This is a genomic window from Paenibacillus sp. AD87, from assembly GCF_001659845.1.
Taxonomy (GTDB): Bacteria; Bacillota; Bacilli; order Paenibacillales; family Paenibacillaceae; genus Paenibacillus; species Paenibacillus marchantiae.
The window spans coordinates 621227-678897 of sequence record NZ_LXQN01000019.1 but is presented as its reverse complement, the minus strand read 5'-3'; the positions used below and the strand labels follow the sequence as shown (position 1 = coordinate 678897).

The 57671-nt window shown below is 46.9% G+C and carries 53 protein-coding genes and 1 riboswitch (2 of these 54 running past the window's edge); of the genes, 19 read left to right on the top strand and 34 right to left on the bottom strand.

Features of this window, described 5'->3' with window-relative positions; all coding sequences use genetic code 11:
• The 11 genes from gpAD87_RS26685 to gpAD87_RS26635 form a co-directional block, all read right to left on the bottom strand.
• Positions 1–628: the 5' portion of an iron ABC transporter ATP-binding protein gene (locus tag gpAD87_RS26685; protein WP_064641818.1), read on the bottom strand. 131 nt of this gene lie to the left of the window's left edge; the window shows 628 of its 759 coding nt (coding positions 1–628); the start codon lies at positions 626–628; its stop codon lies off the left edge, out of view.
• Positions 622–1590, bottom strand: coding sequence for an iron chelate uptake ABC transporter family permease subunit (locus gpAD87_RS26680; protein WP_269453530.1), 969 nt, complete (start codon positions 1588–1590; stop codon positions 622–624). The genes gpAD87_RS26685 and gpAD87_RS26680 overlap by 7 nt, the downstream gene beginning before the upstream one ends.
• Entirely contained in the window at positions 1587–2540 is a 954-nt protein-coding gene (locus gpAD87_RS26675) for an ABC transporter permease (protein WP_063567229.1), read from the bottom strand. The genes gpAD87_RS26680 and gpAD87_RS26675 overlap by 4 nt, the downstream gene beginning before the upstream one ends.
• 241 nt (positions 2541–2781) lie before the next feature.
• Positions 2782–3117 (bottom strand): hypothetical protein, encoded by a 336-nt coding sequence (locus gpAD87_RS26670; protein ID WP_063567228.1) that lies wholly within the window; start codon positions 3115–3117, stop codon positions 2782–2784.
• Between the two features lie 48 nt (positions 3118–3165).
• Positions 3166–3867, bottom strand: coding sequence for a pirin family protein (locus gpAD87_RS26665; protein WP_064641817.1), 702 nt, complete (start codon positions 3865–3867; stop codon positions 3166–3168).
• A 224-nt stretch (positions 3868–4091) separates the two neighbouring features.
• Positions 4092–4502: a DoxX family protein gene (locus gpAD87_RS26660; protein WP_063567226.1), complete on the bottom strand. Its 411-nt coding sequence runs from the start codon at positions 4500–4502 to the stop codon at positions 4092–4094.
• A 40-nt stretch (positions 4503–4542) separates the two neighbouring features.
• Positions 4543–5403 (bottom strand): M56 family metallopeptidase, encoded by an 861-nt coding sequence (locus gpAD87_RS26655; RefSeq protein ID WP_064641816.1) that lies wholly within the window; start codon positions 5401–5403, stop codon positions 4543–4545.
• Between the two features lies 1 nt (position 5404).
• Positions 5405–5821: a BlaI/MecI/CopY family transcriptional regulator gene (locus gpAD87_RS26650; protein WP_064641815.1), complete on the bottom strand. Its 417-nt coding sequence runs from the start codon at positions 5819–5821 to the stop codon at positions 5405–5407.
• Between the two features lie 247 nt (positions 5822–6068).
• A complete protein-coding gene (locus tag gpAD87_RS26645; protein ID WP_063567223.1) occupies positions 6069–7532 on the bottom strand; it encodes a catalase in 1464 nt (487 codons plus the stop codon).
• A gap of 314 nt (positions 7533–7846) precedes the next feature.
• Positions 7847–8653, bottom strand: coding sequence for a winged helix-turn-helix transcriptional regulator (locus gpAD87_RS26640; protein ID WP_063567222.1), 807 nt, complete (start codon positions 8651–8653; stop codon positions 7847–7849).
• Positions 8629–9024, bottom strand: a complete 396-nt coding sequence (locus gpAD87_RS26635; protein WP_063567221.1) for a Fur family transcriptional regulator — start codon at positions 9022–9024, stop codon at positions 8629–8631. Before gpAD87_RS26635 ends, gpAD87_RS26640 begins: the two co-directional genes overlap by 25 nt.
• A gap of 275 nt (positions 9025–9299) precedes the next feature.
• Between gpAD87_RS26635 and gpAD87_RS26630 the strand changes: the two genes are divergently transcribed.
• Positions 9300–10427, top strand: coding sequence for a GGDEF domain-containing protein (locus gpAD87_RS26630; RefSeq protein WP_064641814.1), 1128 nt, complete (start codon positions 9300–9302; stop codon positions 10425–10427).
• A 132-nt stretch (positions 10428–10559) separates the two neighbouring features.
• Here the strand turns inward: gpAD87_RS26630 and gpAD87_RS26625 are convergent, their stop codons facing one another.
• Both gpAD87_RS26625 and gpAD87_RS26620 read right to left on the bottom strand, forming a co-directional pair.
• Positions 10560–11498 (bottom strand): aldo/keto reductase family protein, encoded by a 939-nt coding sequence (locus tag gpAD87_RS26625; protein ID WP_063567219.1) that lies wholly within the window; start codon positions 11496–11498, stop codon positions 10560–10562.
• Between the two features lie 204 nt (positions 11499–11702).
• Positions 11703–13349 (bottom strand): cellulase family glycosylhydrolase, encoded by a 1647-nt coding sequence (locus gpAD87_RS26620; RefSeq protein ID WP_157258575.1) that lies wholly within the window; start codon positions 13347–13349, stop codon positions 11703–11705.
• A gap of 300 nt (positions 13350–13649) precedes the next feature.
• Between gpAD87_RS26620 and gpAD87_RS26615 the strand changes: the two genes are divergently transcribed.
• Positions 13650–14663, top strand: coding sequence for a LacI family DNA-binding transcriptional regulator (locus gpAD87_RS26615; RefSeq protein ID WP_063567218.1), 1014 nt, complete (start codon positions 13650–13652; stop codon positions 14661–14663).
• A gap of 47 nt (positions 14664–14710) precedes the next feature.
• On the opposite strand, the gene gpAD87_RS26610 is transcribed toward gpAD87_RS26615, so the two are convergent.
• A complete protein-coding gene (locus gpAD87_RS26610) occupies positions 14711–16348 on the bottom strand; it encodes a hybrid sensor histidine kinase/response regulator (RefSeq protein WP_064641813.1) in 1638 nt (545 codons plus the stop codon).
• Positions 16349–16722: 374 nt separating this feature from the next.
• Between gpAD87_RS26610 and gpAD87_RS26605 the strand changes: the two genes are divergently transcribed.
• The 4 genes from gpAD87_RS26605 to gpAD87_RS32860 all read left to right on the top strand — a co-directional run bounded on the left by gpAD87_RS26605 (position 16723) and on the right by gpAD87_RS32860 (position 23417).
• Entirely contained in the window at positions 16723–18684 is a 1962-nt protein-coding gene (locus gpAD87_RS26605) for an anaerobic ribonucleoside triphosphate reductase (RefSeq protein ID WP_064641812.1), read from the top strand.
• Complete coding sequence (gene nrdG / locus gpAD87_RS26600; RefSeq protein ID WP_064641811.1) at positions 18681–19190, top strand: anaerobic ribonucleoside-triphosphate reductase activating protein; 510 nt, start codon at positions 18681–18683, stop codon at positions 19188–19190. The genes gpAD87_RS26605 and nrdG overlap by 4 nt, the downstream gene beginning before the upstream one ends.
• A 256-nt stretch (positions 19191–19446) precedes the next feature.
• A riboswitch (cobalamin riboswitch) is annotated at positions 19447–19644 on the top strand.
• Positions 19645–19864: 220 nt separating this feature from the next.
• On the top strand, positions 19865–22213 hold the full coding sequence (metE, locus tag gpAD87_RS26595; RefSeq protein WP_064641810.1) for a 5-methyltetrahydropteroyltriglutamate--homocysteine S-methyltransferase: 2349 nt from the start codon (positions 19865–19867) through the stop codon (positions 22211–22213).
• 364 nt (positions 22214–22577) lie between these two features.
• Complete coding sequence (locus tag gpAD87_RS32860) at positions 22578–23417, top strand: methyl-accepting chemotaxis protein (protein WP_064641809.1); 840 nt, start codon at positions 22578–22580, stop codon at positions 23415–23417.
• A 126-nt stretch (positions 23418–23543) separates the two neighbouring features.
• Here the strand turns inward: gpAD87_RS32860 and gpAD87_RS26585 are convergent, their stop codons facing one another.
• Positions 23544–26363: a glycoside hydrolase family 3 C-terminal domain-containing protein gene (locus gpAD87_RS26585; protein WP_064641808.1), complete on the bottom strand. Its 2820-nt coding sequence runs from the start codon at positions 26361–26363 to the stop codon at positions 23544–23546.
• A 380-nt stretch (positions 26364–26743) separates the two neighbouring features.
• Here gpAD87_RS26585 and gpAD87_RS26580 point away from each other — a divergent pair, with 380 nt between their 5' ends.
• The 5 genes from gpAD87_RS26580 to gpAD87_RS26560 all read left to right on the top strand — a co-directional run bounded on the left by gpAD87_RS26580 (position 26744) and on the right by gpAD87_RS26560 (position 31184).
• Positions 26744–28288 carry an FAD-dependent oxidoreductase gene (locus gpAD87_RS26580; RefSeq protein ID WP_064641807.1) on the top strand — a complete coding sequence of 515 codons (1545 nt, stop codon included), beginning with the start codon at positions 26744–26746 and terminating at the stop codon, positions 28286–28288.
• A gap of 274 nt (positions 28289–28562) precedes the next feature.
• The gene (locus gpAD87_RS26575) at positions 28563–28892 is read left to right on the top strand and encodes a PadR family transcriptional regulator (RefSeq protein ID WP_063567210.1); all 330 of its coding nucleotides are present in this window, start codon (positions 28563–28565) and stop codon (positions 28890–28892) included.
• Entirely contained in the window at positions 28885–29475 is a 591-nt protein-coding gene (locus gpAD87_RS26570; protein ID WP_064641806.1) for an HAAS signaling domain-containing protein, read from the top strand. The genes gpAD87_RS26575 and gpAD87_RS26570 overlap by 8 nt, the downstream gene beginning before the upstream one ends.
• Positions 29476–29477: 2 nt before the next feature.
• Positions 29478–30383: a DUF4097 family beta strand repeat-containing protein gene (locus tag gpAD87_RS26565; protein WP_064641805.1), complete on the top strand. Its 906-nt coding sequence runs from the start codon at positions 29478–29480 to the stop codon at positions 30381–30383.
• A gap of 81 nt (positions 30384–30464) precedes the next feature.
• A complete protein-coding gene (locus gpAD87_RS26560; protein WP_064641804.1) occupies positions 30465–31184 on the top strand; it encodes a 3-ketoacyl-ACP reductase in 720 nt (239 codons plus the stop codon).
• A 19-nt stretch (positions 31185–31203) separates the two neighbouring features.
• On the opposite strand, the gene gpAD87_RS31990 is transcribed toward gpAD87_RS26560, so the two are convergent.
• Positions 31204–31389 (bottom strand): hypothetical protein, encoded by a 186-nt coding sequence (locus tag gpAD87_RS31990; protein ID WP_157258574.1) that lies wholly within the window; start codon positions 31387–31389, stop codon positions 31204–31206.
• Between the two features lie 15 nt (positions 31390–31404).
• On the bottom strand, positions 31405–31953 hold the full coding sequence (locus tag gpAD87_RS26555; protein ID WP_064641803.1) for a helix-turn-helix domain-containing protein: 549 nt from the start codon (positions 31951–31953) through the stop codon (positions 31405–31407).
• Between the two features lie 211 nt (positions 31954–32164).
• Here gpAD87_RS26555 and gpAD87_RS26550 point away from each other — a divergent pair, with 211 nt between their 5' ends.
• From gpAD87_RS26550 to gpAD87_RS26540, 3 genes are all read left to right on the top strand, one after another.
• Entirely contained in the window at positions 32165–32839 is a 675-nt protein-coding gene (locus tag gpAD87_RS26550) for an alpha/beta hydrolase (protein WP_064641802.1), read from the top strand.
• Positions 32839–33609: a dioxygenase family protein gene (locus gpAD87_RS26545; protein WP_064641801.1), complete on the top strand. Its 771-nt coding sequence runs from the start codon at positions 32839–32841 to the stop codon at positions 33607–33609. The genes gpAD87_RS26550 and gpAD87_RS26545 overlap by 1 nt, the downstream gene beginning before the upstream one ends.
• A gap of 199 nt (positions 33610–33808) precedes the next feature.
• Entirely contained in the window at positions 33809–34810 is a 1002-nt protein-coding gene (locus gpAD87_RS26540) for a cation diffusion facilitator family transporter (protein WP_095206212.1), read from the top strand.
• Positions 34811–34925: 115 nt separating this feature from the next.
• Here the strand turns inward: gpAD87_RS26540 and gpAD87_RS26535 are convergent, their stop codons facing one another.
• Positions 34926–35558 (bottom strand): NAD(P)H-dependent oxidoreductase, encoded by a 633-nt coding sequence (locus tag gpAD87_RS26535; RefSeq protein WP_064641800.1) that lies wholly within the window; start codon positions 35556–35558, stop codon positions 34926–34928.
• Between the two features lie 134 nt (positions 35559–35692).
• Here gpAD87_RS26535 and gpAD87_RS26530 point away from each other — a divergent pair, with 134 nt between their 5' ends.
• Together gpAD87_RS26530 and gpAD87_RS26525 are read left to right on the top strand one after the other, a co-directional pair.
• Positions 35693–36736 carry an AraC family transcriptional regulator gene (locus gpAD87_RS26530; RefSeq protein WP_064642055.1) on the top strand — a complete coding sequence of 348 codons (1044 nt, stop codon included), beginning with the start codon at positions 35693–35695 and terminating at the stop codon, positions 36734–36736.
• A gap of 189 nt (positions 36737–36925) precedes the next feature.
• Positions 36926–37426, top strand: a complete 501-nt coding sequence (locus gpAD87_RS26525; protein WP_064641799.1) for a hypothetical protein — start codon at positions 36926–36928, stop codon at positions 37424–37426.
• A gap of 516 nt (positions 37427–37942) precedes the next feature.
• Here the strand turns inward: gpAD87_RS26525 and gpAD87_RS26520 are convergent.
• From gpAD87_RS26520 to gpAD87_RS26505, 4 genes are read right to left on the bottom strand one after another with little or no spacing between them, the layout of a single operon-like run.
• Positions 37943–39016 carry an ABC transporter substrate-binding protein gene (locus gpAD87_RS26520; protein ID WP_064641798.1) on the bottom strand — a complete coding sequence of 358 codons (1074 nt, stop codon included), beginning with the start codon at positions 39014–39016 and terminating at the stop codon, positions 37943–37945.
• Positions 39013–39819 (bottom strand): ABC transporter permease, encoded by an 807-nt coding sequence (locus tag gpAD87_RS26515; protein ID WP_064641797.1) that lies wholly within the window; start codon positions 39817–39819, stop codon positions 39013–39015. The genes gpAD87_RS26520 and gpAD87_RS26515 overlap by 4 nt, the downstream gene beginning before the upstream one ends.
• Entirely contained in the window at positions 39794–40627 is an 834-nt protein-coding gene (locus gpAD87_RS26510; RefSeq protein WP_024632841.1) for an ABC transporter permease, read from the bottom strand. Before gpAD87_RS26510 ends, gpAD87_RS26515 begins: the two co-directional genes overlap by 26 nt.
• Positions 40617–41726 carry an ABC transporter ATP-binding protein gene (locus gpAD87_RS26505; protein WP_063567198.1) on the bottom strand — a complete coding sequence of 370 codons (1110 nt, stop codon included), beginning with the start codon at positions 41724–41726 and terminating at the stop codon, positions 40617–40619. Before gpAD87_RS26505 ends, gpAD87_RS26510 begins: the two co-directional genes overlap by 11 nt.
• A gap of 257 nt (positions 41727–41983) precedes the next feature.
• Here gpAD87_RS26505 and gpAD87_RS26500 point away from each other — a divergent pair, with 257 nt between their 5' ends.
• On the top strand, positions 41984–43255 hold the full coding sequence (locus tag gpAD87_RS26500) for an MFS transporter (RefSeq protein WP_197521524.1): 1272 nt from the start codon (positions 41984–41986) through the stop codon (positions 43253–43255).
• Between the two features lie 39 nt (positions 43256–43294).
• Here the strand turns inward: gpAD87_RS26500 and gpAD87_RS32855 are convergent, their stop codons facing one another.
• The 7 genes from gpAD87_RS32855 to gpAD87_RS32700 all read right to left on the bottom strand — a co-directional run bounded on the left by gpAD87_RS32855 (position 43295) and on the right by gpAD87_RS32700 (position 50683).
• On the bottom strand, positions 43295–43417 hold the full coding sequence (locus gpAD87_RS32855; RefSeq protein WP_269453529.1) for a hypothetical protein: 123 nt from the start codon (positions 43415–43417) through the stop codon (positions 43295–43297).
• A 180-nt stretch (positions 43418–43597) separates the two neighbouring features.
• Positions 43598–44803, bottom strand: coding sequence for a nitric oxide synthase oxygenase (locus gpAD87_RS26495; RefSeq protein ID WP_064641796.1), 1206 nt, complete (start codon positions 44801–44803; stop codon positions 43598–43600).
• 128 nt (positions 44804–44931) lie between these two features.
• The gene (locus tag gpAD87_RS26490) at positions 44932–45411 is read right to left on the bottom strand and encodes a Dps family protein (RefSeq protein WP_063567195.1); all 480 of its coding nucleotides are present in this window, start codon (positions 45409–45411) and stop codon (positions 44932–44934) included.
• A gap of 338 nt (positions 45412–45749) precedes the next feature.
• The gene (locus gpAD87_RS26485; RefSeq protein ID WP_064641795.1) at positions 45750–46490 is read right to left on the bottom strand and encodes an HAD family hydrolase; all 741 of its coding nucleotides are present in this window, start codon (positions 46488–46490) and stop codon (positions 45750–45752) included.
• 320 nt (positions 46491–46810) lie between these two features.
• Positions 46811–47137: a hypothetical protein gene (locus gpAD87_RS32705; RefSeq protein ID WP_231952872.1), complete on the bottom strand. Its 327-nt coding sequence runs from the start codon at positions 47135–47137 to the stop codon at positions 46811–46813.
• A 19-nt stretch (positions 47138–47156) separates the two neighbouring features.
• The gene (locus gpAD87_RS26475) at positions 47157–48020 is read right to left on the bottom strand and encodes an S-layer homology domain-containing protein (protein WP_064641793.1); all 864 of its coding nucleotides are present in this window, start codon (positions 48018–48020) and stop codon (positions 47157–47159) included.
• Positions 48021–48337: 317 nt separating this feature from the next.
• Positions 48338–50683, bottom strand: a complete 2346-nt coding sequence (locus tag gpAD87_RS32700; RefSeq protein WP_064641792.1) for a P-loop ATPase, Sll1717 family — start codon at positions 50681–50683, stop codon at positions 48338–48340.
• Between the two features lie 952 nt (positions 50684–51635).
• On the opposite strand from gpAD87_RS32700, the gene gpAD87_RS32335 reads away from it, so the two are divergent.
• Together gpAD87_RS32335 and gpAD87_RS26460 are read left to right on the top strand one after the other, a co-directional pair.
• Complete coding sequence (locus gpAD87_RS32335) at positions 51636–52376, top strand: hypothetical protein (RefSeq protein ID WP_197521523.1); 741 nt, start codon at positions 51636–51638, stop codon at positions 52374–52376.
• A 9-nt stretch (positions 52377–52385) separates the two neighbouring features.
• Positions 52386–52586: a hypothetical protein gene (locus gpAD87_RS26460; protein ID WP_064641791.1), complete on the top strand. Its 201-nt coding sequence runs from the start codon at positions 52386–52388 to the stop codon at positions 52584–52586.
• 213 nt (positions 52587–52799) lie between these two features.
• Here the strand turns inward: gpAD87_RS26460 and gpAD87_RS32330 are convergent, their stop codons facing one another.
• The 5 genes from gpAD87_RS32330 to gpAD87_RS26435 all read right to left on the bottom strand — a co-directional run.
• The gene (locus gpAD87_RS32330; protein WP_064641790.1) at positions 52800–52979 is read right to left on the bottom strand and encodes a hypothetical protein; all 180 of its coding nucleotides are present in this window, start codon (positions 52977–52979) and stop codon (positions 52800–52802) included.
• A gap of 154 nt (positions 52980–53133) precedes the next feature.
• On the bottom strand, positions 53134–54900 hold the full coding sequence (locus tag gpAD87_RS26450) for an adenine deaminase (RefSeq protein ID WP_064641789.1): 1767 nt from the start codon (positions 54898–54900) through the stop codon (positions 53134–53136).
• Positions 54901–55019: 119 nt separating this feature from the next.
• The gene (locus gpAD87_RS26445) at positions 55020–56078 is read right to left on the bottom strand and encodes an ABC transporter ATP-binding protein (RefSeq protein WP_063567191.1); all 1059 of its coding nucleotides are present in this window, start codon (positions 56076–56078) and stop codon (positions 55020–55022) included.
• 18 nt (positions 56079–56096) lie between these two features.
• Entirely contained in the window at positions 56097–56888 is a 792-nt protein-coding gene (locus gpAD87_RS26440; protein WP_024632851.1) for an ABC transporter permease, read from the bottom strand.
• A gap of 4 nt (positions 56889–56892) precedes the next feature.
• Positions 56893–57671: the 3' portion of an ABC transporter permease gene (locus tag gpAD87_RS26435; RefSeq protein WP_064641788.1), read on the bottom strand. 40 nt of this gene lie beyond the right edge of the window; 779 of the gene's 819 nt are visible here — the last part of the coding sequence; its start codon lies off the right edge, out of view — the gene reads right to left on this strand; it ends in the stop codon at positions 56893–56895.

Below are 57671 nucleotides of genomic sequence, written 5' to 3'. Positions count from 1 at the left end.
TGAGTGCAACGATATAGTCTGAATAACAGGAGGCAAAATTGATGTCATGAATGACAATAACAATCGTCTTGCCCAATTCATCCACCATTTTGCGAAGCACCTTCATAATCTGCACGGAATGTTTCATGTCCAAATTATTCAAGGGTTCATCTAGGAGAATATACTCGGTATTCTGCGCGATAACCATGGCAATGTAAGCCCGCTGTCGCTGTCCACCGCTTAGCTCATCCAAATACTTTTTGCGGAATGGAGCCAGCTCCATATAATCGATGGCTGCCTGAATCCACTGCCGATCCTCTGCTGTGAGTCTTCCTTGTGAATAAGGAAAACGGCCAAAAGCAACCAAATCCTCCACAGTCAACCTGATATTTATGTGATTGGATTGTTTGAGAACTGATATTTTTTTGGACAGATCCTTGTTCTTCCAGCCTTCGATCTCTTGCCCTTCGATCAGGACTTGTCCTGTATCCTTGCTGATTAGCCTGGTGATCATGGATAACAGTGTGCTTTTGCCTGCACCATTGGGACCAATAAATGAAGTGATTTTTCCTTTGGCAATATTCAGTGATACGTCATCCACTACCCGGACGCCGCCGTATTGTTTGGTTACATTTCTGACTTCTACCACGACTTATTCTCCTTTAGCAGTAAATAGATGAAGTACACACCGCCTACAAAATTGATAATGACACTTACTGTAGTGGCAAAAGTAAATACTCGCTCTACAATGAGCTGTCCACCGACCAATGAAACCACGGCTATAATGACTGAACCCCAGATCAGCACTTTATGACGATGTGATCGGAATATCTGATGCGCCAGATTCACGACCAGCAGTCCCAGGAACATGATTGGGCCGACCAGCGCTGTGGAGATAGACACCAGAACCATCACAACCAGCAGCAACCTTTTCACGATGTATTGATAGTCCACGCCAAGATTAACCGCGTGATCTTTGCCGAGGGATAGTACGTCGAGATATTTGGTAAACCTCTGTGCATACAGCAGGATCAAAATAATGGCCACCATTGAGATGATCAGCAAATCGGTATTCACATTGTTAAAACTCGCAAACATCTTGCCCTGCAGCACAAGGAACTCATTGGGATCAATCAGCACCTCCATGAAGGAGGACATGCTCTGAAACAGCGTTCCCAAAATAAGGCCAACGAGCAGCAGCAAATAGATATTGCGCCCCCGTTCTCTACGGAACATGAACTGATGCAGGAGTAGAGCAAACAGACTCATTAACAGGACAGATACCGCAAAGTTAAGATTTTTGTTCACAAAGCTGATATGCGTGCTCCCAAACACAAACACGGCAAAGGTCTGAAACAACATATACAGGGAGTCGAGTCCCATAATGCCAGGCGTAAGAATTCGATTGTTGGTTATCGTTTGAAAAATGGCAGTGGAGTACGCGATGCAGGCACCCGTGAGCACAATGGCAAGAATCTTTTTCCCTCTGCGAGGCAGAATATAATCCCAGTTGCCCCCGGATTGAATGACCAGAAATACACCAATTAACAACACTGCCGCTGCAATCAAAATGCCAAACTTCCAGGTATTCGCCGTATACTTCATTCTCATGATTCATAAGCCTTTCTTCGAAGCAGTAAATACAGGAACAGCACGCTGCCCACAACGCCCACAGTCAAACTGATGGACAGCTGATAAGGATAAATAATCAATTGACCCAAAATATCGCAGACCAGAACAAAAATCGCACCGAGTACTGCCGTATGAGGCAATGTATCCCGCAAGTTGTCACCCTTATACAATGTCACAATATTCGGTACTACAAGACCCAGAAACGGGATTGTACCTACGGTAATAATGACGACGGCTGAAACCATCGCAACCAGAATCAGTCCGAGATTAACCACTTTGCGATAAGCCAGTCCAAGGTTGGTAGAGAAATCTTCACCCATGCCCGCAAGTGTAAAGCGATTAGCGAACAGATAAACGATAATAAGCAACGGAATACTGATATAAATCAGTTCATAGCGTCCCTTCATAATAGTGGAGAAGTCACCTTGCAGCCAGGACGACATGTTCTGGATCAAATCGTTCTTGTAAGCAAAAAAAGTCGTGACTGAACTTACAATATTGCCAAACATCAAACCAAGGAGAGCAATGTATATCGTATCCTTGAATTTGACTTTCTCCAGTATCCGCATAAAAATTAGCGTTCCAGCCAGTGCGAAGGCAAAAGCGACCAACATTTTTTGCAGTGGAGAAGCACCGGGAAACCACATCAAAGTAACGAGGATACCCAATCGGGCTGAGTCCATTGTTCCGGCCGTTGTCGGAGAAACAAATCGGTTGCGTGTCAGCTGCTGCATGATCAGTCCAATGACACTCATACTGATACCTGCGACAAGGATGCTGACTAGACGGGGAAAACGACTGACTTGTAACACCTGAAGCTGGACTGGGGTCAAATGAAATATATCCATGGGCGAAATTGCTGAATTGCCAATAAACAGGTATACGATAGACAAAAAAGCCAGCACGATCAACATATAGCCTAACTTCATCTCTCTACTAATCCCCTCACTAATAGCCGTAAAACACTTGTAGCAGCTCTACTTAGTTCAACTTGATATTGATACTCATTATCAATTAGAGTAATTATATCGATATTAATTTCGTCATGTCAACCTTTCTCTGCTTCTCTTATTCTAAATTTCATGAAACAACCTGAAACACATATAATTCAAGTTTAATTGTATATAAGGAAAAAGACCTTCCAATTGGAAGGTCTTTTTAATGATTCAGTTAGTCGGCAAAATAATCTTCAGGAACATAGCGGATCTCAGATTCCGCATATATCGTCAATGTATGGCTTTCTCCATCATACTGCACCCGGTCTCCCTGAACGTAATACCAGTGCTTCACCAAGGGCTGATCTTTACGCTGTACAAATCGAAACACATTGAGCTCCTGTCTAAGCTCCATAATGCTATCTACCACCTGTTGTTCCAGACCCGTAACGGTAAAAACAAACCCAGTGCCTTCTCTTTGATAGCGATAGGACATCGAATCTGTTTTGCTGTTCACTAACCCTCGCCCTGTCACTGCATGCTTAACCATGAACCATTCCTGCTGCGTCATAAACGTAATTCCTCCTTTGATCTTGGAGTTTCAATCCATTTCGGTAATCTAGGGCAGATCGATCAACATATAGAAAGCGTCCTCGCTTGCATCCAGGTTCATGGATGTCGTCTGTTCCACACGAGCCGTATCCCCTTCATTTAGCTGATACTCTCCGTTCAAGCCAAGCTTTCCTTCAATGGCAAAAATGTACATGCGGCGATCTGCAGCCTGTTCATATGTTAAGGTCTGACCTGCAGCCAATCGGCCAAGATAGATGGTCATATCCTGTTGAATGGATGCGATACGCGCCCCACCTTCAGGGGATACCACGGGTACGAGTGCTCCCGTGAGTGCGTCTGGATCAAAAGAAGTTGTCTCATAAGACGGCTCAAGCCCTTTCGTATGTGGCATGAACCAAAGCTGTAATATACGCACTTCTTCAGAATCGGAGGCATTGTGTTCGGTATGGATCATGCCGCTGCCTGCTGACATGCGCTGAATTCCACCAAATGATGTAACAGCCACATTGCCCAGGTTATCTTCATGACGCAACTTCCCGTTCAGCACGATGGACACAATTTCCATATCACTATGCGGGTGTGCCCCGAAACCACGACCAGGGGCAATTACATCATCGTTAGCTACCCGCATGGGTCCAAACGCAGTATTCTCCGGGTCCTGGTATTCACCAAAGGAAAAGCTGTGATTGCCGCGCAGCCAGCCCCGGTCGAAGCTGGAACGGGAATCGGATGGAATGACATTAATCATAAAGACATCCTCCTATATGTTCTCTTATTTTTTCTTAGTAGCATACTTATTCTCATTGTACCAAATCGATGGGCTTTTCGTCCAAAACAAAAAGCCTTCTCCCGGTTCGAATGGTTCACACGTATAATTACGCGTATCCGAACTAGCGAGAAAAGGCTTCTATACAGGATATACCTGCTTGAATGAAATTGTTAGTCCATCCCTACTGGATGGTGATATACCCGTTATGCACTCACATTCTGTCGAGCGTTCCCTTGTCTAGAGAAGAAATGATCCACCGCCAGGAAACGGCTGCCTGTGAAGAGTAGTGTCAATGAACCCGCCAGCAGCAGGTAATCAAACTCGGTACCACTCATGAACGGCTGCCCTACTTTGGCAGTAAGCAGAACCCCACCCATAACTACGATGAACAATGCAGCAAATACACGTGTTCCTAACCCCAGAATCATGGCTGCACCACCCACCAATTCAATGATCGCCACAACCGATGCCAGAAAACCAGGAATGCCGATACTTTCAAAGAAACCGACTGTACCGCTAATTCCACCTTCGAATTTGCTCCAACCATGTAATACAAAGATGAGACCAATCATGATCCTTGAGAAAAATAACCCAATCTCCACACTTCTATTCATATTCATCTTCCTCCTTGGAGTTTAAGTTCAACGTTAAATTTCAACCAATTGACCAAACAAACAAGACAGACAGCAGCAGGATCACTGTGGCAGAAATGAATACCGCATAGCGGGGAAGCGTCAGCGTAACATCCTGTTCCGGGTCTAATAGACGGGAAATACGTACATTTACCGAAGTATCGGCAAAAGACGATTGAATAGCTGTCTCTCTAATCCTCCAAGGTTCAGGGCAAGCTCGGATCAGTTTGAGCAGTGCACTACCAATGCCCGCAGCGTTCCCTGTACGTTCAATCGCTTCATTGTCAGCCAGAATTTCTCGAATGATATTGTAATGTTTTGAAGTATGCTTCAACACCGGAATATAAGGCATCATCACGGCAAATACCGAAAGCAAGGTCGTCTTGAGTGGATCACGATGCCACAGATGATGCACCTCATGGTACACAACTGCTCTTTCTTCTTCAGCATCCAGCATCATGAGCAGCCCTGTGGAAAGCACTATACAGGGTTTCCACAGACCAATCGTAAATGCAACCTGTGACGGCTTGTCCACCACAATGAATCGAGGTTGTTTGAGATGACGGTACCGCACCTCAAGTTTACGAGACATGGCCCCGTCTTCCAACGACCGAAGCTTCCGTACCGCTGCACTTGTCTTGATCATGCGATCGAACAGCAGCCAGCCTGTACCGGCAAACGTCAGGAGCACCAGTGCCATAAGAACATGCCCCATGGACAACCAACCCAGCCTGCTCATCCAGTGATTACATAGCCAGAGCAGATTAAACGGAATGTCCCAGCCAAATATTTTGTACATCGCGTACATGAACATCTGCATGAACACGAATAACGGAATGCCAAACCCGACGGTAAACAACAGCTTCGAGCGGGCCTTCCACATGTCAACCGCTATCCTTTTTCCATTGCTTAATCTTCTGCTCCAGACGCTCAATCAGCCCTGCATCTGCTTCATCCAGCGCATCCAGCATGTGATTCACAGCAAGTGCCCCGAATTCATCCACCAACTCATGTGACAATTCCTTGGATTGGTCGTTCATAAACTCCTCCCTGCTCTGTACCGGATGGTACAGTGACGTTCGGCCCTTCTGCGACTTGTGGAGCAGCTCCTTGTCCACGAGGCGATTCATCACCGTCATGACTGTATTGAAATTAACGTCTTTATCTTTTTCTAGTGCGGTTTGCACTTCGCGAATGCTGCTGCCTGGACGCGCCCATAGAATGTCCATAATCTTCGCCTCCAGCGGACCGAAAAACCGGTTCAGCCCACGCTCACCCACTTTAAAATTGTGTATTCTCATGTTCAGACACCCCTCACACTACTCATTGTAGTGCCAACAAACGAGAAGTCAACCTCTATGTCAGCTATTTATTGTAAATGATTTGTAAATATGTTTTCCATTTCAGAACATCATTTTGATGCACAAGTTCGGTTTGCAGCTAAAAAAAGACTAAAAATCGGGCAGGTCTGCTATTCTGCAGTCCTGCCCGGTCTAATTCATAAATCGATTATTCATTTCTGAAATAATGATGAAATCAGTGCTTTATTTAATTGCGATCCTGTGAGGGCATAAATGCGGAGATATCCACACCAAGTCCGTGAGCCAAACGACCACCGAGCTGTCCATCTGCCTGGAAGAAATGGCATAAAGCACGAAGCTGGGTCTGTTCCGGTACTGCCTTCAGGTCATTGATCAGGTTATCGAGCAAATGTTGCTGCTCCACCGCCGTGAACGAACGGAACAATTCCCCTGACTGCGTATAGTTATCGGTTTTCTCTATTTTCTCACGCGTAACATGACCCTCTAACGGAACCTGGCTGTCACGGTATTCCGGTGCTTCTTCCGGGCTGTTGCCCGAGCTGTTCGGTTCATAATTTACCGGGGACGGGTCCTGACTCACATTCATCAATCCATCACGCTGATGATTGCGAACCGGAGCATAAGGGCAGTTCACCGGAATCTGCAAATAGTTCGGTCCGAGCCGGTGGCGCTGTGTATCCGGATAAGAGAACAGACGACCTTGCAGCAATTTATCTTCGGAAGGCTCAATTCCAGGCACCAAAGCGCTTGGTGAAAAGGCTGCTTGCTCCACTTCTGCGAAGAAGTTTTGTGGATTACGGTTCAATGTCATGGTTCCGATCGTCTGGAACGGTAGTACATCTTCCGGCCAAGTCTTGGTTGGGTCGAGCGGATCGAAGGCGAAATCATCCATCTGCTCCGGCTTCAGCAACTGTACCTGCAGCTTCCACTGCGGGTATTGACCGTTTTTGATATGATCGTGTAAATCTCGGGTGGCATGGTTGAAATCCTGTCCTTGTACCTCAGCTGCCTCTTGACGTGAGAAGCCTCGCACGCCTTGAGCCGATTCCCACTTGTATTTCACATAATGGACTTGCCCTTGAGCATTAATCCATTTGAAGGCGTGTACGCCGAATCCATCCATTTCACGGTAACTTGCTGGCGTACCCAGATCGGAGAACAACCAAGTCATCATATGAGTCGACTCCGGTGACAGTGTCATGAAGTCCCAGTAGCGTGCAGGGTCCTGGATATTCGTATCTGGCGCAGGCTTCAGGGAATGAACCATATCCGGGAACTTCATGGCATCACGGATGAAAAAGACGGGCAAATGGTTACCCACAATATCATAGTTCCCTTCACGCGTGTAGAACTTCACGGCAAAACCACGTGGATCACGCGCTGTCTCCGGTGAACCCGTACCGTGAATTACCGTGGAGAACCGCACCAGTACATCCGTCTCTGTGCCCGGGTCTTGTAAGAAATCGGCTGTCGTATAAGCCTTCATGCTCTTCTCCAGCGTAAACACGCCATGTGCGCCAGCACCTCTTGCATGAACGACCCGTTCCGGAATACGTTCACGGTCAAAGTGTGCGATCTTCTCAAGAAGATGATAATCCTCAAGTAATGTGGGACCTCTTCTTCCTGCGGTACGGGAGTTTTGGTTGTCACCTACGGGTGCGCCCTGATTGGTTGTCATGCGTTCTGTCATATCGTTATCCTCCTCATGTTGGTCTCATGCCTGCTGTATATACTCTATTAAAATCATATTCGCCATCGCTTTAAATATACATTTAGACTTGATCTAACTGTTAAATTGATTCTAACATGTCCCACTCGCCCCTTGCATGAGGTTCGTATGAGATTAAGATGAGTTTCTTGTTCGTTTCATGAATGAAATATGAACATCAACTTGGAGTAAGATGAGCATTGATCCATTCCGATTGCTTGATCTACTCTCTCTAGTGGATATACCCGCATACGAGTGACATGAACAGCGCAATGTGTCCAAACAAAAAAAGCGGACTAATCCGCCAGGCGGTAGCCCACTCCTCTTACCGTTACTATATATTGAGGCGAAGCCGCGTTATCGCCAAGTTTTTTGCGCAAGCTTTTGATATGAACATCCACCACATTGCTTCCACCCGTAAAATCAGTCTCCCAAATATCGCTGAGCATCTCCTCACGGGAAATCACTGCACCTTTGGCATCAATCAGCTTCAGCAGCAGATCATACTCTGTCTTGGTCAGGTGAATGCGGTCATTATTCCGGTGCACGCTCATCCGCTCACGATCCAGCCATAGATCCTTGAAACCAATGCGTTGGCCTTCCTGAGGTAGAAATCCGCGTTTCGGTGCTGCAGGACTATTGCCGATCATGCGTTGCACACGATACAACGCTTCCTGCGGACGGGCCGGCCAGACCAGTAATTCCTCCTGAAGCATCGGGCCACTGGCACTGCCAATCATCTTCTCCCCCACCAGATACAGACAGGGTGTTGCATGTTCCGCTTCACGATTCAATCGGCTGCTGATACCGGCAAAAGCATCAATGGTTCCAGCAACAGACAGGTCATAGATCAACAGATCAAATACAAGCCGTTCATGCAAATCAGGCTCCCAGCGGTGGAACACCAGCACATCGAAGCAGCTATCCGTAAGTGCCTTAACCAGCTCATGTACTTGCCCTGGCATAGGACTAATCAGAATGACCCGTCTCGTAACCGGGCAATTATCCACAAGGGGAGTTGGATCCGCAAGGGCAGGCTTGACCCGGAGCGGCAAACGACGACCGGACAGGTTGATTTTTACTTGACCCGTTTGTTTCTGCATTCCGCGCAGACACCTCCAAAGACCACATGAGCGTGATCAATCGCATACCCGGTTTCCTCCGCGACTTGCTTCATCCATTGCGGAGGAACTTCCGTCATAACTTCATCCACCTTGCCACATACTTCACACATAATATGTTGATGATCGTCCATGCGGGCATCATAACGACTGGCCGTCTCGCCTAACTTGAGCTCTCGAATCAATTCTTTATCCGTTAAATATCGGAGTGAATTATATACCGTACCATAAGCCAAATTATAACCTTGCTCCACCAGACGGTTCATCACTTCTGCTGCCGTTGGATGGTCTTCGGAATGACGGACTACATCGTAAACGGCTTGACGCTGTATCGTCAGATTTAGAGTTCTCACCAGCAATTCTCCTTTATTAACCCATTCAATAGTATATAAGATGACACAGCAATCTACTGATTGCTATGATTCCCTGAAACATTAAAATCAATTTTGATTTAGATTAAGTATAAATCTCATTGCACAATGAAGTCAATATCCGACTATTTTATTCATGAATACTTATAGCCAAGCCTCTTCTAAGCATCCGTTGCTCTCATTTGGGATAATATGGTTCGCTACTATACTGCTTTTCAGCTAAAATATAGTAATGTGCGCTAAAGGGGGGATGCTTGTTGCTAAGCACGTTTTTCGTCAATCTCTGTGTCATGATCACGTTCATGTATGTGTCCGGAATCATAGCCAAATTCTATCGTATCCGCGTGCCCTTTCCCTCGATGCGTGTTCAGATGATCGGTGGTCTGCTGTTCGGGATCTATGGAACGGTACTGATGAATTATTCCTTTCCTTTAAATGAAACTACCATTGTGGATTTGCGTCATTTGGCTATCGTCACAGCAGCCGTATATTTAGGAGGACTGGCTTCGGTCATCTCGGGACTTGTCATTTCCATCCTGCGTATTGTCATGTTTGGAATGTCATCCGCTGCCATCGATGCAGCATTCGTCATGACGATCATCGGACTGTCCGGTGTATATTTTGCCTATGCTCCCTGGTCGAGATTAACCAAAATTATTACCATGAACCTGCTGGGTATGACGCTGATCTTTGTGATCCTGATGCTGAATACAACCAGCATGAACTCATTAATGAAAGTATATCCTTTACAGATGACCATTTCTTTTGTCGGTGGAATCTTTATTTATTTCATCGCAGAATTCATTAATAAATCGAATGAGATGTTGTTCCTGCTCGAACGAAAAGCAACCACCGACCATCTTACCAATCTCAGTAATCGCAGACAATTTGAGAAATCACTTGAGTTGGAACTGGAACGGGCTCGTGAGTACAAGCAAAAACTATCCCTGTTGGTCATCGACATCGATCGTTTCAAAAAAGTAAATGACACTTTCGGTCATACTTCAGGTGATGCGGTCCTGAAACAACTCGGACAATTGCTCATTGAGCATACCCGCTCAGCGGATATCGTCTCTCGAAACGGAGGCGAGGAATTCGCTATACTATTGCTCGATTGTGGTCATCACCAAGCCATGGCCATTGCCGAGTCCATCAGACAATCGGTCGAGAAGTACCATTTTGCGCTGCCTGATGGCAATACGATCCGGCTGACCATCTCCATAGGGGTCGCTGTTTTTCCGGATCACTGCGACGACCGGGATGATAACGATTTCTTTGAACAGGCAGACCGTGCATTATATGAAGCCAAGAATACGGGCAGGAACCGCGTATGTGCCATTCCGCTGCATTCCAGGTCGCTCTCCGGCGGCCAAAGCCCATTCTAATCTCAAGCCAAAAAAGGGATGTCCTCATAGCCTATCAGGCTAGCCAGGACATCCCTTTCTTATCTCACCATTTTGCAGCATTCGAATCAACTCGCGTACGGGTAAAAAGCAACCTGTGAGGTTGAGTTCGCCTTAAGCTAAGATTTGTTCGATTTCTTCAACGATGGCAGCATCCAGCTTCACACCGGAAGCGGCAGCGTTCTCTTTCACCTGCTCAGGGCGACTTGCCCCTACAAGCGCACTGGACACGTTATTTTGACGCAGAATCCACGCCAGAGCCAATTGACCAACCTTCAAGTCCAGCTTGTCCGCCACTTCAATCAACTGGCGAACCTTGCCAATCCGGTCAGCATTAATTTTCCCTTCATCCCATCCCAGCTTCGCTGCCCGGCTGTTCTCGGGAATATCGGACACCGAAGTGTATTTCCCGGTCAACAATCCTTGTGCAAGCGGGGAGTAGACGACTTGTCCAATACCTTTGCGCTCACCCAAAGGGATGATTTCACTTTCGATGTAACGGTCAAACATGTTGTATACCGGCTGGTTCACCACGATATGATCCAGCAACAGGCGGTCAGCAGTACCCAGCGCAGCTTCCATCTGTGCCGCGGTCCATTGACTAACACCTACGTAGAGCACCTTGCCCTGACGCACCAGATCGTCAAGTGCTCGCAGTGTCTCTTCAATCGGTGTTTCGGTATGATAGCGATGGCAATAATATATGTCTACATAATCAACACCTAGCCGTTGCAAGCTGGCTTCGCATTGTTCCTTAATATGTTTACGTGATAACCCTTGGTCATTTGGACCGTCACCCATTTTGCCAAAAACCTTGGTTGCAAGGACATAGGAATCGCGGGAATACGCTTTCAACGTCTGCCCCAGCAGTTCTTCTGCTGCACCCCGCTCGTACACATTGGCTGTATCGAAAAAGTTGATGCCTTCATCGAATGCGGCTTCAATTGATTTCACCGCGTTTTCACGTTCCACATATCCTCCGTATGTCAGCCAGCTACCCAGGCTAATCTCGCTTACTTTCAGTCCGCTTCCACCTAATCTACGGTATTCCATTGAATGCACATCCTCCTCTAAACTGATTAATGATGAAGTTCCCTTTCTATTGTATCGTATTCGGCTCGGATTAAAAGGGCTTTGGAGAAGAATTTGGGAAATAGATAGGGATGAATATGAAAAGCTCCGCTAAAAGAGCGGAGCCACGACACGCGTCAAATATTACCCAGTCACCACATTTTAATGAATGGGCACTAGTTAATCTTAGTTAACTGTTACGATAAATTGTTCCCATGCTCCGCCCACAGCGTTACGATTGGCAGACAGCACGCCTCCGTTATTCAGATCCGCACTGACATATTTACCGTTCGCCACCGATTTGAAGGCAATCAATCCCCCACCCAGATCTTCACGGGTAAACTTCTCCCATGTGGATGGGTACGTGGCCGAGGCGATCAAGCGCCCGCCATTATTCAGATCTGCTTGCACATATTTGATGTTGCTCATCGACAGGAAGGATACCGTACCATCCGAATTCTGGATGATTTTGAACCGCTCCCAATGTCCGGCAGTATCCCGATTGGCTACCAGTGCATCTGCACCGCCATTCTCTGCGCTAACAAATGTGCCGTTGGCATTGGCTTTCAGACTGGACCATGTCTCTGTAAAAGGAGCCGTTCCCGTATGCTTTTTGACCACATTCTGGAACGAAGTATTAGAGGCAAAGTTCGCCGTTGTGAACTTGCTCCATTTTGAAGCAATTGTTGCCGCGCTGTCCGTATTCAGGTTCGGTGCCGGGTTGTTGTTGTTATTGTAATAGCCCCAAGTTCCGCCGCCTTTGACCTTATAACTCCAGTTCGTCCATGAAGCATTCAGTGCATTCAGACCAGACAGCCACTTCTCGGTCAGATCATCCTGACCAAACGAGAACTCGCCCGCTAACACCGGAACGTTCCAATTCTTCTGATAGGACGCCATATCCTTCAGCCAGCGATCCATCTCCGAATTGGTCAGATCCCAGTTGTTATAATCCGTGAATTGATAATGGTGCGTCTGATACATCACATTCGTCCAGCCATGAGTCGTTGGTGGTGAAGCTGCCCACCAGTCGAAGAATGCTGCGATGATGATCATGTGATCGGCATCCTTGGCACGGACGGCTTTGTACATCCGGTCATAGAAATCCATCTTTTGCTTGATTTGAGCTGCATTTTCACCCGTTCCCATGGTTACCAGAGGTTCATTGAGCAGGTCGTACGCGGCAACAGTTGGATTACCTTTGTAACGTGTCGCCATCCGTTCCCAGATCTGAATAGTCCAGTTCTGGTATGTAGAATTGGTCCACAGTTGGTTGGAATTCTCCTGACCGCAGGAATGCCATGGACAGGCGGCTCCCGGTGCACCGTGCAGATCGAGAATGACATACAGGTTCCGTTTGCCCGCTTCATCAATCAGCCAATCCAGTTTGCGGAACGTAACCGAATCAGGCTTCATGACACCGCTGGTGTTCATAAAATCCTCCCAATAGATCGGCACACGCACAACGTTCATGCCCCAGTTCTTGATGTTATCCAGATCACCAGCCTGAATCCAGTTGTCCTGATATCCATTGATCAGGCTCTGTGCACCCGATTCACCAAAACGATTCGTCAACGTGCGACGCAGCGTGTATTCATCTACCGCCCCGGATGGCGTCATCCATTCTTCCTGCAGCAGCCAACCACCCAAGTTTGTACCACGCATATTTACCACGTTGCCTGTACCCGAATTATTGCGGACAACCGTCCCGTTAGCCTTCAGGAAATCCCCTGATCCAAAAGCCGCACTGGCCTTCGGTGAACCTACGGCCGAAGCCAGCAGTCCCAGCAGCAGACAGCTGCACAATAGCATAATAGTGCTCTTCTTCAACATGTTGACGCCTCCCTTAAATGGTCATATCTTGAGGTATGACTGAACCAGGATGCAGCACTCACGACAGGTAACGGTAATGCTATATAAACAGCGGGTGTACGAGGGGGACAATCCATGGATGTCCGCTATTTATCACAACTGGAGTTAGTGAAATCGATTACATTTTATTGAATATTAAACCCTTTATTCCTCCACTATCCCAATTATTGTTTCAATCGGTTATAACTTGTAATCGTTTTCAATTGGAATTATAATGAATTTGAATTAATTGTCAATCACTTATTTGGAGTTGTGAAGAATATGGATGTCAAAATCATTGATGTAGCTGCCATTGCAGGTGTGTCCCCGGCAACCGTATCGCGGGTCATTAATCAGCACAGCAAAGTAAGCACCAAGACCAAAGATAAGGTGATGCGCGCCATCGAGCAATTGGGATATCACCCCAACGCAGCAGCCAAGAATCTTCGTTCACAGAGAACCATGACAATTGGCGTAATCGTTCCCGATATTAACAACTCCTATTATGCCGAAATTATTAAAGGCATTGAGAACATCGCCTATGCCCGCCATTACAAGGTCATTATATGTGATGCTCATAACCTGAAAGAGAGAGAAGTCGATTATCTTAATTTGCTGCTGGATCGAACCATTGACGGTGTCATCATTATCACGCCCATGCTGGCGGATGAGGAATTATTCCAGCTTGCGGATAAGGGGTATCGCATTGGCATCGTTGGCAAATATATCGAACATGATCAGATCCCGTGTATATATACAGACAACGTGAAATTCTCCCAGGAAGTTGTTCAGCATCTCGTTGAGGCCGGACATCGAAATATCGTTTTCTTAAACGGTTATCCTGAAGCAATTGACAGCTATGAACGGCTAGAAGGTTATTTGAAGGCCCTGCGCAATCATCAGATTCCGTTCCGTCCCGAACTGATCGAGAATGGGAACTTCAATGAGGAAGGTGGGTACGAGGCCATCAAAAGACTGTTTAACAAAGGCCTGTCCTTCTCCGCTGTATATGCGGCTAATGATGAGATGGCGCTAGGTGTATACAAAGCATGTATGGAATACGGGATACGCATCCCTGAGCAATTGGCTATCGTAGGTGTGGACAACAATCGAATCAGCAAATACATTCATCCTACGCTAAGTTCGGTGAACCAGCCCAAGTATACGATGGGGGCCATTCTTATGGAGAAGATGATTGATACGATGAATACAAATGATTTTCAGGACAAACGTGTATTTAAAGTCGACTCGGAGCTGCTTGTTCGAGCTTCCTCTTCCTTTAAAATAACAACATAAAGCGCACCCGTAACAGGTGCGCCTGTTTAATATATGTTCACATATTCTTAATGCACAATGATGCTTAACGCATTCAACAAATCAGCCTGCTTCACCGGCTTGGTCAGGACCGCATCGAAGACTTCCGCTTCATGTGGATCGATATGCATGCCATACGGGATCAGAACAATGACCGGTGAATCTGTAACCAAGCGCTTCAGCTTGTGTACAAAATCCACAGCACCGCCCTCCAACAGTCCCATATCCACAACGGCCACATCAGGCTTAAAGCCCTCCTGAATCCAGTCGTACGCTTCGGTGGTAACTGAGGTCATATGCACATCCATCTCCCATCTGCGCATCAGGGAAGAGGCCCCTTGCAGAATGTCAGGGTCCTTGGCAAGCAGCACCTTTTTGCCCTTCAGTCGATGCTGAATATTGGCAAGCTGAGGCAGTTCCCAATGTCTGCGGAGCGGCAGGCAGATCTCGAATTCTGTCTCCTTGTCTCCCATGCCATGCACCTGAATACGGCCGTTCATAAGGATGGCAAGATTCTGGCTGACCGCCAAACCGAGATTGGTTCCTACCAGCTTCTGTGTACTTATATTTCCATCCAAATTGTTAAATGATCTAAGCTTATTGTCCGAAGACAACATGCGACCAGTGTACTTCACATGGAGTTGAAGCGTACCCGCCTCCTCTGCATCTCCACCAGCTACGGTTGCTGTAACCAATACCGATCCTGTCCGTGTTGAATCTAGAGCATACTGAATGACATGGGCCAATAGTTGCCCGATCTTGATTTCATCCCCGACGAAAACCTGGGACACATTCAGATCAAGGTTCAATCCCAGCTCAATGTTCTTGCTCAGCGCAAGTCCCGCATAGAGATAAACGGTATTCTCAATCGTGGCTACCAGATCAAATGGATCATCGTGTACAACCGTTTTGCCTGCGTCATTGACGTTAAAACTCATCATATTATTCAGCAGGGAGAGCAGAATGTTACCGCTGGTTTCAATCATATTCACATATTCTGTCTGCTCGTCCGACATATCTGGTGTACGCATCAGATCCGTTAATCCCAGAATACCGTTCAGCGGATTACGAATTTCGTGGCTCATCAGCGACAGCATCTGCGTCTTGGTCATTGCCTCAGACTCCGCACGTTCCTTCTCTGCCTGCAATTGCTCTTGCAATTGCTCCGAATCACTCAGCTTCTGTTCCTGAACTTGCAGCGTATCTTCCAGATCCACAACATATCCGAGAAAAACGCCCATGGCTTGCAGTGTTTTCATATCCGTTTCACTGATCACATAATCAGGATCATCCATCAGACAGATCGTCCCGAACGTTTCTCCGGATCTACGCATAATGGGAATCCCCACAAAGAAACGATTACCCAGTCCGCTTGTTACGTCCATTGATTTCGTAAGGGGATGTTCACATGTATCCGTGATGATCAGACTGCTGCCCTTATCTCTTAAGACCAGGCTGCAATATGACGCCTCAAATGGAAGTTCACTACCTTTGGCGATCAACTCTTCCTCGCGGTTAAAAGCTTCCATAATAACATTGGTCACGCCATCATTCGTGGCAACGAAGATGGTGTTCACCTTTAATATACCGCTTAATACGTCTACAATATGGGATGCGGCTTCCTGTATATTTTCATAGAAGCCCCTTGTAATGCCTACCGTTCCCATGATTCACCCCTCTTGTTTTAGCTGCACTTCAAATCCGTATCCCATAGTATGATTCAATCGTTTAACGAGGGATCAAATGTTCCAAAACAGCTGTCACAAACTATTCATATATGAAGTTTTCTATCCTTTTTTCAAGCATCGTCAACTGAACTTGCACGGTAAATAGAAATTATACGCTTACCCTCCAGCTTTGAAAACATTTATCATTCCGGGCTATAAATCATGACAGTCGATCAGCCTCTCCCATGTGATCATTATCACACCTAAATAACAATATATAGTTTATAAATGGATAAAGAAACTCTACATGTAGTGTTCAATGAATGGACATTATCCCTATACAATTTCAATTTCATTATTTAGGAGGAACTGATATGAACATGCTTGAGCATGCCTCTCCACCGGCATCTGATCTGCTATCTGACCTGGGAAGACGAATTATTGGTGCTGAAGATGCCGATACGCTGAGGGAGAATGCCAATCTGAACGGAGACTCGTTCAGCGGCAAGATGAGCAGGCTCGGTTCGGAGACCGCCAAGTGGCATGCTCTGCGTCATGTGCTGCCTAAGGAGCTCGCTCTAGCTGTAGAGAACGGCGATCTGTATGTACACGATCTGGATCAGTATGCCCTTGGAACGACCAACTGTATCTTTATTCCGTTTGACCGACTGCTGGCCTCCGGATTCAATACCGGCAACGGTTCGGTTCGTACACCACAGACAATCATGTCTGCCATGGCACTGGTGGCCATTATTTTTCAATCCCAGCAAAACAGCCAGTACGGCGGTGTATCCGCCAATAAAATCGACTGGGATCTCGCACCTTATGTGAAGCGTTCGTTCCGTAAGCATTATCGGAAGGGGCAACGGCTGTTTGGGGAGATTGCCCCAATTGAGGATGAGCAACTGCATCTGGATAGCGATGAAGCAAAGGAGAAGTGTCCTCGAGCCTTTGCCTTTGCCTGTGAAGAAACGGAACTGGAGACCGAACAGGCTGCCGAATCTCTGATCCATAATTTGAACACCATGAGCAGTCGTGCTGGGGGACAGATTCCGTTCACTTCGCTGAACTACGGGCTGTGCACTTCAGCCGAAGGTCGGCTCGTGTCCCGGTCGTTGCTGGAAGCGACCATTCGGGGACTGGGTAACGGAGAAACGCCCGTGTTCCCACAACATATTTTCCAGTGCAAGCAAGGAATTAACCAATCTGAGGGAGATCCGAATTACGATTTGTTCCGGCTTGCTGTGACCTGCTCCTCACGGCGCATGTATCCGAACTTTGTCAATGTGGATGCTTCCTTCAACCTGCCCTATTATCAACCGGAAGATCCCAATACGATCATTGCAACGATGGGATGCCGTACACGCACACTGGCTGATCGCTTCGGACGCAATCGTCAGAGCGGCAAAGGTAATCTGTCCTTTAACACCATCAATCTGGTGAAGCTCGGCATTCGATATGGGATCTGCCAGGGAGCAAGAGCCATCGCTGACCGGGCGGGCTTCTATACGGCGCTGGAATCGGTCATGCACAATGCTACGGATGGACTGCTGCACCGGTATCGAATTCAGATGAACCAGCCTGCCAAAGCATCGGACTTCATGATGCGGGAAGGAGTATGGGAAGGCGGTGAACAATTGGCTCCGAATGAACCGGTCGCCGATCTGTTGAAACATGGTACGTTATCCCTTGGTTTTATCGGACTTGCTGAATGTATGACCGCTCTATATGGCCGTCACCATGGACAAGACCTCCATGTACATCGAGAAGCCTTGAATATCATTCGTACAATGAGAGAATTCTGTGACCGGATGAGTGAGCAGCATAACCTGAATATCACCTTGTTCGCTACGCCCGCCGAGGGACTGTCCGGCAAATTCACCAAGATTGATCGTGAGCGATACGGCAGCATCGCGGGGGTCAACGACCGGGAATACTACACCAATTCATTTCACATTCCGGTCTATCATTCCCTTCCTGCCTATCGCAAGATTGAATTGGAAGCCCCCTTCCACTCACTATGTAATGCCGGAGCGATCTCTTATGTCGAACTCGACGGGAACGTAAGGGCCAATACCGCCGCTTTCCAACGAATCGTTCAATACGCGCTGGCCCAGGACATCGGGTATTTCTCCATTAATCATCCGATTGACCGCTGTCCGTCCTGTGGCTATGAGGGCGTTATTGGAGATGTATGTCCCGGATGTGAGGCTCATGAAACCCACGTGCATTTCCAGCGGCTGCGCCGGGTGACGGGATATCTGACCGGTGACTATAAAGTGCGCTTCAATGGGGCGAAGCAGGCCGAAGTGAGAGACCGGGTGAAACACCGGTGAATCTGTATGGTTACATTCCGGAATCGGTGAGTGAGGGGCCTGGCCTGCGTGCCGTGTTGTTCATCAGCGGATGCCGTCATGCCTGTCCGGGCTGCTTTAGCCCCGGCTCATGGAGCTTCCGTGCAGGCGAACCATTTACGGAGGAGCGGCAGCAGCAGATTTTGCATGAGGTAACCTCTCATCCCTTGCTGGAAGGGGTAACGTTATGCGGAGGTGATCCTTTTTTCTCTGCGGCAGAATGCTCCTCCTGGGTTCGGCAGCTTCGGGCTGCACGACCTGATCTGACTGTATGGGCATACACGGGGTTTGTGTATGAGGAATTGATTACAGACCCGTCACGGGCGGAGTTATCCCGGCTATGCGACGTCATTATCGACGGGCCTTATATCGCAGCTGAACGTGATGTGTCTCTTCCTTTTCGTGGCAGTCGTAATCAGCGCATCGTTAATGTGGGAGCAACAATGGCTGGCCAGACAATCGTTACCATGCAGTTAGATGCATGGTAACGATTTTTTTATTTGAGGGGGATCAAGCACAGCGTGGGCGATGATATGGTTCATTTTAAGGAGTCAAATCTGCCAATATATCTAGGATTCATAGAGCACTTTTTTATTTCCGATCGGATTAATGATATATGTTGCAAGCCCTTAGGTTATCGTCTATGATTGGTAGCATAAGAGCAAGTATACGACGATTGCATCATGATACAATCTATCATCTATGCTTGGTCGCCAATTTCATAGCCAGAGATGTGTACGCACATTTCTGCACACGGAAACAGGTGCCTACCGCGCTACATGCGTGGTCAGGCTTAAAAGGGAAGCACGGTGTAAATCCGTCGCGGTCCCGCCACTGTATACGGGGAGTCTGTGCATATAATCCACTGGTGTAACCACCGGGAAGGAATGCATATGACCATGATCCGCAAGCCAGGAGACCTGCCTGTTTCGACAGCATCGCATGACCTACGGAAGATAGGAAGGTGTTAGAGCAACCGCTACAACTACATATAGCAGGCGTTCTTTCCCATTCTATCTTTGTGCACAGTCGTCATTCATGATGCCTGTTTCTCGGGGTATGGAATCGGAAGGAATGCCTTTTTTTGATGCTTTCAAAAGAAACACACCACAATAGCTTCAACTTGATGAGTTTACCTATTATAAATGAGGAGGAATTTTACATGTCGCAATCACAGCAACAACAGCCACAAGTACTGACAGGCAACCTTGGTTACCCCCGCATCGGTGCGGGACGCGAATGGAAAAAAGCACTGGAGTCCTTCTGGGCTGGCCGAATCGATGAATCCACGCTTCATCAGGAGTTGACCACACTTCGGTTGCAAGATCTGAAGAAACAGCAAGCACAGCAGCTCGATCTGATTCCTGTGGGCGACTTCTCCTACTATGATCATATTCTTGACGTATCGGCGATGTTTGGCGTCGTTCCTGAGCGCTTCAACCATTCAGGCGGACCGGTATCCGTATCTACTTATTACGCCATGGCCCGGGGTAATGATCAGGCAACAGCCTGTGAGATGACCAAGTGGCTGAACACCAACTATCACTACATCGTACCTGAGATTCATAATGATACTGCATTTGCATTGCTTGAAAATAAACCCCTTGCCGCCTATCGCGAAGCGAAGCAGGAGCTTGGGCTGGAAGGTAAACCGGTTGTAGTCGGCCCGTACTCGTACGTACGGTTCGCCAAAGGCTATGACGCGGAACGCTTTGCAGAGATTGTCACACGCCTCGTTCCCGTATACGCCCAGCTTCTGTCTGAGCTTCAAGCAGAAGGCGTACAGTGGGTACAGATCGACGAGCCTGCTCTGACGCTGGCTGTCTCTTCCGAAGATGAAGCCTTGCTGCAACAGGTGTATGCTGCCTTGGCACAAGCTGCACCGGAATTGAAGCTGCTGCTTCAAACGTACTTCGAATCGGTGGAAGCTTATCCGGTCGTGACAGCACTGCCTGTAGCCGCAATCGGCCTGGACTTGGTCCACGGCTATGAAGGCAACCTCGCCAGCCTGCGGGAGCATGGCTTCCCGCAGGATAAATGGTTGGGCGCCGGTGTCATCGACGGGCGCAACATCTGGCGTGCCGATCTCGCAGAGACGGCGAAGCTGCTGGAGCAGGTGGCTGAATTCGCAGCCGAAGGCAAGCTGATCATTCAGCCTTCCTGCAGCCTGTTGCATGTACCGGTTACTGCCGCTCAGGAGAGCGCGCTTGATCCGGTACTGCGCAATGCCCTGGCCTTTGCCGACGAGAAGCTGGAGGAAATAGCGACGCTCGGCACGTTGTTGTCCGGCGGTGCAAAGCAGGCGGACCAAGCAGCGGCTTTGGCTGAAGCCAGCCGCCGCGCCCAGGCAAGCACCGAAGCGGTGCGCCTGCTGAGTGAGTCCGAATCACGGACACGCCTGAGTGGTGCGCCTGCAGGGGTGCACGCTGACGAGCAGTTGCTCCGCAACGCGTCATTCCAGGAGCGACGCGAATTGCAGCAGCAAAAATGGTCGCTCCCGCTGCTGCCAACAACAACCATTGGCAGCTTCCCGCAAACGGCAGACGTGCGCAAAGCACGCGCACTCTTCCGTAAAGGGGAGTGGAATGCGGAACAATATGACGCTTATGTGCGTGAACAGATCCAAGAATGGATTACTATCCAGGAGGAAATCGGTCTGGATGTGCTGGTACACGGTGAGTTCGAACGTACCGATATGGTCGAGTTTTTCGGTGAGAAGCTGACCGGATTTGCCTTCACCAAAAATGGCTGGGTACAGTCCTACGGCTCACGCTGCGTGAAGCCACCTGTAATCTACGGAGATGTACTGTTCAATGAACCGATGACGGTGAAAGAAACAGCCTATGCCCAGACACTGACCAGCAAACCGGTGAAAGGCATGCTAACAGGTCCGGTAACGATCCTGAACTGGTCCTTTGTCCGCTCGGATATTCCACGCAGTGAAGTATCCTACCAAATTGCTCGCGCCATTCGCGACGAGGTTGAAGCGCTCGAGCAAGCAGGCATTGAGATGATTCAGGTCGATGAGCCAGCTCTGCGTGAAGGACTTCCGCTCAAACGGAGCAAGTGGGATGAGTACCTGCAATGGGCCGTGGAATCCTTCCGTTTAGCTACTGCTACCGTAAAACCAACAACGCAGGTGCATACCCATATGTGCTACTGCGAGTTCGATGATATTATTGAAGCCATCAGCGACCTGGATGCAGATGTGATCTCGATCGAAACATCCCGTAGCCATGGGGAACTGGTAGGCAGCTTCGAGCAGAATACGTATGACAAAGGCATCGGACTCGGTGTATACGATATCCACAGTCCGCGTGTTCCAGGCAAGGACGAGATGTTGAATATGATTGAGCGTGCACTTCAAGTGCTGCCAGCAGATCTGTTCTGGGTAAACCCTGACTGCGGACTGAAAACACGTGGTAAAGCGGAAGTCGTAGATGCATTGAGCATCATGGTGGATGCTGCTCGTACAGCAAGAGAACGGGTAACCGCTGATTCCTCAATCTAAACGAAGCTTGAGAATGCAAATAAAAGCCTCCGAATTCCTTCGGAGGCTTTTTTCATTTACTATCATTCTATTTGTTTATCTGGCAATGTCTTTTTTATCCGACTTAACGAATCTCGAAATGGCTGACACGTACTCCTGCGCCAGTTCAACGTGTCCTGCCAGTTACCGTCCGGTACACCCGGAACAACCATGCAGAAGCTAAAGGTATTTGAAACTACAGCTAACTCTTCTAAAGGATCATATATTATCATTTCTCTCTATTTTATTCCTTATTGCATGACGATATATGATATAGGCAGTTATTAAATAACAATTTAAAACAATCGTTTATCAGATCAGAAAATTGAGGAGATGGACCTTTCCAATGGATATGATTCAATCACTAATCGCATGTATGCCCTTTTTTCGGGATACGATTCGCCAAGATGTAACCCTTTCCATTATTGACCGGGAGAAATTCCTGTATTTTTCCGCAGGAGAGTCGTTAAAACAACTAGAGTTCAAAGCAGGTGATCCACTGCTCGAGCCTAATCGTGATTTTGCCGATCTGAAAGGCGGTACGGACAAACAATTTGATCATTACCCGAAGGAGTTATTTGGAGTGCCGTTTGATGTCGCCTACCTTCCGATCAAAAATGAACAGGGCGAGGTCATCGCTATATTCAACCTGCTCTATAGTATGGATGATCAGGATCAGCTGCAGCAGCTCATGAATGCTACCGAAAACCTGACCAACCAGTTGATTGACAGCGTTCAGCACGTAGCTGCACATTCGGAGGAGCTGAGCGCCACCACCGAAGAAATTCGCAACAACTCCAAACAAGCTGTACAGAAATCAGGCAACGTGACTCAGGTCGCCAGCTTCATCCGTGAAATCTCGGAGCAAACGAATCTGCTCGGCCTGAATGCCGCCATCGAAGCTGCTCGTGTCGGTGAAGCAGGTGCAGGATTTGGCGTCGTCGCCAAGGAAATCCGCAAGCTGTCCGTAGATACAAAGGAAGCGACCACGCGTATTGAAGAGTCCCTCCTCTCCGTCCGCCAATCCATTCAGGGGATGGAGAATGAACTTGGGGAGATTACCGCGAGTTCTCAGGAGCAAGCGGAACTGGTTAACAATTTTATGAGCACGATTGAGCAGTTGAATGCAACGAACCAACTATTGAAACAATTTGTGCACAAACTGATTACATTTGACGGAAAGTAAAAAGGAAAAAGAAACTCCTAACCCACTCAACCAAATGCACAAACAAAATCCTCCGAATCTCTTCGGAGGATTTTTCATTTACTATCATTCCATCTTGGTCATCTTGCTAATGTTATTCTATCCGACTTAATGAATCTCGAAATGGCTGACACGTACTCCTGCGGACAACACGAGGTATACATCCTGTTGACCTGATACACCTTTCAGGTCTGCCTTAACCGTGGACCACTGTTGTGCCTCACCCTGTGCCAGTTCCACGCGTCCTGCCAGTGTACCGTCAGGTGCACCCAGCCGAACTTCCAATACTGCACCTGCCTGCTCTGATGATACACGAGCTTCAAGCGCTGCTGCATTGCTGCCCAGATCTGCATCCTTGAAGGCAATCCATCCTTGTTCACCAATCACACGGACAGAGGTTCCGCCTTCCTTACTCTCATCCAGATCCACACTGAAGTATGCATCGTAATTCTCGGCACGTGTAGCCACACTCAAATTACGGGAAGGAATAGTCTCCCCTTGTACCGTCAGGTCAGCAACAAGCTGAACATCAGCAGAAGATTTGCCCACCATAATAGAGTAGGTACCACTTTCGACCACATAGCGATCACGGGTTACATCCCAGATCGCCAGTTCCTGAACTGGCAGTGTGAAGCTGACTTTCACTGTAGCCCCAGCTTCAATATGAAGACGACGGAAACCTTTTAACGTTTTGAGTGGACGTTTAACACGGGACTGCCCGGCACGCACATACAACTGCACAACCTCATCACTGGCGATCGTTCCTGTATTCGTCACGTCCACATGCACAGTAATGGCCTCTTCGACTCCAGCTTGGGCCGGGTTCAGTTCCAAATTGCTGTATTTAAACGATGCATACGTTAATCCATGTCCGAATGGATACAGTACATCACCTTCAAAGTACTGATACGTACGTCCAGATTGGATGATATCGTAGTCTCTGATATCGGTCAGCTGATCTGCCGATTGCACCCACGTCATATTCAGGCGGCCTGCTGGTGCATAATCGCCATATAATACGTCAGCTATAGCGTTCCCCAACTCTTGTCCTGCATGGGATGTATACAATACAGCCGGAATGTTCTCCTGCACCCAGTTGGACGTGAACGGGTAACTTCCCACGATAACTACAACGGTATTTGGATTCGCTGCATAAACGGCTTCAACCAGACGCTGCTGGGATTCAGCCAGGTCCAGACTTGGGCGGTCGATCTCTTCTTTACCATTCACAAGTGGATTGTTGCCGACAAATACAATCGCTGTCTCCGCTTCCTTCGCGGCCGCTACCGCTTCCTCCAACCCATTCACCACAATATCCTTTTTGAACGTTTCCGTAGCACCGAAAGATTTCATCTCTTCGGATACCGCAAACGCATCGTTTCCACCATTGGATGCCGTTACTGTTTTATCGTTCCAAGTCTTCAGCCCCACGCTTCCGTCCTGTTGTGGCAACAGATGGAATACTTCCTTCACAAACCAGCCATATACTTCATCCGCCGATGCCGTAACCGTTTCTTCATCCGTCGTCAGGTATTTCCCATTACTGTCTGCCTTCAGCGTGTAACTGCCAAAGCCCCAGTCACTTAGTGTAAATGTCTCCGCATTTCCCGAAGCAATGATGGATGATTTCTCATCCTCAGCCAATCCGACAGCCTTACCGCTTGCCACTGAAGTCAATGTAATGCGGTCATTGCCATCCTTGAATGCAACCTTGTCGCCGCCTACTTTGCCGCTGATCGCTTCAATTGGGGATACGCTATATGGCATGGTGCCTGCATACCAGTCACGATAGACTGTTCCACCCAGTTGACCAATCACAGCCACTTTGCCGGATTTTGTTTTATCCAGTGGAAGCGTGCCTTGATCATTTTTAAGCAATACAACTTGTTCTCTCGCTGCTCTCAGTGAAAGGGCCTTCGCCTTCTCCGTCATCATCGCTTCTTCACCAATCGAAGCATATGGATTGCCCTCAGCCGGATCAAATTCACCTAGACGGAAACGCACACGGAACGTATTGAACAACGCCAGATCGATGTCTTCCATTGTGAGTGTACCTTGCTCCAGCCCTTCACGCAGCGCCTGCTTCGACAGATCCGCATCATCGGTAATACTGTCAATTCCGGCTTTGACGGACTCCACTGTTCCTGGTGTGTGAGAATCATAGTATTTATGATCGTTCTTGATCCCCATGACATCCCCTGCATCACTCACGATGAAGCCATCCATGCCCCATTCGCCCTTCACAATCTCGTTTACAAACGGATGCAGCAATGCCGGTGTACCATTAATAGAGTTGTACGCGGTCATCATTGATTGTGCGCCGCCCTCTTTGAACGGTTTCTCGAACGCTTTCAGATAATATTCACGCATGTTGCGCGGATCAATACTCGATGAACCACTGCCACGATCCACTTCATTATTGTTTGCAAGGAAATGCTTCAACGTAGCAACCGCCTTGTAATACTTCGGATGGTCGCCCTGGATTCCCTTAACCAGCGCCGTTGTCAGTTCAGCAGTCAGTTCAGGGTCTTCACCATAAGCTTCTTCGTTCCGCCCCCAACGTGGATCACGCTCCATATCAACCGTAGGTGCCCACAGAGTCAGACCGTTTACTGCTGGATTGCGTTTATAAAATACACGTGCCTCGTCTCCGATCACGGAGCCGATCTCTTTCATCAGGTCCGCATCCCAGGTACACGCCAGCCCTACTGGCTGCGGGAAGGAAGTCGCTTCGCCAAGCCAGGCCAGACCATGGGCTGCTTCTGTGCCGTGTTTATATGCTGCGATACCCAGTCGTTCAACTGCGGGTTGGTATTGCAGCATCGATTCGATTTTCTCATCTTCCGACAGACGGGACACGAGGTCCTTAACACGTGTATCCAGTTCGATCGTTGTATCCTGAAACGGATATTTCGTTTGGTTGGTCATAATATGGAATCTCCTTTGGGAATTCATTGATTTATTTAGAATGATAGCGGATACATAATTGATAAATTAATACGATGTATTCTTGACGTATCCGAGCTCACGATTCGAAGATTTAACCTTTTAGAACAAGCACTTTACGAGCCGTCGTTAACTCTTCATTTAATTAACTAAAACGGTTTCGGTAAATCTATCATATAGCATGTTTAGCAAAAAAAACAGGGGGGCTTCACATGAAAATGTGAACTTTCCTCAGGAAAGTATGCGGACAATCGTTTTATTCTGGCACAGTATGGTAATCATGGATAGGAGTATAGATATGACGTACTTATTGAGCTAAGCATAGTCCTTAATGAAGAAGAATATTGAAGGAGGAAAATCAAGTGAGTGAGCATCAACAGCCCCCGACAGGTTTGCCTTCCATACCGGAATCCCTGTGGAGAGCGACAAACACATTCAATGAATATCCGAAACTGACAGAAAATACAACCGCCGATGTAGCCATTATTGGTGCAGGAATTGCAGGTATCACAACAGCTTATTTACTGGCCCAGACGGGAATGAGCGTGGTCGTGCTTGAAGCTGGAAAAGTACTGGATGGCACAACAGGCCATACAACGGCCAAGGTATCGGCACAGCATGGCGTGATATTTGATGAATTGCTTCATCATTTTGGAGAAGAACAGGCCCGCATGTATTATGAAGGCAATGCAACAGCCGCCAAGTGGATGCGCGATCTGGTAAAAGAGAAACATATTGATTGCCAGTGGGCAGAGGAAGATGCCTATGTCTACATTCAATCCGAGGAGAATCTCAAGAAGCTGGAGATTGAGCTGACTGCCTATGGCAAGCTGAATATTCCTGGTCAATGGGTTGATCCCCTTCCCATCCCTGTTCCGGCCAGAGCAGGTATTAAGATGCCGGGACAAGCTCGCTTTGACCCGCTTAGTTATTTACATTACCTGCTGGAATCCGCAGTCAAGCAAGGTGTCCGCATCTACGAACATACAACGGTAACCGATGTGGAGGAAGATGCCTCGCTACATGTGCGGACATATGAGAATGGTCCATCCGTAACGGCCGAACATGTCGTTGTTGCCTCCCATTTCCCGGTCTATGACCCCGGATTTTATTTTTCAAGGCTGCACGCCGAGCGTTCCTATGCTGTTGTTGTTGAACCTCAGAAACCTTTCACAGGTGGCATGTATATCTCTGACGATAAACCCTATCGATCCCTGCGTACTGTCATTCATAAAGGGAAGGAACACATCCTCTTTGGAGGGGAAAATCACAAAACCGGACAGGGCATATGCACTGTCGGTCATTATGAAAATTTGGAGCGTTATGCAGCCGATACATTTGGCATTCGCAACATCCCTTTCCGCTGGTCAGCTCAGGATCTGATCTCCATCGATAAGGTCCCTTACATTGGGCCAATTACTGGACGACATGAACGTGTCTATGTGGCTACCGGCTTTGCCAAATGGGGCATGACCACAGGAACGATGGCTGGACATATCCTTACAGACCGGATTACTGGACGAGATAACTCTTACGCAGCAGTATTCGATCCTGCAAGATTCAAGGTAGACCCTGGTGTGAAAAACTTCCTTGTAGAGAATGTCAATGTAGCCGCGGAACTGATCTCTGGCAAAGTCGGCATTATTCACAAAAACACGGGAGAACTCGGCAACGATGAAGGGGCTGTTGTTCGCCATGACGGCAAACGCGCTGGCGCCTACAAGGACCCGACTGGCAAACTCTTTCTTGTGGACACCACCTGCACCCATTTGGGTTGTGAAGTCGAATGGAATGCCGGGGAACGTTCATGGGATTGCCCATGCCACGGATCACGCTATGATTACGCGGGCAAAGTCATTGAAGGACCTGCCGTTAAAGACCTTAAGATGCTGGAAGCACAAGAATAAACCAAGCTGATACCCCCATCAACGTATATCTTCATCCCATAGACCCGGATCGGAATCCGCCTTCAGACGGAAGTAACCGATTCGGGTTTTGCGTATGCTGATCTATAGATAAAATAGCTAGAAAACGAAGTTAGTCCAACTTAGCGGGACATCGTGATACGGAACTATTTTAAAATCACTACCTTGCATTAAACAGTACCGGATGCTATGATGAATTTACGACTACTGAACAATACACACTAGTGATTGGATAGAGCAACAAGGAGGAACCCAAGTGAATGTTAATATTCAATTCAAAAAAGGGGTGCTGGAACTATGCGTCCTCGTGTTAATCAACCGCCAGGATCGTTACGGCTACGAACTGGCTCAGGCTGTATCCCAGCATATTGAAGTGGCGGAAGGTGCGCTGTATCCCCTTTTGCGAAGATTGGTCAATGACGGCTATTGTACTACTTACCTGCAGGAATCCAGTGAAGGACCACCACGTAAGTATTACAAACTGTCTGATACCGGCCGTGACTATATGAAGACTCTGACGAATGAATGGAATGGTTTTGTGCGCAATGTCGCAAATCTTATAGAGGAAGGTACCCCCAATGAATAGACAACAATTCATGCAGGCAATGGAGATTCATTTAAGACCGATGGACCCGCTGGAACGGGCAGAATTGCTCGCTGATTATGAACAGCATTTTGAGATGGGATTAAGAGAAGGAAGACCGGAAGAAGAGATTGCACGGGAACTGGGGCATCCGATCGAGATTGCCAAAGAAGCGCTCGGTGACCGGTATGATGCACAAACGCCAGGATCTGATCCGTTCTACGCACGGACATTCGAAGAAATGCGTTCACAGCAAAAGAAGGGAAATCGAGCTGCACGCAACTTCTTCACGGCAATCGGACTTTTTTTCTTGAACATCATACTCGCGATTCCGCTAGGACTGACTCTGTGGTCGGTATGGCTCACGATTGCCAGTTTGTCGCTGCTGGTCGTAGCCCCGGTTGCTGCTGCTGTGGATTTCTTATATCTCGGCCATTTCGAGTATTCTGAATTATTCGTTTCGATTGGAGTATTCGGTATAGGCATTCTATTCGCCATTGCGACAAAAAGGGTGTTTACAGCCTTTAAGTTGATCACTCTTCAGTATATAAGATGGAATCAAAAGACGATGAAGGGAGATGTCTAATCATGAGCACCAAAAAATGGATCGCTTTAGCGATACTATGTATCGGCATCGGTTTGCTCGGAACCTCCATATACGGAGTTCAGTTCGGAGACGAGAGAGAACCCTACTCCAAACGTTGGGAATTCAAAAATGATGAGCTGCACAATATCATGATGAATGCCAACTTAAGCGCAGATATTGAATTCGTTGTCAGTCCGGATTCCAATGGCTACATTGAAGTCGACGGAAAGTGGGACCCGGCCACCATTGAAGCTTTTAAACAGGCTTCGATCACGGATGGAACCTTTACGTTAAACCAGGAAGAGCGTTTGCGTTTGCAATTTTTCACCCTTTATTGGAATAATCAGCAGCAAACGATCACGGTTGCGCTACCTGAAGGACATCAGCTGGATGAAGTTAACATCGTCTCTTCTTCCAGTGATCTGGATCTGAAGGGCCTGCATGCCAATACCTTGGACCTTAACAATACGTCTGGAAGCATTCACCTTCAGGACATTACCGTACCAACCATTCAACTCGATCTAACTTCAGGAGACATTAAAGCTGCGGCAATTGCGGGGGATATGCAAGTCAAACAAACGTCCGGAAGTTTCACGCTGAATGGCATTGATGGCGATGTGACCCGAAGTGTACAGTCGGGAGATACCAAAATTACGCAATTGAACGGTGCAGCAAATGTTAAGTTCACTTCTGGCAGTGTGAAGATCGAGCAAGAAGTTTCCGGTCCAATTGATGTATCGGGACAGTCAGGAGATATTTCCATACAGGCGGCGCCTGATTTTGACGGTATTTACGATGCACAGGCCACTTCCGGTGATGTAAATATACCTGATTCCCCCATGGTAAGCCGTGAGGTCATCAAAGCTCGCACCACTTCAGGCAGCATCAAGATCAAACAATCATCATAAATCATGATGAAGCAAATATTCGAACTGTGGGTAATATAGTATAATTAAATGCTAGTCCAATTCTAAGGAGGAGTTACCCACATGGAACTTAAAAATAAAACGGCTGTCATCACTGGCGCCGGTAAAGGTATTGGCCGTGCCATTGCTGAAGCACTTGCCAAGGAAGGTGTACATCTCGGACTGATCGCTCGGACGGCCTCCGATCTGGAGGCTCTACAACAATCGCTGAGCCAGGAATATGGTGTAAAAGTAACCAGTGCTATTGCGGATATTTCCGATCGCACTCAGGCTGAAGCAGCCGTAGCTGCGATTGAGATGGAGCTTGGCGCAGTCGATATTCTGATCAACAATGCAGGCATTGCAAGCTTCGGCACACTGCTGGATATGGACCCGGAAGAGTGGGAACGTATCCTGCATGTTAATGTCATGGGTACATACTATGTAACTCGTGCCGTACTGCCAAGCATGATTAAGGAAAGCAGCGGTAGCATTATCAACATCGCCTCCACCGCAGGCGAGCGTGGATTTGCTACAGGCTCAGCTTACTGTGCTTCCAAATTCGCACTGCTCGGCATGACCGAATCCCTGATGCAGGAAGTGCGCAAATCCAATATCCGGGTTACTGCGTTAACACCAAGTACAGTGAACACGGAGCTGGCAACCAATGCCGGACTCAAAATTGGAGACGAAGACCGCATGATGCAAGCGGAAGACGTAGCTGAACTGGCTTTGGCGACGCTCAAACTGTCGGACCGTGTATTTGTTAAAGCCGCAGGCATCTGGACAACTAATCCACAGTAAGCAGGAGTAGTCAGACCATTTATAAAGAACAATGAATGACGGAAGCAACCATTTCTAATGATGCACTCCGTCGCCATCCGGCCGCCCGAGAAACCTCTGGGCGGCCTTTTACATATTCAGCAGCCGCCATCGTGTCCGAATACGATTCATCACGCTGAATCTCTCCCCTTATGATTAATGCAGCGTTACTTCTCTCATTCTCCATTCCATGATTCTCTGCTTATGCGTTCCACAAATGGTCCAAATCCAATTCCTTGGACACGGCGATCAGTACTACCGCGGGTTCCTCCCCAATATTGGTTACTTCGTGGGGAACGATGGCATTCCAGCTGAATGAATCCCCCGCTTCCAGAATCTCTACGTCCTCACACTGCTCTGCGCGAATTCGGCCTTGCAGAACCAGATGACTCTCTTCTCCGGCGTGCTTATTAACCCCAGTCGATGCACCTGCTGGCAGCTCTACAATGGACATGCGCATGGCACCCTTTGCCGTTAGATGCTGTACTTTGATCTGCCCACTTCCGGCAGTCGTCTCTTTGCGCTCATCCTTGCGCACCACGTTCATCCGCTGCTCCGGTGACAGCAGCAAGTATGGCAGTGGCACTTCCAGATAATCCGCGATACTTTCAAGCGTCGCGATGGACGGTGATGTTTTATTATTTTCCACGTTGCTGATAAACCCCTTGGATAGCCCCGTACCCTCGCACATTTGCATGATGGTGATCTGTTTTTGTTTGCGGATCGTACGAATGGCTAGACCAATATCCATGTTGCAATCCTCCCCCTATGATCTGTATATCCGATACCCAACCATCGTTATTGAGCATTATAGATTTCTTATACGGAACATATTTTCATAATACAAAAAAAATATTGACCCTACAATGGAATCATGATAAATTTTGTTCATCAATAAGAATATTAATTTCATATTAGTAAACTTTTTTTGATTACTCATTTCTTATCAGGTGGTGGTTGCATTGAATTATTCATTGACTTACGAGGTTCGGCTTCCTTCCGATTACAATACAGAACAACAATATCCCGTTATCTTTGCCCTGCATGGCATGGGTTCGGATGAACAGGATATGCTTCGCTTAATGGAGCCTCTTCAGTCCGATTTTATTATCGTCGCCGTACGTGGGCCTATTGTTCAGGGTAGCGGCTACGCCTATTTTCAAATTAAAAGCATTGGCAATCCCGTCCGTGAGTTGTTCGACGCCTCTGTTCAGGGACTGCAACAGCTAATGGTTGACTTGTCTGCCAAATATGCCATTGACCCGGCACGGCGTTATATCGCCGGATTCAGTCAGGGAGCCATTATGGCGATGACGCTCTCGCTGATTATGGGAGATGCAATCAAGGGAATTGTAGCCATGAGTGGTTACATTCCGCAATTTGTGAAAGACGAATACAAGATACAGCCCAACTCGGAGTTATCTGTATTTATATCGCATGGCGATCAGGATCATCTCTTCCCGCTGCAACTTGGCGAAGATAACGCCAGCTTCTTCCGGGAACAGACCAATAACGTTACGTATGTTCCATATCACGGTGGACACCAAGTCACCCCCGACTTATATCAACAATTTCAGCAATGGCTTCGGACGAATGCCAAGCTAACTGCCGAAGACCCGAAAGGACTGAATTCATAATGATGCCATCTCTGTTTATTGCTCACGGTGCGCCATCACTTGCACTGGAGGAAAATGCATATACTGAATTTCTGCAGAAACTTGGACAGGAACTGCCGAAACCCAAAGCGATCGTATTGTTCTCTGCTCACTGGGAATCCACAACTCAGTTGGTTTCTTCAGTAGCCAATTACGAGACCATATATGATTTTGGCGGCTTCCAGCCTGAGCTGTATCAGATCAAATACCCTGCACAAGGACATGAAGAGACAACAGCGGAGATTCAGCGCCTGTTCGGGGATGCTGGTATTCCGGTGGAAAGCGACTCTGTTCGTGGTCTGGATCACGGTGCCTGGGTTGTGCTTCGCCTGCTCTATCCAAATGCGGACATTCCGGTCGTTGCTTTATCCGTGAACCGTTATCTGTCCAATGAACAGCAGTATCAGGTTGGGCAGGCACTCGCCACATTGCGTGAGCAGGACGTTCTCGTCATTGGCAGTGGTGGGACGGTACACAACCTGCGTCAGTTAAACTGGGAAAGCGCAGGCATTGACCCTTGGGCCTTGGCGTTTGACAACTGGCTGCAAGACAAACTTGTGAGCTGGGATACAGCGTCCCTATTCGCCTATGACAAGCTGGCGCCATCAGCCCAAGCAGCCGTGCCTACGCCAGAGCATTTTGTACCATTGCTGCTCGCCATGGGTGCGGGAGATCAGAACAAGCAGGCATCACTCCTGTTCAAAGCCTATCAGTATGGCAACCTGAGCCTATCCTGCTGGAGATTTGATTGATCGATTGATATAACATTTTATATAAAAATAACCAGACACTCGTGCGAACTCGCACGGGTGTTTTTAGTGATATGACCTTTTTTGCATAATGCTGGGAGTTGTAAAGCAAGCTATAATAACATTTAGTGGAAATGACCAAGCTGTAATTAAGGAATACTCTTTTTACACCTATCACATCTTTCTGGGAGGAACATTCGAAGTGGCTGAACAACCAAAGTCTGAGAGCTTAATGTCTCTCGTCAAAAAGGGGAACACATCCTCGGCTGTAGCTATGGCAGGAAATGCTGTACTTGCACTGTGCAAAGGAGGAGCCTTTCTATTCAGTGGCAGTGGCGCCATGTTCGCCTCGGCGATGCACTCTCTAGCCGATGCCATCAACCAAGGGTTTGTCTTTGTAGGAAGTGTGTTGTCCGAGAAAAAACCTACACGCCGCTTTCCGACCGGATTCGGGCGAGTCATCAACATTTTCTGTATGATTGCCGTTATCGTTGTTACCATTATGGCGTATGAAACGATCCATGAAGGGATTCACCTGTTACTGCATCCAGCTGCTCATTCCGGCGGTATCTGGATTAACATCGGCGTGCTGGTGCTTAACATTGTGATCGATGGAGCCATTTTGATTAAAGCAATGAAAGAAATTCTACACGAAGCACGTGCGCCCAAAGCGTCAGGCCTCGCCCTGTTCCCTGCTGCGATCAAAAATGTAGGACGTGCCGCGCCGCCAACACGCCTTGTATTTTACGAAGATATTGTAGCGGTACTCGGTGCGACACTCGCACTGATCTCTGTCGTTGTCATTGCACTGACCAATTTTGCATTGCTCGATGGAGTCGTGACAACCATTATTGGATGCCTGATGATCGCTGTCGCTTTCCGTGTAGGTTATGACAATATGATCGGACTGATTGGTGTAGCGGCTCCACAGGATGTTGAGGATAAAGTATCCCAGACCATTCTGGCAGACTCTCATGTTGCAGATATCCAGATGATGCGCATTATTCAGGAAGGTCGTTATTACCACGTCGAGGGTCTGATTGAGCTGACCAAAGGATTGAGCCTTGCCGATGCAGATGATATCAAGTTCCGTATCCAAGAGAAGTTAATGACAGATCCGGACATCGCCGATGCAGCCATCTCAATTATCGAAGATGATGGTGTGAACAGCTGGGGCAAGAAGCATTCTGATGTGGTGAAATAAGGGCCTGCTCCCTTTTATAAAAGATAAAAAAAGCCTACTCTTCGCGGAGTGGGCTTCTTCACATAGCAAACAACGTGACATAGCTAATATAACTACATGGCTACTAAAGGTTGGGCTAAACTTGTTGGTTGGGATTCGCTGACTGACCAGCATGGGGTTTAGTTCTGGCACTTTGCTTCATGCCCATCTCCATTAATTTATCCAGCCATTTCAGGCGGAACGCCTCAGTGGAGCCTTTGATTGGACTAATCTCGGTTATACGTACCGGGGAGACCCCGCAGAATTTGAGAATATTGGATTTCATGACCCGATGCCCTGCATGTCTGTAAATGAATCGATTGTACCAGCGTGGTGTGTCCATGGTCACAATGATGTGGGCAGACCTTCCTTTCAGCAATTTGTCCCATAGGGGTGAGTCCTCCCGATCTTTCATGGCGAATCCGGGCAAAAACACCCGATCAATAAACCCTTTTAAAATAGCAGGCATCACTCCCCACCACGTCGGATATACAAACACCAGATGGTCCGCCCATCGGATCAATTCCTGAGCTCTCACCAAATCAGGCTCCAACTCCGTCCGCTGACGGTACCCGTACTGAAGATTGAGATTAAACTGAATATGGCTCAGGTCGATCAGTTCCACAATACTGCCCGATTGTCGCGCTCCTTTTATATAGGCTTCTGACAGTGCTTTGCAGTAACTTTGCGGATCTGGATGACCATTAATTACCAAAATATTTGATTTCATACATCTGTTCCTCCTGTATAATAATGTTCATGAAGGCCGAAGAAGCAGGCATATCACAAGCATAAAGTGAAGGTATACATAAACAAATGATCAACGGCGCCAAAACATTGCTGATTCGCGCAAAAGGGGGTAGCATGAACAACCATAATCACGGTGTGTCCATTTCTATGTTGTATCCGATTATGAAGACGCTGGTGAACAAAGGGTACGAATCCGAAGCGTTTTTCGAGTACGTCAGCTTAGATCCTGCTATTATGCAGAATCCGGAAGCACGTATTCCAGTTAAAGAGTTGGAACGGATTATGCAGTATGCTGCGAGATACTCGGATGATCTGTATTTTGGATTGAACCAGGGACAACTGCTGGACTTTGCGGACCTTGGCCTTCCTGGTTACGTCATGATGCATTCCAAGACGATTGGAGATGCACTCGCTGCTTATCAACGATATAACATCATTCTATATAGTGGATTTAATCTGGATTGGAAAGTAGACGGAACGGATCTGATCCTTCAATTGTCTTTGCAAAATTCGGAGAAGCAGATGTCCCGTCATTGTGTGGAAGATATGGCTGTCTCGATGGTGTATTTAATCAGCAAACTGGCGAATCGCCGGGTGGAGTTAAAAGAGGTTCGATTCGGTCATCAAGCCCCCGATGCTTCAGGCGATCTATCTCCTTATGTTGGCATGTTCGGAATAGAGCCGCGATTCGGGGATACATGTACACTCCTGCGAATGCACAAAGACATACTGGATCAGCCCGTATTATATTCGGATGCAAGAATGCTGAAGGTCTTTGAAACCATGGCTCAGGAAAGCAAAGATGAGCTTCATTCATCTCAATCATTCTCTGGCAAAGTAAGTCGGTGGATGATGGAGAGCCTTCCAACCTTCTTTCCCACATTACAACACACCGCAGAGCATCTGGGCGTGAGCATTCGCACACTTCAGAGCCGATTACGTGAAGAAGATACAACGTATCATGAGATATCCGTTCAGGTACGCAAGGAAATGGCATTGCGATATTTGCAGAAGGGAACCTATTCCGTGGGGGATATTGCGTATGCCTTACATTTTTCGGAGCAAAGCGCGTTTCAGAATGCCTTCAAAAAGTGGACGGGACAGACTCCCGGGCAATACCGTTCCAGTCTCAAACAGCCCATGCAGCCCCGTAGTTGAATAATCCCGAATCCAATCCTCCTAAGGGGATTAGTGATTACATGTTTTGAACCTAGACTTTAGTCTAGGTGAAGTTTAACTCCAAAGACCGAGGATACCCTTTTGCGGTTCATGGTATGCTGTGAATAACGAGAAAACATACTCCATGACCGTTCGGGAATTGATCTTGTATTGAAAAGGAGAGATATCATGGCTAAACGCACCATCCTTGCGCCTGTGCTTATTTTGCTCGGCGTGTACCTGATTTTGAACCAGGGAGGTTCACTCGGTCCAGGTACAATCTTTGCCACGTTCTGGCCCACCCTATTTGTGATTCCACTGGGGCTATTCTTCCATTGGCTCTACTTCTCCATGATTGGACGAGGGATCGGATTGCTAGTTCCAGGTGGCATCTTACTTACGGTAGGTGTTGTCAGCCAGATCGCCATGCTCTTTGGTAACTGGAGCACAATGTGGCCTGGCTTCATTCTTGCGGTAGCGGTAGGTCTGTTTGAATTGTATTGGTTCGGTGGCCGTAACAAATGGTTGCTGATTCCGATCAACATTCTGACGGTTATCTCACTGTTATTCTTCGCCGTCATGTCGATTGGCACGATGCTGAACAGTCTGTCCTTTGTCCAGCCATTCGTGGCGATTGTGCTGATTATGGGCGGGGCGTGGATCATTGTGGGTCGCAAAAAGCGCATGTAAATCTTAAGTCGTTTACACTAGAACACTGCGGTGACAGAACAACTTCGGATCGCTGTTATCCCCAGATTTTTTTGAATCCCATCTAGAATGGGAAAATCCGGGGATAAAGGCGCACGCTTCGCTTCCTTCGTCTGTTCTGTCCCCTCCGTTAACGTGTAAACAAAGTTAAGACAACCACTTGAGCTATTGCTCTGAGGTAGGGTAAAAATAAAGGGGTGCAGCTCGTCATTCAATTGAAATGACGAGCTGCACCCCTATTTATTCTAACGAACTGTACACACGCTATTGGTGATCATTTGCGCCGATTGGAGTTTTAACGAATCAGAGTGACGCTATTCTGTCTATGCAGCAGCTTATTGCCGTTTAAACACCTTTTTTACAAAGAATAGCTTCGCTGAAGTTCGTTAGCTTTCGTAACCCACGCAAATGTGCCCAATAAGGTGCGGGAGATTCGTTAGCGCGTTGGACGTTACATGGAACGCCATGTTCATCCGATACATCTCACTGTAATACCTTTTATTTGCTATGCATTTTAAATTCGAGGAACAAATCGTTATAATGCGAGAGCATTTTTTTGCCCAGATTATTGTACACTTCCAGCTTACCCGTCAGTGTCTCATCTGGATAGAATCGCTCATCCTCCGAAATATCCTCTGGCAGCAGCTTCAATGCCTCGGCGTTCGGTGTAGAGTACCCTACATATTCAGTATTACGAGCCGCATGATCAGGGTCCAGCATGAAGTTGATAAACTGATGAGCACCTTCAATATTACTCGCGGTCTTCGGAATGACCATGTTATCGAACCAAAGGTTCGAACCTTCCTCCGGAACCACGTAATCCAGCTTGTCGTTCTCATCCATAATTTCTGACGCATCACCGGACCATACGAGTCCTACCGCCGCTTCCTCGTTTGCCAGCAGCATTTTGATCTCGTCTCCGACAATCGCTCTGACGTTAGGCGTGAGGGTGGACAGTTTCTTCAAAGCTTCCTGCAGATGATCTTCGTTCGTATCGTTCAACGAATACCCGAGGCTGTTCAGCCCCATGCCCATGACTTCACGGGCACCGTCGAGCAGCAAGATTTGATTTTTCAAACGTGGGTCCCACAGATCATTCCAGCTCTCAAACGTTAACCCATCGACCAGTTCAGGATTGTACACAATCCCCACTGTTCCCCAGAAGTAAGGGATGGAATACTTGTTGTCCTCATCGAAGGACAGGTCCATAAACCGCGGATCGATGTTGTGCAGGTTGGGCAGCTTGCTGTGATCGAGTGGAATGAGCAGATTTTCTTCTTTCATTTTGCTAATCGCATATTCGGAAGGAATCGCCACATCAAACGTCGTTCCGCCCTGCTCAATCTTGGTTAACATCGCTTCGTTCGAATCAAACGTCTGATAGATCACCTTGATGCCGGTCTCTTGTTCAAATTCCTTCAGCAAATCGGGGTCGATATAATCGCCCCAGTTGTAAATCGTCAGCGTGTTGCCGCCGGAATACCCCTGACTCTTGTTCAGATACGAAGCGAGAATCATCAAGGCAAAGGCAGCCACAAATACAATCGCAAATGTCCGAACCAGTTGCTTCATGGACGCAGCCCCCTTCCCGCAGGCGTTCGCGCTGCACGGCGGTTAATGAAGTAATACCCAACCACCAGCAGCACCGTCAGCAGGAACAGCAGCGTGGACAGCGCATTGATGGACAATGACACACCCTGCCTTGCTCTTGAATAAATCTCCACAGAGAGTGTGGAGTATCCGTTACCCGTGACAAAGAATGTTACGGCGAAGTCATCCAGCGAGTACGTCAATGCCATGAAGAATCCGGCAAAAATACCTGGTTTAACATATGGAAGCACGACACGGGTCAGGATCTGCCATGATCCAGCACCCAGATCGCGCGCCGCATCCATCAATGTCGGGCTCATCTCCTGAAGCTTTGGCAGTACCATAATCACGACAATCGGCACGCTGAATGCTATATGAGACAACAGTACAGAAGTGAATCCAAGCTTGATGCCAATCATGGTGAATAGAATCAGAAAGGATGCACCAATGATGACATCCGGACTAACGATCAGCACGTTATTGAGTGACAGCAACGTATTCTTGGTCCGTTTGCGCCGCACATGGTAGATCGCCAGTGCCCCTGCCACACCGAGCATCGTCGAGATCGCAGAGGACAGGAGCGCAATAATGAACGTATTGAGTACAATGATCAGCAGCCGGGTATCGGCAAATACTTCCCTGTACCATTCCAATGTAAATCCTTCGAAGCCGCGCATATGCCCGCCACTGTTGAAGGAATAGAAGATCAGATACGCAATCGGTGCGTACAGTATGGCGAATACAACGGCCAGATAGACGTTAGACAGCTTTCCGTTTCTTCCCATTACGCACCTCCTTCTTGCCTGATCCAGTCAGGAACATAATGATCGCCATCGCAATAATCAAAAAGACGGCAATCGTCGAACCCATCCCCCAGTCCTGGGTGACGAGAAAATGCTGCTCAATCGCTGTTCCCAGCGTAATTACCCGGTTCCCCGCAATAAGGCGGGTAATCATGAACAAAGATAGCGCCGGAATAAATACGGCCTGACAGCCGGATTTCACTCCGCTGAGCGTCAACGGGAAGATAACCCGGCGGAACGTCAGCCATGACGATGCCCCAAGATCCCGGGCCGCATAGATCAGCGAAGGATTCATCTCTTCCAACGCGTTGAAGATCGGCAAGATCATGAATGGAATGAAGATGTACACCGAGACAAAGATAAAGCTAAAATCGGTGAATAAAATCTGTTGCGTGCCAATACCCACCACTTCCAGCAAGGAATTGGTCAAGCCATACGTGCCGAACAGGCCGATAAAGGCGTACGCTTTTAACAACAGATTGATCCAGCTTGGCAAAATAATAAGCAGCAGCCACAGCTGCTTGTGCTTCGTACGAGTCAGTAAATACGCCGTCGGATACGAGACCAACAGTGAGAACACTGTGATCAGAAATGCATACCAGAACGAGCTCAGGGTCATCTGCATGTACACAGGTGTAAAGAACCGAGCGTAGTTACCCAGCGTGAAATTGCCCTCCACATCGAAGAACGAGTAATACACCACCAGCAGAACCGGAGCAACTACAAACAACACCATCCACAATACATATGGAATCAGATACGCATTGCGTGTACTCGCCTTAGTCTGCATGAACGGCCTCTTGGTAGGCTTCCAGACGTTTATCGAACTCTTCTTCCGTCTCGTTAAAGCGCATGACGTGGATGGCTTCCGGGTCAAAATACAGTCCAATACGAGCGCCTACGACGGCTTTCTTCGTGGAATGCACCAGCCATTCATTACCCGCATCATCGTATGTGGATATCTCGTAATGCACCCCACGGAACAGCTGGGAGTCCACGTTGACCTGCATCTTGCCCTGTTCCTCGGTTGTAATCTCCATATCCTCTGGACGAATCACAATCTCCACAGGCTCGTCCCGCTGCAAACCCTGATCGACACACTCGTACTCTGCGCCAGCAAATTCCACCACAAAGTCCTGCTTCATTTTGCCGGATACAATGTTCGATTCACCAATAAAGTCCGCCACGAAACGGTTAATCGGCTCATCATAGATATCATTCGGTGTGCCGCTCTGTTGAATGACGCCGCCGTTCAGGACAAAGATCTCATCCGACATCGCCAAGGCTTCCTCCTGATCATGCGTGACAAAGATAAACGTAATGCCCAATCGCTGTTGCAACTCGCGCAGTTCATACTGCATTTCTGTCCGCAGCTTCAGATCGAGCGCCGAAAGTGGCTCGTCCAGCAACAAGATCTCGGGTTCATTCACAATCGCCCGCGCAATGGCGACGCGCTGCCGTTGTCCACCGGACATCTCCCCAATTTCACGGTTTTCATAGCCAGAGAGATTGACGAACTTGAGTGCTTCCAGCACTTTGCCTTGAATTTCAGCGGTTTTCATTTTTTTGATCCGCAAACCAAAAGCTACGTTCTCAAATACGTTCAAATGTGGAAATAACGCATAATCCTGAAATACGGTATTCACCTGCCGCTGGTGAGCCGGCACTTGGTTAATCAGTGCACCGTTAAAATAAATACTGCCCTGTGTCGGCTCCGCAAAGCCGGCAATCAGGCGCAATATCGTTGTTTTCCCGCAGCCTGACGGGCCGAGTAGCGTATAAAATTTACCCCGCTCAATCTCGAAACTGACCTCCTTCAATACGGCTTCATCCTGATCGTATTGCTGGGTCACCCGGTCGAACCGGATAATCGGTTGTTGTTCTGACATGCTTCATTTCGCCCCCTTTAAACTTGAGGTATACCTTGAGCCTGTACACTTCTTTTCATGCATGCTTCATTACAAATCCCATCTATTATATATGATTCAGCTATATCCGCAATGGTTTTGATGTAAACGCCATGTGTTATTTCTTCTTATTCTCACAAATACAGCATACATTACGGGTATATGTCGATATCTACGCATCCATGTAGAGCGATTTCATGAGGATTTCGGAATCAAGTCATGTGAAAGGAGTCCTGTTCGTGGATATTCGTCGTAACCTGCCTTTGCTGATGATCATTTGTTTTCTGAGTCAGATGGGCGGTTTTATGATCCTGCCCCTGTTCCCTTTGTTTATTGAGGAATTCGGCCTGTCCGGCTGGATGATGGGGGTTATTTTTGCACTCTTTTATGTCGGTAAAGTGATTGGCGGGGTGCCCGCTGCGGCACTCTATCGAAAAATCGGGGGCAAGCGGGCACTTATTGCCATGCTTCTGCTGCTCGCTGTTTGTATGGGCGGTTTCGCTGTATCTTCTGCCGCACTAGTATTTGGTCTGCTGCGGCTGCTGCAAGGGCTCGCTTCTACCGGACTTACGGTCGTCGTACGTTCCATCATTGGGGATGAAGGGAATGTCGACAATCGGGGGCTGTACAACGGTTATATCAGCAGCAGTGAAGGCGGGGGCATGGTGCTGGGTCCGGTCATCAGCGGCTGGCTCTCATTGCATTGGCCGTTGTCGGTGCCTTTTTTACTCGTGACCGTGTGCTGTCTGATGGCTGTGGTTGCGGCTATGGGGATGAAGACAGCAGCAAAGCCCAATCCTGTATCTGAAAATGTGGCGGACGGCCACGACTCAAGCGAGTCTCCAACGAATGCCAAACCAACGCAAACGCCTGCCGATTATACAGTTTCTCCAGTAAACGCTACTCCTAGCCCAATCACTCCTGAACCGTCCACCGGACTTACCCGGAGGCAGCAACTGATTGGCTACGGTATGGTTCATTTCCTGGAGATGAGCGCTTATGCCGTTTTTCTGACTTATTTTGCGTTATATGCCGCTCATATCATGCACTGGGACCCGTTTGCGATCAGTCTTGCCTTTACCGTCGTTGGTATCTCTACACTCGCGGCTGCTCCGGTAGCCGGTTACCTGTCTGATCGGATGGGTGATCGTCTGCTGCTCTGCATGTTCGGCATGCTGATGATTGGTATCGAAGTGGTCGTTTTTCTGAGTACATCTTCGTATGTGCTGGTTTACGTGGGCATGCTGATCGGCGGCGTAGGCGGTGCATGTTACATGGATTCGTTTTTTGCTCATATCGGGGATCATATCCCGGACGAGGGTAGGAGCTCCGTCATAGGCAAAATTGTCTCTGTGGCAGAGATCGGTTCCATCGTATCCCCTCTGGTGGCTGCTCTGCTTGTGGAGCGTGGATCGCTGTATACCGTGTTTGTGTTCAATCTGCTTCTCATTGCTGCTGCAATTGCCGTTCAGGCAGTGATGCGCAGCCGTTACAAATCGAAACGAGTGTAGATGCACAAAAAACTGCCCACATCAGTGGGCAGCCTCCAATCATTTTTTACCCAATAGTGCTGCGATATGTAGTGCATTTTCTTTGATTTTATTTTTCAAATAAGGGTCTGTGTTCTCAGGCAATTCCGTCGGCTTGTAAAACTTCACTTCAAGAACTTCCACCCCATCGGGCTTCAACTTACCTTCAAACTCCGTGCATGGGTAACCCTCCTATATTAAGTCATGATCCTCATTATAGAAGTTCAATTAATTTCCATATAGAGAAAGAATATTCAGCTTTATTTCCTATTTTAAAGCCTGTGCTTTGATGAAAAAAAAGCAAAAAAACAACCCGTTCACACATCAGTGTGCAAACGGGCATTTCATTGGTGAGTTCTCAGCCTTAGGCTGATGATCCCCTTCGGGTTGTTGTTTTTCCCTGTCCATTCGTTCAGCTTCCGATTGTTCTACATCCAGTGTGTAAAAATGATTTCCATAGAAAAAGTTAGGTTTCACAATCTCATTGCGATAGGAACTGTGGAAAATATGCGTCGTTGCCGGAGACACCGGCGGAATCAGCCAGACCCAATCGCCTGTCATTTCGCGCCCGGCTTTCTCTTCCCGCTGCTCAAACAGGGCAAATTGTGCTGCCGCTGTGTGGTGATCCACAATGCTGACGCCTGCTTTCTTGAACGAATGCAGCACCGCTACATTCAGCTCTACCAAAGCCCGATCCTTCCAAAGTGTCGTTTCACTCGACGTATTCAAGCCAAGTGCTGCCGCTACCGCTGGTAGTTTATTATACCGAAACGTATCTGCCAGATTGCGTGCGCCAATCTCAGTGCCCATATACCAGCCGTTGAATGGCGCTGCCGGGTAGGCTATGCCGCCAATCTCCAACCGCATATCGGCAATCATCGGCACACCGTACCAGCGCATGTCCAGTTCGGCAATCTCGGGACGCTCCGGATGTTCGATCCTCACTTCCACGATGTCTTCCTTGGGCACAGGATACCACTCTGGAGCTTGCCCCTTAGCCTGGATAATCAATGGAAGCACATCATAAGGCGTACCCTCTCCCTGCCAGCCAAGCGACATTGCTGTCTTCGTTAGCTCAACGGAGGTAGGATCACCTACAATGCCTTCCGTCGTCTCATATCCGGCATAACGGATTAACTGGTGATTCCAAATTCGCACAGGGGCTCCCTTCGGTCCATCAGGTGGAAGAATCGTAATCATGGGAATAATCTTCCCTTTGTTGGAAGCCGCTCTGATGTGCGTCATCACAGCATCTGCTGCCGTTCCAACCGTATCTGCATGACGTGCATCAACGATGCGCAGTTTATCCCAGAATAGCCGCCCGATGCAGCGATTGCTGTTCCGCCATGCCATTTTACAGCCATGCTCCAGTTCATCCGCAGTATGCACATATGTGCCTGTGTGCTCAATCTCGTTCAAAACTGCAACAAGCCGGGCCTGCGCGTCTTCACGCGAATGGCCCAGCTCTTCATAACATCTATATATAAACCGTTCAGCTTCATCCCGCAGTTCTTCCAGGTCTGTCCGCATTATTCACTCCACCAATCTATACATCTTGAATGCCATCATTATACGGCAAGCACACCGGATTTGTAAGCGAACGGGCACTTTGTTCACGGACTCTACATATCGTTGTTCAGGATGCAGGGTAACTTAGCTTATTTGCCCAGAAATGCGTTTAACATCCAGACCTCTTTATCCAATGCAGCAGTGAATCCAATCAACATATCTTCAGTTGCATTATCCTCAGCTTCGCCAGCTGCTTGAATACCCTCGTTAATTACACCCACCATCGCTTGCAGATCAGTAACTACGGTTTCTACCATTTTTTCAGCCGACAACTGTCCCTGTGCTTCCTCAACAGGTGACAACCGCAGTTGTTCAGCCATCGTTGCGACCGGACGTCCACCAATCGCCAATAGACGTTCTGCGGCTTCGTCCATATTCGCCGTAGCCAAGTTATACAGCTCTTCGAATTTGGCATGCAGTGTGAAGAAATGAGGACCTTTCACATACCAGTGGAAGTGGTGCAATTTGGTGTACAGTACAGACCAACCTGCGATCTGGCGGTTCAGTACCTCTTGAAGTTCAGTGGCATGGTTTGCAAAAGTATTGTTTCTAGTTTGGATTGTGCTCATGGAATTTATCCCCTCTCGAATACGATATAGTTTTGATTTTGATCACGTAATTTAACTTACTTCCGTTTTTTAATTTAGACTTAATCTAAATCTTGTTTTAATTATAACACTGCCCTTATCCTTTGTGAAGGCTTTAGCCTACTCTTTCGAATGAAGATTCCATGAAGCTAGGCTTCATGTTTGGCTTGGGTAGGAAGACTCCTTAAACACCTTTACACACAGTATCTATACCTCGATTTTCGCCGGTGTACAATGACAATCCTCACCTGGTATATAACAAAAAACAGCCCTAATCCTCATTGAGGATCAGGACTGCACCAACGCACATAGCGAACGCTTTATTGTTGAATCAACTCGGATGTAAGGATACGGCTTACCTCTTCATAACTGCGCGCAACGTGATGAGGCTGATGCTCTGATTCTGGCAAAGCATCACGATGGTTGAACCAGATCACTTTCCATCCGGCATCCACTGCACCGACAACATCATTGCGCCAGGAATCGCCGATATAATAACTGGAGTCGGAATCCGATCCCGTCTTCCTGCTTACATGCTCAAACAATCTGCGATCCGGCTTGGCGTAACCAAGGGTACTCGATATGAAGATGCGTTCCTTGGGAATAAGACTGAATACATCCAGCGCTTCGAGCTTCCGCTGCTGATGTTTTCCTTCTCCGTTGGTAATTAACCCTACCATATGGCCTTCTGCAAGAAGTCTTCGAATAAGCTCATATGCTCCCTCAAAGGGCTGGATCTGAAACTGTCTACTCAAATACTCTGCTTGCAGTTCTTCAGCCTGCCCCGGCTGTAGAGGATGTCCAAATTCCGCCATGGTTAGCTCAAATCTGCGATGACGCATCCGTTCCACCGCTTCCGGTTCCGGTACAGCAGACAAGTCTTCTTGGGCAGACAGCCAGTCGCTATAATAACGGAAGCGATGGTATGCCTCCCCATACGGGAACTCATCTGATAAACCAAGAACTTGCTGTAAAGCGCCACGAAGCGGCTGCAAGTGGTCATACAAGGTATCGTCTACATCGAAAAAAATGGCTTTAGCAGCATTTATTTTATCTATCATCGTTGTTAATCCTCCTGCTTTTGCTCCAAACATTCTCTCTACTTAATATATATGTTTTCATTTGCCCCGTCCAAGAAGTGAATTGCTTGTAGGATCTCTTCCGTTAGTTTTTATTCCTATACTAAAAAGGATATTCAGATTCCGAAGACCCAAGCTTGTTTTTGTGGATGTTTTCTCACCCGATGCGCTATCATAGGGTACTTCTTTTTTTATCGAAGCTGCTTCCGACTTAGTTGAAGGAAAAAAAACACCCAGCACACCGCTCGAATGTAACAGTATGCTGAGTCCGACAAGCAATAGGCGTCGTCGGTTTTTTTTCATTAACGAGTTCCTCGCAGACTAAGAGGGACGATTTGAGTGAAGAGATTTCCACTTGCAGGGGTTTGCAGACGGATCTCTAGATTTCCATATTCTTGTACTGTTCCCTTTTTTGGAATAATAACGGCTGGAACATCGAAAAAGCTGCTGCGATAAAGTCTGGCGATTGCATTAAGTTCACCTTTGGAAAAGGCTTTAGGATCTGCACTACTAAATCCATCGACCCGGAATTGCAGATCTTTTGAAGGATTATATTTTTTTGTATCTTTGTTGTATACCGTTCCACCTTTGAAAAACAAAACATAACTGTTCTTTTGATCTTTGACCATAAGGTTCTTGTTGATGGTGTTATTGAACCATTTGAGCGTATTCACTTGGCGCAAGCAGCCCAAGGTTCGGATCGTTAGGATCAGCCATGTCAATTGCGACAAGAGCGTCCAACTTACCTTGATACAGTCCATCTTTCGATGTAATCGTCATAAGCTTTTCATTCCACATTTCCTCGACCGACGACTTACCGGCTTGTTTCCAATCAGATTCCGGAGTAACCCACATTTCTGGCATAACGGTAAAGATGTTCGTACCATGCCATGCGATTTCAGCACTACCGACCGCATATTTATCGACATCAAGGTAAGCTCCGGTATCTTTGGAGAGAATGCGCTCGATCAGAACAACAGCCTGCGCACGTGTGGTCAGTCCTTTGGGAGCGAGCTGTCCTTTACCGACGCCTTGGATCAGCCCCGCTTTCGTTGCCAGGTACATCCATTTGTCATTTTCTTTAGTTGTTTCTCCGATTGCACGAGCTGCCATACGGGCCATTTCATCACGCGTCATAACTTTGTTCCATCCAGCGTCGTTGTTTGAGAAATCGGTACTCGCATACAATCCAGCTTTGGTCGCGGAATTCTCGTATGGAACGTACCATTTGCCAGAAGCGTTTTGTACATCAAGTTCCATAGCAGCAACGACCATTTTGGCGAATTCAGCGCGCGTGACACTGACATCGGGTTTAAACGTTCCGTTTGTGTAACCATCGACGTATCCTTTCGATACAGCCTTTTGAACAGCACTGTAAGCCCAGTGGCTCGATTTCACATCAGAAAATTGCGTAGATGCGGCTTGCACGTTAGATGTTGTGATGATGATAGTACCTACCATAAGTGCTGCTGCCAGTGCTATTCCTGCGAATTTAATAAATTGTTTTTTCATACACTCTCTCCTTTGATTAGGTCCTCTTGATTTGGGAGAACACCACTCTCTATTTACTATCGTCATACAGGGTTTAGCGGTTAAAGGCTACTTGCAAAAGCAAGTGCCTTTTTTTTGTATCATCCGTAAAGGTATAACAAAAGGGATCGTATGCATTTCTGCAACGATCCCTTTTGTTATTACGTTAGTTGAAAAGCGATAAAAAAAATTGACCTGAGTGCAACTTGGAATTCATCAGATGTTCAGAGTACGATTAATTTGAAATGGATGCATACTAGTTCTATAGTTCCGCAAATAATACTTATAGCCATGCTATTTTACGTTATAATATCAAGGTATTTATAAAAGGCAGGATTTATTTTGTAGTTAATAGGTTGACCAGTTCGCTCCGAGTGTCTGATAGCTAACTTATTTGTTATTTTTTCGGGACGTCTATCACTGTAGTACTCAAATACACCATCAGTAACTTCCATCCCAAGGAATGTCATCTCACACAACACTTGAACAATAGAATCAATATTATCAGTTGATGCATTCAGTGATATACACTCTTCAAGCTCTGGTCTACTTAAAATAGCATTTCGACCAACAAATTCATATAAAATAGATTCTAGATCCTCTATTCTTTTCCCGTTTTCTGGAAAGAGAGACAGTAATGCATACTCTGAGTACTTATACTCTACTTCTTTGAAATCTTCTTCTTCTACAATTTTGTGACCGTTATTCACTGCTTTTTCAAGTGCAAGCTTAAATAAGAGAATAATATCACGTGGACGAGGTATAATAAGATTTTTTACATAATCTCTTAGAGGAAGACCGTTAACCTTCTCCGTGAAATAATCTTTCCAAAAAGTACTTGGACTTGTTATTCCATTACTACTAAAGTTTATCCGCTTTTCAATTACTTGAAATAGCAAGTTTGGATCCGACCAGTTGAGACGTTTTGTAGCGATCTTATCTCTTTCAGGAGCATGACTCATTATCCTGGAAAAAATATCGCTTCTGAGAAACACAACCAATGTCAAATTGACACCTTCGTGCCTGTAGTCGTTTCTTTGGAATTCACCAGTAATTTTATGGACTACGCTTAGCAAGCCAAAAAGAAGATCACCCAAACTGCTCAAATCGGCGCTATCATTCCATCCTTTATCTAAATTATCGATTAATATTTTTACATTTTCTTTTTTACGAAGGACTCCACCTAAATGAAGTCTTAAGTTACCCAACATATTTTTATGTAAATACTCGCTGATCTTTGTACGCTGTTGCTCGACACTATCATATTGATCAACAGCTCGGAGATCTCCTACAATATTCTCTAATCTTAGAGTGAAATCAGCATCAATGACCCTTTTATGCTGTACCACAAATTCCATGAATTTTTTTTCATCCTCTGTCTTCTCAACATGAAGAGGAAGAGTATTCAAATACTCATAGTATTGACGTGATATTTCAGTGTAAATAAGATATTTCCAGATACTTTCAATAAAGTGACCTTGTTCTGAACTGTATTGCATTTGTTCCATAATCGTCAGTACGCCTTCAAATTCATGCCCTTGAGGCTGTATTACAACAACAAAGTTCCTTTTATCAGCTGACATTTTACTTCTCAAATTTATTAAATTAGCAGTTTTCCCAGTTCCCTTTCTACCAACAAATAGAATCTGTTGAGCAGTTATAGCTTCCCGAAATTCTGCAGTTTCCATAAAATAATCAATTAAATCATGATTTTCATTTTCCGCAACATAATCCCCAAGTTTGAAACTTGAAAGTTTATTAACTGCTTTGCGCTCAGTGGTGTATTCCCTATGCTCCTCAAGCATCTCACGATATTCGTTTGTAATGGGTTCCAGCCAGTCTTTGGTTATTTTACCGCAAGTATTACTATTTTTATGTTCTCTTATTTCATCATGGTAATCTAAAGGACGCTCAAACGGACTATGGGCTAGAAGCAATGTATTAAGTCCCATGCCCTTGGCTAAGCCAGCTATCAAAGCCTTTCTTGCAACATCTTGATGAGCTTCGAATTCACTTCCGACAGTATGGAAATGAATTATCACACCAAAAGCATTAGGAAGAATTGATAGGTACCAGCTTAGTGGCTGTCTTTCTTCAGAAATATCATCAATTTTAGTGGGGATATTAGATTTGCTGATACGGTCACTTAATTCTGAAGATGCACTAGTTGCTGCCTCACACTTTAGGTAGAGAAGGTGACGATCTACGTTTTGATCTGGAATTGTAATATTCCTCTTGTCTGTATCAACATAAGGTAGATCACTAAAAAATTTGCCCTGTAAATCATTAGAGTTTTGATAACTTGCATAGCCTATCGTTGTAAGCAAAGATAAACTTTTGTAATTAACAGATGCTCTTGGATGGGTGGTATTTAAAGTAATCCATATTTTTTTACCTAAACCAATAGCATAACCCAGTTCGTAAAGAACGTTATAATTTAAATATGTAAGGTCACACATAAAGAGATCGCAAGACGAAATTCCATCCAAGATACCGTCTATAATGTATTTTCCACTAATACTGTAATTCTCCCATGTACTGATAGTTACTTCAGGAGACGTTTCATTAATTTTTTTGACCGCAGTTCTTATATCCTCTAATAAATCTGGTTTTTGACTTGAGTATGCGTAAAATGCTCTTTTCATTTCATTAATCCCCCTCAACACATATTATTGCTTCGGATAACAATTAAATAAAATTCAATTACTATATTACTACAGTAGGCTTCTTATTTCTTTCTAAATTTTTTGTTCTCGTCCATGGATCATAGTGCATCAATATTTTTCTATTGTCCCTAAGGTATAGCTTCTAGTACCGTCGTGATGTAACGAGAAGTATAATGAAGAAAAAGAAAAGACTAATGAAATCATAGTACCTGATACTCCTATATCGTGATCTACAATTTAAAAATCAGTAGATGCCCATTACATTAGAGCTCATCATCCTTTAATGTAATGGGCATGTTGTTGCTAAAAGTGAACTTACGAATGATCTACTTTTTTTACTTTTTAATAGACTGTTTGTTCAATGTACACTTAAGCTGTTTAAGGCAAAAAGGCTTAGTTCACAGATTTTAGGCGGAAATATATATCCTAATATCTGGAAATCTTGAACAAGGCACTATGTTCCTTTATCTACTCTCCCTAAAGGTATACCTTTAGAGACGGATTTTCTTACTTAGTATGTGGAATTTGTATCTACGGTGTGTCGTCCATATAGGCAGTTATTCTAACTTTTTTAGACTCTGTTACAAAATAATGAATAAAAAAGTAACCATTTTCCTTTTTAGGTGTCTATATATGTGAGGGAAATACTCAACACTGGTTATAAGGAGCGTGAATGTTATTGAAATTTAAGAAGACTTGGTTAATTGCGGTACGTTTGCCCTAAGCTTCAGCTTAATGGGCAACGTGTAGGAGAGCAACTCAGGGCAGGAAAAGAAGTCCAAATTCAGGCATAGCAGCATTTAGTTCTATAATACACTCCCAGGTACGCCGGACAACGAGAAAGAAAAGCCCTCATTGAACATGCAGATGCTGTCGAACTGGTATCTAAGCAATTGCATACAGATGGTGTCAATCTTGAAGAGGAAATATTATGACGAAATATTATAAAATAGGAGGTTTTTTTATTATGTTAAAGGCGAAAAAGATCTTTTTGCCAGTATTAATGATTTTGTCTATTTTCTGTTTAAGTTTATCTCCAAATTTGAGTGTTACAGCACAAGCGGATAACAGCCAAGATTTTGCTGTAGTTATAGGTAATGAAGCCAAGGAATTGATCGATGCAACGCTACATGGAGTAGAAGCAGGTGAAATTGAGAATATCGCCCCTGTGTCTGCTTTTGATTTGGAAAAATCGAGTGTGTACACGGTTGGCGGTGGAGTTACGGTTGTTACAGTTCCTTTGCATGGGGATTATAGCCTTCCTAGTAACGTAACAATATTCTTCGATGAGGATAATACCGTATTGCAGACAAATGAAATGTTGGTGACCAAGAATGAGGCAGGAAACTTCCGAGTTGAGACGTATTTGAATGGATCAGTTGTTAAATCCGTGGACACTGACAGGCCTTATATCACAGATCAAGAAATGCTTGCAGAAGAGCCAGTTAACTCTGGAATTCAACCGCAGAGTGTAGGCGCAGTCGCAGGTTGTCTTGGAGCAGTGCTTGGCATTGGTGGTACGGCGGCTTATATTATTGCGGTTGCGTGCGGTGGTTCGTGTGCAGTACCGACACCAGTGACTGCTCCGATATGTGCTGCATGTATTGGTGCATATGCAGTTCTTGGTGCTGGTGGTATCGCTGGAGCAGTAGCTTGTTTCAATTACCTGTGAGGTGATTCGATGAACAAGATTTTAGCGTTCTCGATTTTGGGAATGGGTTTAACTGGTGCCGTTTTAATCATCTCAATTGCTCTGTTGTTTAACCCTCCAATAGGAAATGTGTTGAAGATGGTTACTGCTGCTTCAACATTATCTTTTATTATATTTGCTGTCTCGGCTTTGGTATTTCGTCGGCGATTAGATGATGAAACAAGAGAGTAATATATCTATACTTCCTCATTTTAGGACGAATGATTCCCAATAGCAATCCTAACAATGCTTCTACTCAAAAAAAGCATCTCCTTCGGGAGATGCCTTTTTTTCTGCTTATCTTCAGAAAATAATGAAATATATCTCCTCCAACATGCATTCTCCCCTACAAGCACCCATGCCAGAAAATAGAATCCTCTGTTTTAAAATATATAGAGTTTGTTTCTATTGAGCTGTGTCCGGCTCTAACCTCAAATATCTTACTAATGCCCTGATCCTCTCGTAAACCTGATCAATTTTTTTAAGATTTGCCGATTCATTTTCTTCCAGCTCCCTGGCTTTACGCCATAACTGATTAAAGAACATCAGATCAGCACAGTGGCTTTCAATACCTTGGTTTTCCATAACAGTCCAATATAGTTATACATCTGCCGAATCCTCTTGCCAATAGACTTCTATAATGGGCATAAACCGTTCTGCAAGTCCGTTGAAGTATACATAAAAACACCCCGTCTCACAACATGATGGTTGTGAAATGGGTGTCTCCATTTTTTTATAATTAACACGATTCCACAATCAACGGAACAACCTTGCCTGCATTCACATCAATCAGGCCGTGATCGGTAATTTTCAGAGCCGGACTTACCGCAAGGGAATGGGTACTGATGGACATGATTGGGTTATAGTGCACATAACCAAGAGATAACATCGCTGCACGCAGCTCTTTCACTTGGTGTGACACTACAGCCAGCGGTTCCTCCGTCAATATACCACCCACTGGAAGTTCGAGATGGGACAACACTTTCCCGTCTTCCACCACACAGAACCCACCTTGGCTCGAAATCACTGTGTTAGCTGCCAATATCATATCTTCACGATTACGTCCTACGACCAATAGGTTGTGGTTATCATGTGAATATGTTGTTGCAATGGCACCACGCTTGATCGTGTCTCCACCAATCAAACCATGTGCTCGGTTACCGTTCACACCATAACGTTCAAAGGTCGCAATCTGTCCATATCCGCTCTCTTCCCAGAGAAGTTCACCATTCGCAGCCTGAACCTGTGCGATATGTTCTTCCACAAAGGTTGAACCATCCTTCACCATCATAACCCGACAGTTGTTTAAACCATTTTCAGATAACTGCGCGTCTGAGTCAGATGCTTCACTTTGCCCATTCACCTTTGGATCAGACAGACGGATTGCGAAATCCTCGGCTCTCAGCAGATCCAATTGCACGCTTTGGTAAAAGTGAGGTGGGAACTGTCCACTAATTCGGTCCTGCTTGTACGGTTCGTAGTCGTCATAAGCTTTACGGCCATTTTTGTATACCTGCTCTACTGCAAGCGTATCTAAGTTGGACAGCAGCACATAGTCCGCCACTTTGCCTGGGGCAATGCTACCGCGATCAGTCATTTTCATACGGGATGCAGGGGTTGAGGTTGCAGCGTAAATCGCATCTTCGGGGCGCATATCCATCCGAATGGCCTTACGTACGATATGATCCAGATGTCCCCGTTCCACCAGCGAATCCGGCATAACATCGTCTGTTACGAAGCAGAAATGCTGAGCAACATCATGCTGAATCAGGTATTCCATGACTTCTGGCGTCATCGATTTTTCCTGGATTTCAATGAACATGCCTGCCGCAATTCGAGCCTGCAAGCCTTCAATGCTCTGATGCGTATGATCCGAATCGATGCCTGCATAGATCAGTCGGTGCAGATCCAGCCCAAGCAATTTCGGTGTATGACCTTCGATTACGAGATCTGGATAGTTTTTGCGAATATGCTGAAGAATCTGATTGGTCTTGCACTCCGGATCACGGATGACGTCCACATAGTTCATGATCTCACCCAGACAGATGATCTCTCCAGTAGCCAGAAGAACATCCATGTCTTCGATTTCGATTGAACCACCTGTTGTTTCCATCGGCGTCGCCGGAACGGAGCTTGGGATAGCGTAGAACATGTCCACCGTTGTCTCACGACTTGCCGACATCATCTCCTGCACACCTTCCAGCCCAAACACATTCGCCATCTCATGCGGTTCCGCCACAATGGACGTTACCCCGCAGCGGATCAGGCCATGGGAAAAGGTTGCTGGTGTCACCATTGTACTCTCAATGTGCAGATGAATATCAATAAGGCCCGGGATCATGTAACGTCCGCGTGCATCAATCACTTCATCGGCTTCAATCATCTCCGGGCCGCCTGGACCAACATACATAAACCTACCGTCCAGTACAGCCACGTTGTTCATTTCGAATCGTTTATAATAACTGTTATACACATGTACGTTCTTAATTAGTTGATCTGCACGCATGGGGCATAATCTCCTTCTTCATGAGCATCTTACAGCGATCCAGAGCAGTAGCTACAACTAGCTATATTGCTCTGGATTTAGCTGATAAATGCCTCTTTTGCTGCTGCTGCTTCCTGCTGCTATTCCACAAGGACAAGTTTATCCTGCGGGAAAATCAGATTAACCCGCTGTCCGCTGAGATAAGGTGTCTCCATCTCCTGATTGGCTGTGAAGTCACCAAGTTCTGTCTCAATGACGTACTGATAACTGCGTCCAAGGTACGTGCTTACTTTGATAATCCCAGGCAAAGCATTTGCCATGTCCCCGGAGGTATCTCCACTAACCATCAGATCATCCGGGCGAATCGCACCTTTGCGTGCACCGGGACGTGCCGTTCCGGGATGCGCTGTTGCGGTGAACAAGCGACCACCCGCTTTCAGCGTGATCACCTCTCCTGCATCACTGCGCTCTGCGAATTCAATGAAATTATGGAAGCCAATAAATTGGGCTACAAATTCCGTGGCCGGGTATTTGAAAATCGTCTCCGGGCGGTCGAGCTGCTCGACAACGCCTTTGTTCATAATCGCTACCTGATCCGAGATGGAGAAGCACTCCTCCTGATCATGAGAGACATAAAGTGTCGTAATGCCCAGTTCCTGCTGAATCCGGCGAATCTCGACCCGCATGTTGAGTCGCAAGTTGGCATCCAGGTTACTGAGCGGTTCATCGAACAACAGCAAATCCGGTTCAATGACGAGTGCGCGGGCAATCGCCACACGTTGACGCTGTCCACCGGACAGTTCCTGCGGGAAGCGTTTCTCGAAGCCGTTCAGGTTTACCACTTCAAGGATACGCATTACGCGTGAAGAAATGTCTTTGTCTTTTACCTTGCGCATCCGCAGGCCGAAGGCCACGTTGTCATAGACAGACAGATGCGGGAACAGCGCATAACTCTGAAATACAAATCCGAAATTCCGCTTGTTGACCGGAACCTTCGTATAATCCTTGCCGCCGAACATAAACTTGCCCTGTGTTGCTTCCAGGAATCCGGCGATGAGGCGCAGCGTAGTTGTTTTGCCGCAACCGCTCGGTCCGAGCAGGGAGAGCAGCTTACCTTTTTCCAGCTCCAATTGAAAATCCTTCAGGATCGTCTGGTTATCGTAAGCCACCGATACGCGATCCAATGTCAGCAATGCCATAGCGTTCTGCGCCTCCAATTAACGTTTAGTAAAGTATGAGAATCCGCCCATGATCCGTTCGATCACGAACATTAAAAGTCCAGTTAATACCATCAAAAGCACGGAAATGGCTGCAATGGTTGGGTCAAAATAATTTTCTACATAGGTCAGCATCTGAATTGGCAATGTGCTTACCCCTGGTCCGGTCATAAACACGGAAATGTCCACGTTGTTGAACGACTCCAGAAAGGCAATCAGCACCGCCGCGAGAATTCCTGAGCGAATGTTAGGCAGCACAATCTGGAAAAACGTTCTAACCCGTCCTGCGCCGAGACTCAGGGCTGCTTCTTCTACCGCAAAGTCAAAGCTCGACAGACTCGATGCGATAACGCGAATGATAAATGGAAGCATAATAATCGTGTGGCCGATCAGCAGACCCAGATACATCGGCAGATGATAGATCACGATCAGGTATTTCATCAATGTAAAACCAAGCACGATTCCCGGAATGAGTACCGGAGACAAAAACAATGCATTCAGCACGGACTTGCCTTTGAAATCATAACGACTAAGTGCGTACGCAGCCGGAACCCCGAGCAACAGCGCCAGCAAATTCCCCAGCAGGGAAATGATGATGGACGTCTGGAACGTGCGGAGGAAACCACCTGTGTTGAAAATATTCTCGTACCAGCGGAGGGAGAAGCCCTCCGGCGGAAATTTGAGTACCGTCCCCGGTTCAAACGAAGTGACCGATATGATCAGAAGCGGGCCCAGCAGAAAGATAAAGACCAGCAGACTGAACAGGCCCAGCCCGATATGTTTCTCACGCATATGTCTACCCCTTCGGATTTAAAGTTTTGGCCATTTTGTTCATGACACCGACCACGACAAACGTAATGACAATCATAATCGCAGCAACGACCGAGGCCAGATACCAGTCGTTCAGGGTCATGGCGTTCTGATAGAGGAACGTCGCAATTACGCGCTGTTTGCCTCCCAATAGTGCAGGCGTCGTATAAGCCGTCAGGCTTCCGACAAAAACAAGTACGGCTCCGATAACAAGCCCTGGCACAGCCAGTGGGAACACCACCCGGCGAAATGCCGTGAAGCGGGATGCACCCAAACTCTGTGCTGCCTTGAGCAGATCACCATCGATGTTCTCAAGCACACCGACCAGGGAAATGATCATAAGTGGCAGGAACAGATGGGTCAAACCAATCATCATGGCTGCCGGCGTATACAGAATATCGAGCGGCTTGTCCACGATACCAAGCCCAACAAGGGTGTTATTGATCAGCCCTTTGCGTCCCAGAATAATCATCCAGCTAAACGAGCGCACAACCGGGCTTGTTAGCAGCGGGAAGATTGCGAGCGCGAGCAGAATGCCTTTGCGGCGCGGCGCTTTCCGTGAAATATAATAAGCTGTCGGGAATCCGAGCACCACGCAGACGATGGTGGTGACCACGCTGACCTGCAGCGTCGTAAGCAATATTTTCAAAAAGTAAGGGTCTCTGAAAAAATGCATGTATCCTTCAAACGTGAAGGAGTTTTCTTGAAAAAACGTCGATCCGATCGTCAGGACAATCGGAATGATCATAAATGCCGCCAAAAACA

Bases quoted from the DNA above. Each gene is read 5' to 3' on its own strand.
- gpAD87_RS26680 (WP_269453530.1), bottom strand. From the start codon at position 1,590: ATGAGAATGAAGTATACGGCGAATACCTGGAAGTTTGGCATTTTGATT.
- gpAD87_RS26675 (WP_063567229.1), bottom strand. From the start codon at position 2,540: ATGAAGTTAGGCTATATGTTGATCGTGCTGGCTTTTTTGTCTATCGTA.
- gpAD87_RS26670 (WP_063567228.1), bottom strand. From the start codon at position 3,117: ATGACGCAGCAGGAATGGTTCATGGTTAAGCATGCAGTGACAGGGCGA.
- gpAD87_RS26665 (WP_064641817.1), bottom strand. From the start codon at position 3,867: ATGATTAATGTCATTCCATCCGATTCCCGTTCCAGCTTCGACCGGGGC.
- gpAD87_RS26660 (WP_063567226.1), bottom strand. From the start codon at position 4,502: ATGAATAGAAGTGTGGAGATTGGGTTATTTTTCTCAAGGATCATGATT.
- gpAD87_RS26655 (WP_064641816.1), bottom strand. From the start codon at position 5,403: ATGTGGAAGGCCCGCTCGAAGCTGTTGTTTACCGTCGGGTTTGGCATT.
- gpAD87_RS26650 (WP_064641815.1), bottom strand. From the start codon at position 5,821: ATGAGAATACACAATTTTAAAGTGGGTGAGCGTGGGCTGAACCGGTTT.
- gpAD87_RS26645 (WP_063567223.1), bottom strand. From the start codon at position 7,532: ATGACAGAACGCATGACAACCAATCAGGGCGCACCCGTAGGTGACAAC.
- gpAD87_RS26640 (WP_063567222.1), bottom strand. From the start codon at position 8,653: ATGCAGAAACAAACGGGTCAAGTAAAAATCAACCTGTCCGGTCGTCGT.
- gpAD87_RS26625 (WP_063567219.1), bottom strand. From the start codon at position 11,498: ATGGAATACCGTAGATTAGGTGGAAGCGGACTGAAAGTAAGCGAGATT.
- gpAD87_RS26620 (WP_157258575.1), bottom strand. From the start codon at position 13,349: ATGTTGAAGAAGAGCACTATTATGCTATTGTGCAGCTGTCTGCTGCTG.
- gpAD87_RS26615 (WP_063567218.1), top strand. From the start codon at position 13,650: ATGGATGTCAAAATCATTGATGTAGCTGCCATTGCAGGTGTGTCCCCG.
- gpAD87_RS26610 (WP_064641813.1), bottom strand. From the start codon at position 16,348: ATGGGAACGGTAGGCATTACAAGGGGCTTCTATGAAAATATACAGGAA.
- gpAD87_RS26605 (WP_064641812.1), top strand. From the start codon at position 16,723: ATGAACATGCTTGAGCATGCCTCTCCACCGGCATCTGATCTGCTATCT.
- metE (WP_064641810.1), top strand. From the start codon at position 19,865: ATGTCGCAATCACAGCAACAACAGCCACAAGTACTGACAGGCAACCTT.
- gpAD87_RS32860 (WP_064641809.1), top strand. From the start codon at position 22,578: ATGGATATGATTCAATCACTAATCGCATGTATGCCCTTTTTTCGGGAT.
- gpAD87_RS26585 (WP_064641808.1), bottom strand. From the start codon at position 26,363: ATGACCAACCAAACGAAATATCCGTTTCAGGATACAACGATCGAACTG.
- gpAD87_RS26570 (WP_064641806.1), top strand. From the start codon at position 28,885: ATGAATAGACAACAATTCATGCAGGCAATGGAGATTCATTTAAGACCG.
- gpAD87_RS26565 (WP_064641805.1), top strand. From the start codon at position 29,478: ATGAGCACCAAAAAATGGATCGCTTTAGCGATACTATGTATCGGCATC.
- gpAD87_RS26560 (WP_064641804.1), top strand. From the start codon at position 30,465: ATGGAACTTAAAAATAAAACGGCTGTCATCACTGGCGCCGGTAAAGGT.
- gpAD87_RS31990 (WP_157258574.1), bottom strand. From the start codon at position 31,389: ATGGAGAATGAGAGAAGTAACGCTGCATTAATCATAAGGGGAGAGATT.
- gpAD87_RS26555 (WP_064641803.1), bottom strand. From the start codon at position 31,953: ATGGATATTGGTCTAGCCATTCGTACGATCCGCAAACAAAAACAGATC.
- gpAD87_RS26545 (WP_064641801.1), top strand. From the start codon at position 32,839: ATGATGCCATCTCTGTTTATTGCTCACGGTGCGCCATCACTTGCACTG.
- gpAD87_RS26535 (WP_064641800.1), bottom strand. From the start codon at position 35,558: ATGAAATCAAATATTTTGGTAATTAATGGTCATCCAGATCCGCAAAGT.
- gpAD87_RS26530 (WP_064642055.1), top strand. From the start codon at position 35,693: ATGAACAACCATAATCACGGTGTGTCCATTTCTATGTTGTATCCGATT.
- gpAD87_RS26525 (WP_064641799.1), top strand. From the start codon at position 36,926: ATGGCTAAACGCACCATCCTTGCGCCTGTGCTTATTTTGCTCGGCGTG.
- gpAD87_RS26520 (WP_064641798.1), bottom strand. From the start codon at position 39,016: ATGAAGCAACTGGTTCGGACATTTGCGATTGTATTTGTGGCTGCCTTT.
- gpAD87_RS26515 (WP_064641797.1), bottom strand. From the start codon at position 39,819: ATGGGAAGAAACGGAAAGCTGTCTAACGTCTATCTGGCCGTTGTATTC.
- gpAD87_RS26510 (WP_024632841.1), bottom strand. From the start codon at position 40,627: ATGCAGACTAAGGCGAGTACACGCAATGCGTATCTGATTCCATATGTA.
- gpAD87_RS26505 (WP_063567198.1), bottom strand. From the start codon at position 41,726: ATGTCAGAACAACAACCGATTATCCGGTTCGACCGGGTGACCCAGCAA.
- gpAD87_RS26495 (WP_064641796.1), bottom strand. From the start codon at position 44,803: ATGCGGACAGACCTGGAAGAACTGCGGGATGAAGCTGAACGGTTTATA.
- gpAD87_RS26490 (WP_063567195.1), bottom strand. From the start codon at position 45,411: ATGAGCACAATCCAAACTAGAAACAATACTTTTGCAAACCATGCCACT.
- gpAD87_RS26485 (WP_064641795.1), bottom strand. From the start codon at position 46,490: ATGATAGATAAAATAAATGCTGCTAAAGCCATTTTTTTCGATGTAGAC.
- gpAD87_RS32705 (WP_231952872.1), bottom strand. From the start codon at position 47,137: ATGGTCAAAGATCAAAAGAACAGTTATGTTTTGTTTTTCAAAGGTGGA.
- gpAD87_RS26475 (WP_064641793.1), bottom strand. From the start codon at position 48,020: ATGAAAAAACAATTTATTAAATTCGCAGGAATAGCACTGGCAGCAGCA.
- gpAD87_RS32700 (WP_064641792.1), bottom strand. From the start codon at position 50,683: ATGAAAAGAGCATTTTACGCATACTCAAGTCAAAAACCAGATTTATTA.
- gpAD87_RS32335 (WP_197521523.1), top strand. From the start codon at position 51,636: ATGACGAAATATTATAAAATAGGAGGTTTTTTTATTATGTTAAAGGCG.
- gpAD87_RS26460 (WP_064641791.1), top strand. From the start codon at position 52,386: ATGAACAAGATTTTAGCGTTCTCGATTTTGGGAATGGGTTTAACTGGT.
- gpAD87_RS32330 (WP_064641790.1), bottom strand. From the start codon at position 52,979: ATGGAAAACCAAGGTATTGAAAGCCACTGTGCTGATCTGATGTTCTTT.
- gpAD87_RS26450 (WP_064641789.1), bottom strand. From the start codon at position 54,900: ATGCGTGCAGATCAACTAATTAAGAACGTACATGTGTATAACAGTTAT.
- gpAD87_RS26445 (WP_063567191.1), bottom strand. From the start codon at position 56,078: ATGGCATTGCTGACATTGGATCGCGTATCGGTGGCTTACGATAACCAG.
- gpAD87_RS26440 (WP_024632851.1), bottom strand. From the start codon at position 56,888: ATGCGTGAGAAACATATCGGGCTGGGCCTGTTCAGTCTGCTGGTCTTT.